The 55,972-nt window shown below is 66.1% G+C and carries 51 protein-coding genes and 1 tRNA gene (1 of these 52 cut by a window edge); 34 read left to right on the top strand and 18 right to left on the bottom strand.

Annotation, left to right across the window (positions count from 1 at the left end):
* From glf to ACHFFA_RS07765, 4 genes are all read right to left on the bottom strand, one after another.
* On the bottom strand, positions 1–1,989 hold the 5' portion of the coding sequence (gene glf / locus ACHFFA_RS07780) for a UDP-galactopyranose mutase (protein WP_394270275.1). It extends 387 nt beyond the left edge of the window; only the first 1,989 of its 2,376 coding nucleotides appear in the window; it begins with the start codon at positions 1,987–1,989; the stop codon falls past the left edge of the window.
* Complete coding sequence (locus ACHFFA_RS07775) at positions 1,983–3,161, bottom strand: glycosyltransferase (RefSeq protein ID WP_394270274.1); 1,179 nt, start codon at positions 3,159–3,161, stop codon at positions 1,983–1,985. Before ACHFFA_RS07775 ends, glf begins: the two co-directional genes overlap by 7 nt.
* 14 nt (positions 3,162–3,175) lie before the next feature.
* Entirely contained in the window at positions 3,176–6,286 is a 3,111-nt protein-coding gene (locus tag ACHFFA_RS07770) for a DEAD/DEAH box helicase (RefSeq protein WP_394270273.1), read from the bottom strand.
* Positions 6,287–6,506: 220 nt separating this feature from the next.
* The gene (locus ACHFFA_RS07765) at positions 6,507–8,891 is read right to left on the bottom strand and encodes a TonB-dependent receptor (RefSeq protein ID WP_394270272.1); all 2,385 of its coding nucleotides are present in this window, start codon (positions 8,889–8,891) and stop codon (positions 6,507–6,509) included.
* Between the two features lie 112 nt (positions 8,892–9,003).
* Here ACHFFA_RS07765 and ACHFFA_RS07760 point away from each other — a divergent pair, with 112 nt between their 5' ends.
* The 6 genes from ACHFFA_RS07760 (at position 9,004) to putA (ending at position 18,913) form a co-directional block, all read left to right on the top strand.
* Positions 9,004–9,627: a TetR/AcrR family transcriptional regulator gene (locus ACHFFA_RS07760; RefSeq protein WP_394270271.1), complete on the top strand. Its 624-nt coding sequence runs from the start codon at positions 9,004–9,006 to the stop codon at positions 9,625–9,627.
* 130 nt (positions 9,628–9,757) lie between these two features.
* Positions 9,758–12,046, top strand: a complete 2,289-nt coding sequence (locus ACHFFA_RS07755) for a glycosyltransferase family 4 protein (RefSeq protein WP_394270270.1) — start codon at positions 9,758–9,760, stop codon at positions 12,044–12,046.
* The gene (locus ACHFFA_RS07750) at positions 12,021–13,334 is read left to right on the top strand and encodes a glycoside hydrolase family 130 protein (RefSeq protein WP_394270269.1); all 1,314 of its coding nucleotides are present in this window, start codon (positions 12,021–12,023) and stop codon (positions 13,332–13,334) included. The genes ACHFFA_RS07755 and ACHFFA_RS07750 overlap by 26 nt, the downstream gene beginning before the upstream one ends.
* A 12-nt stretch (positions 13,335–13,346) precedes the next feature.
* Entirely contained in the window at positions 13,347–14,219 is an 873-nt protein-coding gene (locus ACHFFA_RS07745; RefSeq protein WP_394270268.1) for an S-methyl-5'-thioadenosine phosphorylase, read from the top strand.
* Positions 14,216–15,706 (top strand): glycerol-3-phosphate dehydrogenase, encoded by a 1,491-nt coding sequence (gene glpD, locus ACHFFA_RS07740; RefSeq protein WP_394270267.1) that lies wholly within the window; start codon positions 14,216–14,218, stop codon positions 15,704–15,706. Before ACHFFA_RS07745 ends, glpD begins: the two co-directional genes overlap by 4 nt.
* Positions 15,707–15,760: 54 nt before the next feature.
* Positions 15,761–18,913, top strand: a complete 3,153-nt coding sequence (putA, locus tag ACHFFA_RS07735) for a bifunctional proline dehydrogenase/L-glutamate gamma-semialdehyde dehydrogenase PutA (RefSeq protein WP_394270266.1) — start codon at positions 15,761–15,763, stop codon at positions 18,911–18,913.
* Here putA and ACHFFA_RS07730 read toward each other — a convergent pair.
* Both ACHFFA_RS07730 and gyrB read right to left on the bottom strand, forming a co-directional pair.
* Positions 18,910–20,049 (bottom strand): AI-2E family transporter, encoded by a 1,140-nt coding sequence (locus ACHFFA_RS07730; protein WP_394270265.1) that lies wholly within the window; start codon positions 20,047–20,049, stop codon positions 18,910–18,912. The two genes, putA and ACHFFA_RS07730, sit on opposite strands and share 4 nt — an antisense overlap.
* The gene (gyrB, locus tag ACHFFA_RS07725; protein WP_394270264.1) at positions 20,042–22,579 is read right to left on the bottom strand and encodes a DNA topoisomerase (ATP-hydrolyzing) subunit B; all 2,538 of its coding nucleotides are present in this window, start codon (positions 22,577–22,579) and stop codon (positions 20,042–20,044) included. Before gyrB ends, ACHFFA_RS07730 begins: the two co-directional genes overlap by 8 nt.
* A gap of 132 nt (positions 22,580–22,711) precedes the next feature.
* Between gyrB and ACHFFA_RS07720 the strand changes: the two genes are divergently transcribed.
* The 6 genes from ACHFFA_RS07720 (at position 22,712) to nth (ending at position 28,231) form a co-directional block, all read left to right on the top strand.
* Positions 22,712–24,100 (top strand): L-serine ammonia-lyase, encoded by a 1,389-nt coding sequence (locus ACHFFA_RS07720; protein WP_394270306.1) that lies wholly within the window; start codon positions 22,712–22,714, stop codon positions 24,098–24,100.
* Between the two features lie 86 nt (positions 24,101–24,186).
* The gene (locus tag ACHFFA_RS07715) at positions 24,187–24,585 is read left to right on the top strand and encodes a hypothetical protein (protein ID WP_394270263.1); all 399 of its coding nucleotides are present in this window, start codon (positions 24,187–24,189) and stop codon (positions 24,583–24,585) included.
* A complete protein-coding gene (locus tag ACHFFA_RS07710) occupies positions 24,582–25,550 on the top strand; it encodes a cation diffusion facilitator family transporter (RefSeq protein WP_394270262.1) in 969 nt (322 codons plus the stop codon). Before ACHFFA_RS07715 ends, ACHFFA_RS07710 begins: the two co-directional genes overlap by 4 nt.
* Before the next feature lie 160 nt (positions 25,551–25,710).
* Positions 25,711–27,282: a glutamine-hydrolyzing GMP synthase gene (guaA, locus tag ACHFFA_RS07705; protein ID WP_394270261.1), complete on the top strand. Its 1,572-nt coding sequence runs from the start codon at positions 25,711–25,713 to the stop codon at positions 27,280–27,282.
* The gene (locus ACHFFA_RS07700) at positions 27,279–27,500 is read left to right on the top strand and encodes a hypothetical protein (RefSeq protein WP_394270260.1); all 222 of its coding nucleotides are present in this window, start codon (positions 27,279–27,281) and stop codon (positions 27,498–27,500) included. The genes guaA and ACHFFA_RS07700 overlap by 4 nt, the downstream gene beginning before the upstream one ends.
* Before the next feature lie 128 nt (positions 27,501–27,628).
* A complete protein-coding gene (gene nth, locus ACHFFA_RS07695) occupies positions 27,629–28,231 on the top strand; it encodes an endonuclease III domain-containing protein (protein ID WP_394270259.1) in 603 nt (200 codons plus the stop codon).
* Here nth and ACHFFA_RS07690 read toward each other — a convergent pair.
* From ACHFFA_RS07690 to ACHFFA_RS07680, 3 genes are all read right to left on the bottom strand, one after another.
* A complete protein-coding gene (locus ACHFFA_RS07690) occupies positions 28,228–28,638 on the bottom strand; it encodes a hypothetical protein (protein WP_394270258.1) in 411 nt (136 codons plus the stop codon). The two genes, nth and ACHFFA_RS07690, sit on opposite strands and share 4 nt — an antisense overlap.
* 61 nt (positions 28,639–28,699) lie before the next feature.
* A complete protein-coding gene (gene tldD / locus ACHFFA_RS07685; RefSeq protein ID WP_394270257.1) occupies positions 28,700–30,124 on the bottom strand; it encodes a metalloprotease TldD in 1,425 nt (474 codons plus the stop codon).
* A 38-nt stretch (positions 30,125–30,162) separates the two neighbouring features.
* Positions 30,163–30,423: a zinc-finger domain-containing protein gene (locus tag ACHFFA_RS07680; protein WP_394270256.1), complete on the bottom strand. Its 261-nt coding sequence runs from the start codon at positions 30,421–30,423 to the stop codon at positions 30,163–30,165.
* 83 nt (positions 30,424–30,506) lie between these two features.
* Between ACHFFA_RS07680 and ACHFFA_RS07675 the strand changes: the two genes are divergently transcribed.
* On the top strand, positions 30,507–31,445 hold the full coding sequence (locus ACHFFA_RS07675) for an ABC transporter ATP-binding protein (protein WP_394270255.1): 939 nt from the start codon (positions 30,507–30,509) through the stop codon (positions 31,443–31,445).
* A 27-nt stretch (positions 31,446–31,472) separates the two neighbouring features.
* On the opposite strand, the gene ACHFFA_RS07670 is transcribed toward ACHFFA_RS07675, so the two are convergent.
* Positions 31,473–31,661 (bottom strand): hypothetical protein, encoded by a 189-nt coding sequence (locus tag ACHFFA_RS07670; RefSeq protein ID WP_394270254.1) that lies wholly within the window; start codon positions 31,659–31,661, stop codon positions 31,473–31,475.
* A 124-nt stretch (positions 31,662–31,785) separates the two neighbouring features.
* Here ACHFFA_RS07670 and nadB point away from each other — a divergent pair, with 124 nt between their 5' ends.
* The gene (gene nadB, locus ACHFFA_RS07665) at positions 31,786–33,384 is read left to right on the top strand and encodes an L-aspartate oxidase (protein WP_394270253.1); all 1,599 of its coding nucleotides are present in this window, start codon (positions 31,786–31,788) and stop codon (positions 33,382–33,384) included.
* Positions 33,385–33,392: 8 nt separating this feature from the next.
* On the opposite strand, the gene pyk is transcribed toward nadB, so the two are convergent.
* Complete coding sequence (gene pyk / locus ACHFFA_RS07660; RefSeq protein WP_394270252.1) at positions 33,393–34,862, bottom strand: pyruvate kinase; 1,470 nt, start codon at positions 34,860–34,862, stop codon at positions 33,393–33,395.
* Positions 34,863–34,915: 53 nt separating this feature from the next.
* Between pyk and ACHFFA_RS07655 the strand changes: the two genes are divergently transcribed.
* The 4 genes from ACHFFA_RS07655 (at position 34,916) to ACHFFA_RS07640 (ending at position 36,918) form a co-directional block, all read left to right on the top strand.
* Positions 34,916–35,230 (top strand): DUF1244 domain-containing protein, encoded by a 315-nt coding sequence (locus ACHFFA_RS07655; RefSeq protein ID WP_394270251.1) that lies wholly within the window; start codon positions 34,916–34,918, stop codon positions 35,228–35,230.
* 81 nt (positions 35,231–35,311) lie between these two features.
* A complete protein-coding gene (locus ACHFFA_RS07650) occupies positions 35,312–35,548 on the top strand; it encodes a DUF2312 domain-containing protein (protein WP_394270250.1) in 237 nt (78 codons plus the stop codon).
* A gap of 76 nt (positions 35,549–35,624) precedes the next feature.
* A complete protein-coding gene (locus ACHFFA_RS07645; RefSeq protein ID WP_394270249.1) occupies positions 35,625–36,497 on the top strand; it encodes an SDR family oxidoreductase in 873 nt (290 codons plus the stop codon).
* A gap of 52 nt (positions 36,498–36,549) precedes the next feature.
* Complete coding sequence (locus tag ACHFFA_RS07640) at positions 36,550–36,918, top strand: YbjQ family protein (RefSeq protein WP_394270248.1); 369 nt, start codon at positions 36,550–36,552, stop codon at positions 36,916–36,918.
* Here the strand turns inward: ACHFFA_RS07640 and ACHFFA_RS07635 are convergent.
* Entirely contained in the window at positions 36,887–37,675 is a 789-nt protein-coding gene (locus ACHFFA_RS07635) for a type II CAAX prenyl endopeptidase Rce1 family protein (RefSeq protein ID WP_394270247.1), read from the bottom strand. The two genes, ACHFFA_RS07640 and ACHFFA_RS07635, sit on opposite strands and share 32 nt — an antisense overlap.
* 53 nt (positions 37,676–37,728) lie before the next feature.
* On the opposite strand from ACHFFA_RS07635, the gene ACHFFA_RS07630 reads away from it, so the two are divergent.
* The 3 genes from ACHFFA_RS07630 to ruvC are packed head-to-tail and all read left to right on the top strand — an operon-like array spanning position 37,729 to position 39,300.
* Positions 37,729–38,472, top strand: a complete 744-nt coding sequence (locus ACHFFA_RS07630) for a YebC/PmpR family DNA-binding transcriptional regulator (RefSeq protein WP_394270305.1) — start codon at positions 37,729–37,731, stop codon at positions 38,470–38,472.
* Positions 38,472–38,822: a DUF3147 family protein gene (locus tag ACHFFA_RS07625; RefSeq protein WP_394270246.1), complete on the top strand. Its 351-nt coding sequence runs from the start codon at positions 38,472–38,474 to the stop codon at positions 38,820–38,822. Before ACHFFA_RS07630 ends, ACHFFA_RS07625 begins: the two co-directional genes overlap by 1 nt.
* A gap of 4 nt (positions 38,823–38,826) precedes the next feature.
* Complete coding sequence (gene ruvC, locus ACHFFA_RS07620; RefSeq protein WP_394270245.1) at positions 38,827–39,300, top strand: crossover junction endodeoxyribonuclease RuvC; 474 nt, start codon at positions 38,827–38,829, stop codon at positions 39,298–39,300.
* On the opposite strand, the gene ACHFFA_RS07615 is transcribed toward ruvC, so the two are convergent.
* On the bottom strand, positions 39,297–39,776 hold the full coding sequence (locus tag ACHFFA_RS07615; protein WP_394270244.1) for an Lrp/AsnC family transcriptional regulator: 480 nt from the start codon (positions 39,774–39,776) through the stop codon (positions 39,297–39,299). The genes ruvC and ACHFFA_RS07615 overlap by 4 nt on opposite strands.
* Positions 39,777–39,922: 146 nt before the next feature.
* Here ACHFFA_RS07615 and cysG point away from each other — a divergent pair, with 146 nt between their 5' ends.
* From cysG to ACHFFA_RS07580, 7 genes are all read left to right on the top strand, one after another.
* A complete protein-coding gene (gene cysG / locus ACHFFA_RS07610; protein WP_394270243.1) occupies positions 39,923–41,329 on the top strand; it encodes a siroheme synthase CysG in 1,407 nt (468 codons plus the stop codon).
* Entirely contained in the window at positions 41,313–41,639 is a 327-nt protein-coding gene (locus tag ACHFFA_RS07605; protein ID WP_394270242.1) for a DUF2849 domain-containing protein, read from the top strand. Before cysG ends, ACHFFA_RS07605 begins: the two co-directional genes overlap by 17 nt.
* Before the next feature lie 20 nt (positions 41,640–41,659).
* Positions 41,660–43,348, top strand: coding sequence for a nitrite/sulfite reductase (locus tag ACHFFA_RS07600; protein WP_394270241.1), 1,689 nt, complete (start codon positions 41,660–41,662; stop codon positions 43,346–43,348).
* Positions 43,338–44,063 (top strand): phosphoadenylyl-sulfate reductase, encoded by a 726-nt coding sequence (locus tag ACHFFA_RS07595; RefSeq protein WP_394270240.1) that lies wholly within the window; start codon positions 43,338–43,340, stop codon positions 44,061–44,063. The genes ACHFFA_RS07600 and ACHFFA_RS07595 overlap by 11 nt, the downstream gene beginning before the upstream one ends.
* A 1-nt stretch (position 44,064) precedes the next feature.
* Positions 44,065–44,472: a DUF934 domain-containing protein gene (locus tag ACHFFA_RS07590; protein WP_394270239.1), complete on the top strand. Its 408-nt coding sequence runs from the start codon at positions 44,065–44,067 to the stop codon at positions 44,470–44,472.
* 40 nt (positions 44,473–44,512) lie between these two features.
* Positions 44,513–46,081: a cryptochrome/photolyase family protein gene (locus ACHFFA_RS07585; RefSeq protein WP_394270238.1), complete on the top strand. Its 1,569-nt coding sequence runs from the start codon at positions 44,513–44,515 to the stop codon at positions 46,079–46,081.
* A 96-nt stretch (positions 46,082–46,177) separates the two neighbouring features.
* Entirely contained in the window at positions 46,178–46,522 is a 345-nt protein-coding gene (locus ACHFFA_RS07580) for an arsenate reductase (protein WP_394270237.1), read from the top strand.
* A gap of 3 nt (positions 46,523–46,525) precedes the next feature.
* Here the strand turns inward: ACHFFA_RS07580 and ACHFFA_RS07575 are convergent, their stop codons facing one another.
* From ACHFFA_RS07575 to ubiG, 3 genes are read right to left on the bottom strand one after another with little or no spacing between them, the layout of a single operon-like run.
* Positions 46,526–46,681 carry a hypothetical protein gene (locus ACHFFA_RS07575; RefSeq protein ID WP_394270236.1) on the bottom strand — a complete coding sequence of 52 codons (156 nt, stop codon included), beginning with the start codon at positions 46,679–46,681 and terminating at the stop codon, positions 46,526–46,528.
* 37 nt (positions 46,682–46,718) lie between these two features.
* Positions 46,719–47,843: an AI-2E family transporter gene (locus tag ACHFFA_RS07570; protein WP_394270235.1), complete on the bottom strand. Its 1,125-nt coding sequence runs from the start codon at positions 47,841–47,843 to the stop codon at positions 46,719–46,721.
* Positions 47,844–47,854: 11 nt separating this feature from the next.
* Positions 47,855–48,613: a bifunctional 2-polyprenyl-6-hydroxyphenol methylase/3-demethylubiquinol 3-O-methyltransferase UbiG gene (gene ubiG, locus ACHFFA_RS07565; protein ID WP_394270234.1), complete on the bottom strand. Its 759-nt coding sequence runs from the start codon at positions 48,611–48,613 to the stop codon at positions 47,855–47,857.
* A 52-nt stretch (positions 48,614–48,665) separates the two neighbouring features.
* On the opposite strand from ubiG, the gene ACHFFA_RS07560 reads away from it, so the two are divergent.
* A complete protein-coding gene (locus tag ACHFFA_RS07560; protein WP_394270233.1) occupies positions 48,666–49,955 on the top strand; it encodes an aspartate kinase in 1,290 nt (429 codons plus the stop codon).
* 30 nt (positions 49,956–49,985) lie between these two features.
* Here the strand turns inward: ACHFFA_RS07560 and ACHFFA_RS07555 are convergent, their stop codons facing one another.
* Entirely contained in the window at positions 49,986–51,797 is a 1,812-nt protein-coding gene (locus tag ACHFFA_RS07555) for an SLC13 family permease (RefSeq protein ID WP_394270232.1), read from the bottom strand.
* A gap of 132 nt (positions 51,798–51,929) precedes the next feature.
* Here ACHFFA_RS07555 and ACHFFA_RS07550 point away from each other — a divergent pair, with 132 nt between their 5' ends.
* The 3 genes from ACHFFA_RS07550 to ACHFFA_RS07540 are packed head-to-tail and all read left to right on the top strand — an operon-like array spanning position 51,930 to position 54,191.
* Positions 51,930–52,946, top strand: coding sequence for an NAD(P)H-dependent flavin oxidoreductase (locus ACHFFA_RS07550; protein WP_394270231.1), 1,017 nt, complete (start codon positions 51,930–51,932; stop codon positions 52,944–52,946).
* A gap of 47 nt (positions 52,947–52,993) precedes the next feature.
* Positions 52,994–53,281 (top strand): hypothetical protein, encoded by a 288-nt coding sequence (locus ACHFFA_RS07545; RefSeq protein WP_394270230.1) that lies wholly within the window; start codon positions 52,994–52,996, stop codon positions 53,279–53,281.
* Positions 53,282–53,327: 46 nt separating this feature from the next.
* Positions 53,328–54,191, top strand: a complete 864-nt coding sequence (locus ACHFFA_RS07540; protein ID WP_394270229.1) for a dienelactone hydrolase family protein — start codon at positions 53,328–53,330, stop codon at positions 54,189–54,191.
* A 23-nt stretch (positions 54,192–54,214) separates the two neighbouring features.
* Here the strand turns inward: ACHFFA_RS07540 and ACHFFA_RS07535 are convergent, their stop codons facing one another.
* Positions 54,215–55,171: a complex I NDUFA9 subunit family protein gene (locus ACHFFA_RS07535; protein WP_394270228.1), complete on the bottom strand. Its 957-nt coding sequence runs from the start codon at positions 55,169–55,171 to the stop codon at positions 54,215–54,217.
* Positions 55,172–55,348: 177 nt separating this feature from the next.
* On the opposite strand from ACHFFA_RS07535, the gene ACHFFA_RS07530 reads away from it, so the two are divergent.
* Both ACHFFA_RS07530 and ACHFFA_RS07525 read left to right on the top strand, forming a co-directional pair.
* Positions 55,349–55,435, top strand: a tRNA-Leu gene (locus tag ACHFFA_RS07530).
* 170 nt (positions 55,436–55,605) lie between these two features.
* Positions 55,606–55,848 carry a DUF6538 domain-containing protein gene (locus ACHFFA_RS07525; RefSeq protein ID WP_394270227.1) on the top strand — a complete coding sequence of 81 codons (243 nt, stop codon included), beginning with the start codon at positions 55,606–55,608 and terminating at the stop codon, positions 55,846–55,848.
* Positions 55,849–55,972 lie beyond the last annotated feature (124 nt).

Raw genomic sequence — 55,972 nt, 5'->3', positions numbered from 1 at the left:
GCGATAGGGAAGCTTGCCGAAGCGGTAATCGAAGTATTCGTCGATCGGGCCGGTGAAGACCACATGCCCGGCCAGTGCGGCAGGATCGAGATCGGCAAACTCCGTCCCCAGTCGCAGATCGATCCCGGGATGGTCCAGCATCCGGGCGAACATCGCGGTGAAGCCAGCGGCCGGCATCGCCTGGAAGCTGTCCTGGAAATAGCGATCGTCCCGGTCGGTGCGGGTGGGCACCCGGCTGGTCACCGTCTTGTCGAGCTGGGCGGGATCAAGGCCCCATTGCTTGCGCGTATAGCCGCGGAAGAATGTCTCGTAGAGTTCCTGCCCCACGGCCGAGACCACGACGTCTTCTGAAGTGACGATCGGATCGCGCGGGTCCGCCCGGGCGGCGAGGAACGCGGCGGCAGATTCGTCGTCGGGCAGGTCGATCCCGTAAAGCTGTTCGAGCGTCGTCCGGTTGATCGGCATCGGAACCAGTTTGCCGTTCGCGCTGGCAAGGACGCGGTGTTCGTACTGGCGCCACTCGGTGAACTGCGAGAGGTAGTCGAACACCTCGCGGCTATTGGTGTGGAAGATGTGCGGGCCATAGCGATGGATGAGGATGCCGGCGGCGTCCTTTTCGTCATAGGCATTGCCGGCGATATGCGGGCGGCGATCGACCACCAGCACCTTCTGGCCGGCATCGCTCGCCAGCCTTTCGGCCATCACCGAACCGGCAAACCCCGCCCCCACGACCAGCGTATCGTAGGGCCGCGCGCGGCGCAGCAACGCCGGGGCGCGCCCAGAGGTATCATCCCGCCGCTTCCGATAGGCCCGCGCCATGAGGATGTTCATTTGCGCATGCGTCCGGTCCCAGCTGATCCGCTCGAGCCGCTGGTCGACCTCGTCCAGCCATGCGCCGCCGGCGGGCAGCGCACCGGCCTGTTCGACGGCGCTCGCAAAGGCCACGGCATTGCGGGCGATGGCAACGCCTTCCACCTCGCCCCAATCGGCGATGACATCCGCGATGGCGGTGGACACGACCGGACGGCCCCCGGCGAGATATTCGGGTGTCTTGGTCGGGCTGATGAAACGGGTGGCCTCGTTCAGGGCGAAGGGCATCAGCGCAACGTTCCAGCCACCCAGAACCTCGGGCAGCTGGGCGTAATCCCGCGGGCCGGACCAGACGATATTGGCGCGCCGGGGCAGCGATGCGGGATCGATCTTGACCACCGGGCCGACCATTTCGATCCGCCAATCGGGCAGGGCATCGGCAAGCTTCGCCACCAGCCCCAGATCGAGGCGTTCGTCGATCACGCCGAAATAACCGGCGGTGCGGATGTCGGGCTGGCGCGGGGCGAGGCTTCGCGCCCGCGCGAAATGCGCCGTATCCACGGCCGAGGGGAAGGCATGGACGTTGGGATTGCGGCTCTTCTTGGCTTCGTAAAGGCTGCGTCCGCCGGTGAAGACGACGTCCGCACGGGCGAGCAGCCGGCGCTCCTGTTCGATCAGCGCCGGGTCCGCATGGGCAAAGGCAGACAGCTCGTCCATGCAATCATAGACGATCAGTTCGACATCACCGTCGCCCTGGATGGGCATCATCGCAGGGGTGTAGAACCACGCGATCGGAGCGCAGCGAAGCGTCTGTTCGCAAAACAGGGCGTACAGTTCCTGCAAGGCGGCCATCTTGTCCTCGGCGGACCAGGAATGCGGCACCCGGGGACGCAACGAGGTGACATCGTCGCCCTTGAAGCGGTGGTATTCGAGATACGGGAGATGGTGATCGCACCAGATCGCCTCTTCCCAGATCCAGACCGCACGCTCGCGCGCGAACCGGCTCAACAGATGCTGCGGGCGCTGTCGGACGAAATCCCAACGCAGATGGGAAAACGCGACCAGTGGCACTTCTGGCGGCAGGGACAGCGGGATGGGTGAATCCGCGTGCACCGTTGCCGGCGTAGTGGCGAGTGACGGGGATTCGTTGGAGCTGCGGGAAAGCTCGTCTTTCAGCATGGCGACACCTTTTCGCAGGCCGGATTGTTGTGGCGCCCGGTCTTCGAGTGCCGAGCATCGTCGTAAAGCGAGAGGAAGCGGGCAGCGGTGACCGGCCAGCTCCATTTGGCGAGGGCAATCTCTCGCGGGCGATATGTCTCAATCCGTACAAGCATCGCTTCGATCGTCCCGGGCCAGTCCCCGGCGGCGGCAATCTCACCGGTTCCGGGAAGAAGATATTGCAGCCCGCAGCGCAGGTCGGAATTGGCCAGCACCGGCAGCCCTGCAAGCATGTATTCGGTGATTATGGCAGGTGCGCCATCATCGATGCCCGCGACTATGCCGATTTTCGCGCGGTTCATCAATCGGTTCACTTCGTCGAACGGGACAACGGGGGGCATCACGCAGTCGATCGGAAGTGCCCGCGCGGCGATCTCCTGGCGATAGGGTTCCGCCAGTTCGCCGTAGCCGAACACGCACAGAGCGCGCACCCGGCCGGCCAGCCGCTCGACCGCATCGAACAGGATATCGTGCCGCTTGTAACGCTGCGCGGCGGCGACATAGACGAGGTCGTAGTCCTTTTCGCCGTGCAAGGGGCGCAGCTGGTCGGTGGCAGCAAATTCGGGGCCGACAGGAAGGATGGGGGCCGGCGTTTCCGGGTGACGCGCGCGAATTTCGTCGGCCTGCCACTGCGCACCGGCCAGGACGACATCGAAATGGCGCGAAACCTCGAACGGCACGCGCAGGGAAGGCGCGTCGATCGAGTTGTAGACGATGACGGCCCCCTCGGCCGCCGCCAGCACCTCTTCCGACACACCGAGGCCATAGACGACCAGCAGGTCGGGTGGCCCGTGATCGCGCAAGCGCCGCGCCATCGCGGCATTGTCGAACGGTGCCTGTGGCTGATCCAGCGGAAAGGTCCGCCGGACCAGCCGTGAGGAGTGACGCACCGCGGTGCAGTGCGAGGTTCCCGTCGCATGGTGCCAGATCTCTGCCGTGGCAAACCGCCCCGCCGCGATCAGCGCCAGCGGCAGCCGTTCGAGATACCCGCCTTCGACCACGACCGATGCATCGAGGTCCGCACCCGCCAGTTGCTCATCAGCGTGGCACTGAAGGGCTTGCGGACAATGTTCGACCCGATCGGAAATGATGACGATCGTGCCTGTTCCTGCCGGCGGCGGCCGCCGGCTCATGCCGCCATGCCCCATCACGCAGAGGCTGCCGCCACCTTGCGACGCGCCGGCGCCGGCGCGGCGACCAGCGCATCGAGCGCGTCGGCGGCATCATCAAGGGGGCCGACATCTTCGTGCCGTTCCGCGATGATGCGTTCGCTGCTTTCGCGCTGACCCTTGCCGGGCTGCAGCATCGCGTCAGGGCGGGGGGTGAAGGCGATCCCGCCCGGCCCGACCTGTATCCGGGCAATGCCGAGGTCGCGCGCGGCCAGAGCCAGCCGGCGGGTCGCGAGCAGGGTCAGCGCCGCGGGCGGAAGGGCGCCGTATCGGTCCTCCAGCTCGTCGGCGAAGCGATCGAGTTCGGCAACATCCTCGATCCGCGCGAGATGAATATAGGCGGCGATCCGCGCCTCCTCGTCGACGATCCAGTCCTCGGGAAACAGCGCGTCGGCACCCGCCGTGATCTGCGGCAGCGGCGGGATCGGGGGTTCGCCGGCAAGCGCCCGCAAGGTTCGGGTCAGCAGGGTCTGGTAAAGTTCCAGCCCGATCAGCTTGAGGTGGCCCGACTGGTCGTCGCCGGTAAGGTCACCGGCACCGCGCATGTCGAGATCGTTGGCTGCCACTGCGAATCCTGCGCCGAGCGCCGAATGGGCGACCAGCTGATTCAGCCGGCTGCGGGTCCGCTCGCTCAGCGCCGTTCCCGGGGCGCTCAGCATCAGGACGTGGCCGCGCCGGGCCGAACGGCCGACCCGCCCGCGCAACTGATGCAGCTGACCCACACCGAAACGGTCGCATCCGGCGATCACCATCGTGTTGGCGCGCGGTACGTCGAGGCCGGTTTCGATGATGCTGGTGGCAAGAAGGATATGCCCCTTGCGCGCCGCGAAACCGATCAGGGCCTCGTCCGCCTCGGCCGAACCCATCTTGCCGTGCACCGTCACGACCTCGAGATCGGGGACGAGCTTCGCCAGCAGGTGTTCCATGCCGGCCAGATCCTCGATCCGCGGCACGACGACGAAGGATTGGCCGCCGCGCGCATGTTCGCGCAGCAACGCGGCCCGTACGGCCGTTTCGTCGAAATCCGCCAGCACGGTCTGGACCGGTACCCGGCGGGCCGGCGGCGTGGTTATCAGCGACAGCTCGTTCAGACCTACCAGCGCCGCCTGCAGGGTGCGCGGGATCGGCGTCGCGCTCAACCGCAGGATATGTCCCGATCCCAGCTTTTCCAGCCGTGCCTTCTGCGCTGCGCCGAAGCGCTGTTCCTCATCGATGATGACGAGGCCTAGATCGGCAAACCGGCTGTCCCTGGCGGCAATCGCGGTCGTGCCGACGACAACCTTCGCACTGCCATCCACCAGCCGCGCGCGCGCCGCCTTCTGCTCGGCGGCGCTGTTGGCCCGGCTCAGCGAGACGACCTCGATCCCGACGCGCTTGAAGCGGCGGGTAAACTCCTCGAAATGCTGGCGGGCGAGCAGGGTGGTCGGCGCGATCAAAGCGACCTGAGCGCCAGATAGGGCGACGGTCGCCGCGGCGCGCAGAGCCACCTCGGTCTTGCCGAAGCCGACGTCGCCGATGACCAGGCGGTCCATCGGCTTGCCCGAGGCAAGATCGCTGCGCACGGCCTCGATCGCGGCCCGCTGTTCGGCGGTTTCGCTATAGGGAAAGCCATCGACGAAGCGTTCGTATTCGGCCGTGTCCTGCTCGAAAACCGGCGCTTCGGCCTTGCTGCGTTCGCGCGCCAGCGCGCGCAGGTGCCGTGCAGTCTCGGCAATGGCGACATCGATCTCGCCCCGTCGCTTCTGCCAGCTCTTGCCGTCGAGGGTGTCGAGCTTCACCGCCTCGCCGTCACTGCCATAGCGCCACAGCTTGCCGGCCTCGGCAATCGGCACCTGGCGGATCGCACCCTTGGCGTATTCAAGCTCGATCACCGCGCTCTCGCCATGATCGGGATGGGCGAAACCCTGCACCCCGCGCAGGATGCCGACGCCGAACTCGTCGTGCACCACCGCATCGCCAAGCCGCAGCGCAATCGCCAGCGGATCGGCCTCAATCGGGCCGGAAAGCGCATGCTCGCCTTGCGCGCGCGAGCCCAGCAGGTCCGCCGCCGCCATCAGTACGATGCCGTCCTGCACCGTGCCTTCGTCGAGCGGGACTTCGATCAGTCCGCGGACCGTCTCGCTGGCGATCGCTTCGGGAAGGCTGGCGTAACGCGGCAAATCTTCCGGCAGCATTTGCGCCAGCCTGCGGGCGAAGAACCGGGTATCGCGGGCACTGCCGGCGACGATGACCTTGCGCCCTGCCTTGCTTTCCTGGGCGAGGAAGGTTTCGAGCGCCTTCAAAGGCCTGCGCCTCCCGGCGAAATGCGGGGTATCCTCGCCGCTGGCGATGACGGCGGTTTCGTGCGCAGCCAGCGCCTCGTCCCACGCCCGTGCCGAAATCCGGCGGACCGCGCCGCCCGGGTCGATGTCCTTGGCGAGATCAAGCAATCGCGCGCGCGCGCGGGCAAAGCCCGGGTCGATCAGGATCGTTGCGCCCGGTGCATGATCAAGCAGAGTGACCGGTTCGGTCGGCACCGGCGGCTCGGCGGCGATGCCGAAAGCCGTGCGCTCGAGATCCTCGGTGCTGGCCTGCGACAGCGGGTCGTAACGGCGTAGCGAGCGGACCTTGCCGTCCTCGACCTCAATCCGCACCGGACGCGGCGCATCGACCGGATAGACATCGAGCACGGCTCCCGCCTCGCCGACTTCGCCCGGCTCGTCGATCCGTTCGTCGGTGCGGTAGGCGATCCCTACCAGCTGTTCGCGAAAGGCGGCAAGGTCGATCGGGTCGCCGACCTTGAGCACCGGCGGCTGCGCGCGGTAGGCATCGGGCGCGGCGTAGGCGGGGACGCTTGCCTCTGCGCCGCAGATCAGCACGGGCGCGGCGCCTTCTGCGAAGGATGTGCCCATTGCATGGAGCGTCGCGACACGCTGACCGGCATTGGCGGCCGATGCGCCCACCGCTTCGCCGGGGAGGGCGTCGCTCGAGGGGCAGTAATGCACCCCTACTTCGGGAAAGGCATGACCTGCCACCAGTGACAGACGTTCGGCCGCATGGTCGGAAGCGACAAGAACCACCAGTGGCTGCTTCCCAACGTGAGCGGCCATGGCCAGCAGGCAATCGGCAATGCGGATCAAGCAGGGGAACTTTCGTCTGGCAGGATTCGCGAAGAGTATCGCGCTGTTCCCCTCAAGACTGCGATCGCCGAAATGTTCCGCAGTGAACCATTGTTAATGGTCGGCGCCGGGTCTGCGATCCTACCAACGAAACGGCCGCCGCATCCCGGTGGAAGCGGCGGCCGCAATGCCGTTACGTGTCCGACGCAGGTCAGTAGCGCAGGCTGGCGGTCACGAAGACCTGCCGCGGGTTGCCGTAGAAAGCCGTTAGCGTACCTTCGCGCCCGAGCGAGGGAATAGGATAGCCCCCGGCGCCGAGCGGGATTTCACCGGTCCTCGGATCGGCCACGATAAAGGTGTAGCCGCTGGTCTTGTACTGCTTGTCGAGCAGATTCTTGCCGTAGAGGCCCAGCGACCAGCGATCCGACGGCGCGGTATAGACGATGCTGGCATCGACCAGGGCATAGCCCTTCTGATCGATGTAAGGGTTGGGGATCTCGAACTGATAGGTCTTGCTGCGGTAGGAAACCGTCGCTCCCAGGTAGAGATCACCCTCGCCCATCGCCATGTCGTAGCTTGCCGTTCCGCTGGCCGTGAACTTGGGCGTGTTCTGGACCTCGCGGAAGTCGGATACGTCGGTGGGCGTGTTGTTGATGTTGGTGATGTATTCATCGTACTGCGCGTCGATGTAACCGAGCGAGCCCGACAGGTTGAACCCGCTGCCGAGACGCGCGCTGGCTTCGAGTTCCACGCCCTTGAACGTCGCCGCCCCGGCATTGGAGACGACCCCGCAGAAAGACGGAGTCGGCTGCGGCGGAGTGCCGACCTGGATGGTGCAGGCGACTGAGCCGGGGATCTGCACGTCGGTATAGTCGGCATCGAAGGCGGCGGCGGCGACATTGACCATACCGTCCATCAGGCTGCCCTTGTAGCCGATTTCGTAACTATCGACCTTTTCCGGCGCGAAGCTGAGGAAAGCGGAGATTTCATCGTCCAACCGCACGCCGTCACCGTCGAGATCGGGGGCGTTGGTGCCAACGCCGCGCGGATCGAAGCCGCCGCCCTTGAAGCCCTTGGAATAGCTGGCGTAGATGTTGTGATCGGGCGTCGGCATGAAGCTGATCGATGCCCGCGGCGTGAACTGCTTGTACGTGCGCGAACCGGAAAAGTCCGTGCTGGGCGCGCCGAACGGCACGCCGGCACCGCCGAAGAAGGGCGAGCCGCCGCCAAGGTAGTTCTGGCGCAGGATCTCTGCATGGCGCTCGTCCCAGGTGTAGCGTCCGCCGACCGAAACACTGACCCGGTCGGTAACGTCGAAGGTAAGGTCGCCGAAGATGGCATAGGTCTCGGTATCGACATTGGCCTGGGTGAACGCGGTAAGGCCGGCAAAAGTCGTGAAGATACGCACGTCGAACAGCGTGTCGGCCTTCGCGTCGAGGTAATAGAAGCCGAGCAGGCCGCTGAGCGGTCCGTTGTCATACAGGAACTGGACTTCCTGGCTGAGCTGCTCGTTGAAATACACCCCGGGCACATCGACGTCGACCGCCGGCAGCGCATCGAAATCGATCGGGCTGTAGCTGTCGTCCTTCCGCCAGGCGGAGATCGAGCGAAGAGTGAGGGCGTCGCTCAGCGAAATTTCGGCGTTCACGGCAAAGCCGTAGGATTCCACGTCCTGTTCCGGGTCAACGAGACCGCCGCGGGTGTCGTAGACATCGTCAAGCACAGGCGCGCCCGACAGCTGACCCGGGATCAGCCGGTGCCCGCCACGCGGATCGCTGGTGTCCTTGGTGTAATCGCCGCTGATCCGGACGAACACAGGCTCGCCGTAGCCGCCCATTTCCATGCTCAGCCGGCCGGCCCAGATGTCCTTGTTGTAGTTTTCCGCGCCCGTGGTGAGGTTTTCTCCGAATCCGCCGCGCGACAGGCGGGCGACCGAGCCGCCGAGCCGCACCTGATCGCTCAACGGGCCGGATACGGTGACCACACCTTCGGCCTGATCGTAGGTCCCGTATGTCGCCCGCGCCGAAAGCGAGAATTCCTGCGGCATGCGGCGCGTCACATACTTGACCGCCCCGCCGATCGTGTTGCGGCCGTACAAGGTGCCCTGCGGTCCGCGCAGGATCTCGATCCGCTCCACGTCATAGATGTCGAGCACGGCGGCTTGCGGGCGGTTGAGATAGACATCGTCGAGATAGATGCCGACGCCCTGCTCGAAGCCCGAGACAGGGTCCTGCTGCCCGATACCGCGAATGAATGCCGACAGCGTCGAATTGGTCGCGCGGCTTGCCTCCAGCGTGACGTTGGGCACGCTTTGGGCGACATCGGTGAGGTCCAGCGCGCCGCGGGCGGCCAGTTCCTCACCCGAAAGGGCGGTGACCGCGATCGGCACGTCGATCAGCCGTTCCTCGCGGCGGCGAGCGGTGACGATGATCGTGCTCTCGGGCTCGTCAGCGACGGTAGCGGTGGCGGTGGCGGTGGTTTCAACTTCGTCCGGCCCGGGCGCCTCCTGCGCCAGTGCCGCCGGCGCAAACAGCGCCGTACCCGCGACACCGCACAGCAGTGCTGCAACCGAACCGATCCCAGAATAGCGCATCATCATCTCCCATCCTTCTTGTGCCGCTTCGATACTGAAACATGAACCGGCTTTCAAGTTTATGTTGAGCGCTATCATCCGCTTGTCTAGCGATGTTGCCGAGGGAGTGGGCCGGATGCAGGAAAAACTGCGGATCGATGTGAGGGAACCGCGCACTAGTCGCGGTCGCAAGACCATGCGCAAGCTGCTCGACGCCGCGACCCGCGAGTTCGGCGAGCGCGGCTTCCACGATGCGTCCGTCAGTTCGATTACCGCCCGGGCCGGGGTCGCGCTGGGCACCTTCTATACCTATTTCGATAGCAAGGATGCCCTGTTCCGGGCGCTGATCTTCGATCTCAGCCAGCAGGTCCGCAGCGATGCCAGCGCCGCGATCGCGGGCGAAGACGATCCCCTCGCCATCGAACGCCGCGCGTTGATGGCGTTCCTGCGCTTCGCCTCGGCGCACAAGGAGATCTACCGCATCATCGACGAGGCTGAATTCGTCGATCCGGAGATCTATCGGTATCATTACACCACCGTGGCCAGCCGGATCATGACCCGGCTTCAGAGCGCGGGGCAGGCCGGCGCCTTTCGCGGCGACGTCGGCGAGATCGAGGCCTGGGCGCTGATGGGCATGAACGTCTTCCTCGGATTGCGCTTCGCCATCTGGCAGGAGGACGCCGATCCGCCGTTCCAGGACATTGCAGAAATCGCCAACCGCCTGATCGAACGGGGGCTTGCAGCACCGACTGGTTCGTAACGCCAACAGGCCGCAGCTCGCGTTTATGCTGCACTGCGGAACAAAATCCAAATTGCGCCGTATGATGATGTTGTCGCAACATTGAGGTCTCGGCATGAGCAGCAGGAAATCCGGGCAGCCCGCGCCCTTCATGCTCGTTGACGGTAGAGCGGGGTCCGATACTCCGTTCCGGGTCGCTGTGGTCGGGAACTTTCCCCCGCTGAAATGCGGTATCGCGACATTCACCAGCGATCTGGTGGAGCAGCTGGCGCTTCATCAAGCCGACATTCTTACCGAAGTTCACGCACTGGTCGACCGGGTGGACGAACCCGTCCCGCCCGGTGCCGGCGCAACGATCCTGCGGGACGACGCGCAGGCCTATCGCGGGGCCGCGCAGGCAATCAATGCGGCGGGTGCCGATGCCGTCTGGTTGCAGCACGAATACGGGATCTTCGGCGGCAACGATGGCGAACTGGTGTGCGAATTCGTCGACCGCATTGCCGCCCCGCTGATCGTGACGCTGCATACCGTCCTTCAGGAACCCTCCGCGAACCAGCGGCGCATCCTCGAGCACCTGATTGCGCGGGCCTCGCTGGTGATGGTCATGTCCGAGCATTCGCGCGACTTGCTGGCGCGCTGCTATGGGGCTCCCCACGAAATCATCCGGGTCATCGCGCACGGCGCCCCCGACCGACCTTTCGGCCGGCAGGACACCTTCAAGCAGATGCTCGGCCTCGAACGCCGCGACGTCCTGATGACGTTCGGTCTGCTCGGTCCCGGGAAGGGCTTGGAGCGGGTCATCGAGGCCCTGCCCCGCATCGCCGAGCGGCACCCGCAGGTGCTGTACCGGATCGTCGGTGCCACCCATCCCAATCTCGTCGCCCGCGAAGGCGAAGCCTATCGCGAGCGGCTCCAGTCCCTGGCGCGGACCCTGGGGGTCGAACGGCATGTCGAATGGGAGGATCGCTTCCTCGATACCGACGATCTGCTGGGCCAGATCGAGGCCTGCGATATTTACCTGACGCCCTATTTCAATCTCCAGCAATCGACATCGGGCACGCTCAGCTATGCGGTCGCGCTCGGCAAGGCGGTGATTTCCTCACCCTATGTCCACGCGCGCGAACTGCTGGCGGACGGCGTCGGTGTCCTGATCGAGCCGGACAGCGCCGATGCAATCGCTGATGCGGTCATCGCCCTGCTCGACGACCGCGAACGCCTCGCAGCAATCCAGCGCTGCGCCTATGACAAGGGGCGCACGACGATCTGGCCGCGCTTTGCGGCGCGCACCGCCGCGCTGGTGAGGGAGGCCGCAGCCGCCCCGCGAACCGCGCCTGGCGCGCTCCGCGCCCCCGCGGCTCATGGCTTCCTGGCGATGTGCGACGATACCGGCATGCTGCAGCACGCGACCGGCATCGTCCCTGATCGCGAGCACGGCTATTGCCTCGACGATAATGCCCGCGCCTTGATGCTGGCCGCGCGGATCGAAACCGTGGACGAGGGCCAGCGCCATATCCTCGCCACCCGCTTTGCCGCCTTCATCCAGGCCGCGTGGAACGAGGAGGCGCGGGGCTTTCGCAATTTCATGCGCTTCGATCGGCAATGGTCGGAGGAACTGGGTTCCGAAGATTCCAATGGCCGCGCGATCTGGGCGCTAGGTTACTGCGCCGCACACATCGCCGATGAAGGCCTGCGCCAGTGGGCGGCGCACTGGTACACCCGCACGATGCCCCATATGCTCGATCTCGGTTCGCCCCGGGCGGTCGCCTTCACGATGCTCGGCGCGGCGGCTTACCTGCGGGTCGATCCTGCCCACGGCCTGTCGCACAAATGCCTGCGCGAAGGGGCCGATCTTCTCAAGCGGCTGTTCGATGCCGGCCGCCGGCCCGACTGGGCGTGGTTCGAAGCAGTCCTCGGCTATGACAATCCCCGCCTGTGCCAGGCGCTCCTCGAAGCATCCGAAGCGCTGGACGATCCGGCGGCGCGCAGCGTCGGTCTGGAAACGCTGCGCTGGATCTGTGCCCAGCAAACCTCGGCCAACGGCCAGTTCCGGCCCATCGGCTCGGACAGTTTCGGGGCGGAGTTCGAATCGATGCCGTTCGATCAGCAGCCGCTGGAGGCCCAGGCCGCGATCGAGGCGGCTGCGCTTGCCCATGCGCTCACTGGTGAACCCCTCTGGCGCGAGCATGCCGAACGGGCATGGCTGTGGTTCTTCGGTGTTAACGATCGCGGCGCGGTGCTGGCCGATCCGCTGACCGGCCGTTGCCGTGATGGAGTGACACCGCGCGGGGCGAACGAAAACTGTGGAGCGGAATCGATCCTTGCCTATCAATTCTCTTACCTTTCGATGCTAGGTGCCTTCGCGCGCCCGGCCTATCCGGTACGTGCACAGGACAGGCAGACGGGAGCGGGAGATCATGTTGCGGTCTCAAGGGTCACTTAGGGATTGTCCGCTAAGCATTGCCGAATTGAGGTTGCATGCCGACCCGGCGCGGGTGGTGCTGCGGCCGTTCCATCTGGGGTGGCAGGCTCGCAATTCCCCGAGCGGCCGGGCCGAGCGGCTGGTCGAGGATATCGCCGCCCTTAGCGAAGCCGAGGTCGCGCGTGAATATGCCCGCGTTCAGGCCGATTTCCAGCCCCGGCACTGGCAGACCGACACGATGTTCGCCGAACGCTTCGCCGAGGTCGAGGACGCGCTCGAACTGGCCGGACGCGGATTTTCCGAAGAACGAAAGCGGCTGATCGGCGCCTATTTCTGCCATGAATACGCCTATTCGGCGGCGGCGCTGATGAACCCTTCGATCGTGCCTCACCCCGATCAGTCGGGACTGCGCGACGGGGCGTGCCGCTTCGTCATGTCGCTGCGTGCGGTCGGCGAAGGGCATATCAGCACGATCGGCTTTCGCGAGGGCATCATGCAGGCCGACGGGCGATTCGAACTGTGGCCGCAAAGCGCGTTTGCCACCTCGGTCGAACTGGAAGACGCCTCGCTCAGCGATGGTGACGAACGCGTGACCGTTTACCGGCATCCCGATTCGACCCTGTCCAACACCGTCATCTTTCCGATCACCGAACAGCAGCGCAACGGCCTCGAAGATCTGCGCATGGTAAGGTTCGACCATGGCGGGGGGGACTACGAATGGCTCGGCACCTATACCGCCTATTCGGGCTCGACGATCCGTTCCGAAATGCTGCGGACCTGCGACTTCAAGACTTTTACCCTGTCCGCCATCGAAGGCGAGGCGGCGCGCAACAAGGGGATGGCGCTGTTTCCGGAAAAGGTCGGCGGAGACTTCCTGATGATCGGCCGGCAGGACGGCAAGAACCTCTATCTGCTCCGCTCCGACCGGCTTGATCGCTGGGACGGCGAAGGCACCTTGCTGATGGAGCCGGCCTACCCCTGGGAATTCATTCAGATCGGCAATTGCGGCAGTCCGATCCGCACCGACGAGGGGTGGTTGCTGCTGACCCACGGCGTCGGGCCGATGCGCAAGTATGCGCTCGGCTGCGCACTGCTCGATCTCGACGATCCGTCCCGCGTGATCGCCCGCTCGCGCGAGCCGATCCTCACCGCGGTGGACGCGGACCGGGCCGGCTATGTGCCCAATGTCGTCTATACCTGCGGGATGATGAAGGTCGGCGAAGGCCTGCTCATACCCTATGGCATTTCGGACAGTTCGATCGGCTTTGCGACCACGACGGTGGCCGAGTTGATCGCCTATCTCGACTGAAGGCACCCCGGCATGAGCGAATGGACCATCGGCATCATTGGCGGCTCGGGGCTGTACGATCTTGCCGAGCTCGAGGATGCACAGTGGCTGCGGATCAAATCGCCCTGGGGCGAGGCGTCCGACGACGTGCTGTGCGGCCGTATAGGCGATGTGCGGGTGCGGTTCCTGCCGCGCCATGGGCGGGGCCACACCCGGCTCCCCGGGCGCGTCGATGCGCGGGCCAATATCGATGCGCTCAAGCGGGCCGGATGCACCGATATCCTGGCGATAAGCGCGGTCGGCTCGCTGTCGGAGGACCTGGCCCCGGGCCGCTTCGTCACCGTCGACCAGTTCATCGATCATACCCGCGGGCGGGCTTCCACCTTCTTCGATAATGGCCTGGTCGCACATGTCTCGCTGGGCGACCCGGTCTGTCCGCGGCTGTCGCGGCTGGCAGCGAGGGCGGTAGAAAGCGCCGGCGGCGCCGTGAGCGAGGCAGCGACCTACATCGCGATTGAAGGCCCGCAGTTCTCCACCCGCGCCGAGAGCCGGCTCTATCGTCACTGGGGCGCTGAAGTGATCGGCATGACGGCAATGCCCGAGGCGCGTCTCGCGCGGGAAGCGGAGCTACCCTATGCGCTGCTCGCGATGGTCACCGATTGGGATGCCTGGCGCGACGACGAGGCGGTGGTCGACGTGGGCGAAGTCATCGAACAGATGCGCCGCAACTCCGCGCTTGCCCGGGAGGCCATCGTGGCCTTCTGCCGCAGCCTGCCCGCGCGCCGGACGCCGTCACCGATCGACCGCGCCCTTGATGATGCAGTGATTACCGCGCCCGACAAGCATGACCGCGCGCTGCTCGCCAAGCTCGATGCGGTGGCCGGGCGGCTGTTCCGCGCGGGATGAGCGAAGCCTTCGATCTCCTCGTCATCGGCGGCGGGATCAACGGGGCGGGGATCGCGCGGGATGCGGCGGGGCGCGGACTTACGGTACTGCTGGCGGAAAAGGACGATCTTGCCGCCCATACCTCGTCCGCCAGCACCAAGCTCGTGCATGGCGGCCTGCGCTATCTCGAGCAGTTCGAGTTCAGGCTGGTGGCCGAGGCCTTGCGCGAACGCGAAGTGCTGCTGAAGGCGGCGCCGCATATCATCTGGCCGCTGCGGTTCGTCATGCCCCATCGCCCCGGGATGCGGCCGCGCTGGCTGCTGCGGCTGGGCCTCGCGCTTTACGACCGCATCGGCGGCAGGGGTTCGCTGCCACGTTCGGGACGGATCGACCTCTCCCGCCCGCCGCATCGCGGTATCCTGCATGAGGATATCGTCAGCGGGTTCGAATATTCGGACTGCTGGGTCGAGGATTCGCGGCTGGTGGTCGTGAACGCCGTCGACGCCGCGGCCCGGGGCGCGGTGATCGCCACGCGGACCGAATGCGTCGGCCTTACCCGCCGGGCGGACTGCTGGGACGCGCGGCTGCGCACCGCGCGGGGCGAACGGACGGTCACGGCGCGGGCGGTGGTCAATGCGGCGGGCCCTTGGGTTGACGCGATTGCCCGGCTCGCACTCGGGCAAGGCACGCCGGCACATCTCCGGCTGGTCAAGGGCAGCCACATCATCGTGCGCCGCGCCTACGCCGGTGAACATGCCTACCTGTTCCAGCAGCCCGACCGGCGCATCGTCTTCGCCATCCCCTTCGAACGCGACTATACCCTCATAGGGACGACCGACGTCGGCTTCGAGGGTTCGCCCGATACCGTCGAGGCGAGCGTAGAAGAGGCTGATTACCTGCGCGCCGCAGCCTCGCGCTACTTCCGCAGCCCGGTGGCCCCGGACGAAATCGTGCGCACCTATGCCGGCGTGCGCCCGCTTTACGAAGACCGGGCGAGGACCAATTCCGAGGTCACCCGCGATTATGTCTTCGAGCTCGATCATGGGGGCGGGGCGCCGATCCTCTCGGTCTACGGGGGCAAGATCACCACCTATCGCAAGCTGGCCGAACATGCCCTGGCACGGCTCGGCAAGGTCATGCCGATGGGTGGCGCCTGGACCAGAGACGTTCCGCTGCCCGGCGGCGACATGGCCGAAGGTGATTTTGCCCGCTTCCTGTGGCACACGAGCGAGCGCTTTGTCTGGGTGCCGCCCGAAACCCTTCTGCGGCTCTGCCGCGCGTATGGCACTCGCATCGACCTGGTGCTGGAAGGCGCATCGTCGCTGGCCGAACTTGGCCGCCATTTCGGCGGCGACCTCTACGAAGCGGAATTGCGCTATCTCGCCGCGCACGAATACGCGCGCTCCGCCGACGATGTGCTGTGGCGACGAAGCCGGCTGGGGCTTCATCTGGCCCCTGCGACTGCCGCGGCTATCGATGGCTGGTTCGCCACTTTGCAGGACGGTTGAAAAGGGGGCGGCGGCAGTCCAGATGGGGCGCATCCCCACCCTGCAGGACAATTCATGGCCCTCCTCGATCCCGCCGACGTCACGCCGATTTCGCGCGAGGACTTGCGCCTCGCCTACCGCGCCGAGGAAAACGCCTGCGTCGCCCGGCGGCTGGAACAGGCCGAACTCGATGCTGCGACGCACGGGCAGGCGGCGGCGCTGGCCGTCCGGCTGATCGAAGGTGCGCGCGCCCGCAAGGCAAGCGGGATCGACGCCTTTCTCCAGCAATACGGCCTCGGTACCGAGGAAGGGATCGCGCTGATGTGTCTTGCCGAGGCGCTGCTGCGGGTGCCCGATACGGCGACCGCCGATGCCCTCATCCGCGACAAGATCGGGGATATCGACTGGGCCGAACACCTTGGGAAGGGTTCGACCACCTTCGTCAACGCCGCGACCTTTTCGCTGATGCTGACCGGCGAGGTGCTGGAGCGGCCGGCCGAAACCCAGCGCGGGCTCGGAACGACCCTCAAACGTGCGGTCAACCGGCTCGGCGAACCGGTCATCCGCAAGGCGACCTTGCAGGCGATGCGGATTTTGGGCGGGCAGTTCGTCTATGGCCGCACGATCGAGGAATCGCTGAAGCGCGCCGCCCCGGAACGCGCGCGCGGCCTTACCCATAGCTTCGACATGCTGGGCGAGGGGGCAATGACCTATGCCGATGCCGAACGCTACCGGGAAAGCTATACCGCCGCGATCCGGCGGCTGGCGGCGGAGGCCACCGGTACGGTGGAGGGATCGCCCGGCCTGTCGATCAAGCTTTCCGCGCTTCATCCCAAGTATCATTTCCTTCACGCCAAACAGGCGGTTGCGGACCTGTTCCCGGTCGTTCGCGATCTTGCCGCCACCGCGCGCGATGCCAATATCCATTTCACCATCGATGCCGAGGAGGCCGAACGGCTCGAAATATCGCTCGACCTGATCGAGGCGCTGGTCAGCGACGACAGCCTGTTCATTTGCCCCGACGGCGGCCGCTGGGAGGGCTTCGGCCTCGCCATTCAGGCCTATCAGAAGCGCGCGGTGCCGCTGTGCGACTGGGTCGTGCGGCTTGCCCGCAAGCATGACCGCCGCCTTTTCGTCCGGCTGGTCAAGGGCGCGTACTGGGATACCGAGATCAAGCTCTCGCAGGTCGGCGGGCTCAACGACTTTCCCGTCTTCACCCGCAAGCTTGCCACCGATGTGAGCTATCTCGCCAGCGCACGCCGCCTGCTGGGGGCGCCGGATGCGATCTATCCCGCCTTTGCGACCCACAACGCCTATACCATCGGCGCCATCAAGGCGATGGCGGCGAACGAGCCGGGCGAGCCTCGCCGGTTCGAGTTTCAGCGCCTCCACGGCATGGGCGAGGACGTTTACGACGCCTTGGCCAAGCTGGAAGGCAACGACCGTACGACGGTGCGGATCTATGCGCCGACCGGTACGCACAAGGATCTGCTCGCCTATCTGGTGCGGCGCCTGCTGGAAAACGGCGCCAACAGCTCCTTCGTCAACCGCATGGCCGATGCCGGCGTGCCTGCGCATGAACTCGCGGGCGATCCGGTCGCCGAACTGCGCGCGCTGACGCCCTATCGCAACCCTGCAATCCCGCTTCCCCGGAATATCTTTCCCGGCCGCGCAAACAGTGCGGGGGTCGATCTGTCGGACCCGCTGGTGCGCGAGCCCTTGCTGAAAGAGATCGCAAATCTTTCGGACCGGCAATGGCGAGCGGAGCCGACGTTCCCCGGCCCGGCCTCGGGCGAACTTGCGCCGATCACCAAGCCTCATGATCTTGCCGCCGAAGTCGGCATTCGCCGCGATGCCCTGCCAGGCGAGGTCGAGGACGCAATCGGCCGCGCAATTGCCATCCAGCCGGGCTGGAATGCGCTTGGCGGACAGAAGCGCGCGCTCCTGCTTGAAGCGGCGGCGGACCTGTTCGAGCAGCATACCGCCGAATTCCTGTCCCTGTGCCAGCGCGAGGCCGGCAAGACCCTCGTCGATGCGGTGCTGGAACTGCGCGAAGCCGTCGATTTCCTGCGCTATTACGCGGGCGAGGCGCGGCGGCTGTTCTCCGCCCCGATCCCGCTTCCGGGTCCGACGGGCGAGGAGAACCGCCTGACGCTCAACGGGCGCGGGGTGTTCGCCTGCATATCGCCATGGAATTTCCCGCTGGCGATTTTCATCGGCCCGCCCGCGGCCGCACTGGCAGCGGGCAATACCGTGATCGCCAAGCCGGCCGAGCAGACCCCGCTCATCGCTGCGCTCGCGGTGCGGCTTTGTCACGAAGCCGGAATCCCGCCCGAGGTATTGCAGCTGATACCCGGCGCCGGCGACGTGGGCGAGATGATCACCTCCGACCCGCGCATCGCCGGGGTCGCGTTTACGGGATCGACCCAGACCGCGCAGGCGATCAATCGCAGCCTTGCCGCGCGCGAGGGACCGATCGCCACCTTCATCGCCGAGACCGGCGGGCAGAATGCGATGATCGTCGATTCGACCGCGCTGCCCGAACAGGTGACCCGCGACGTCGTCTCCAGCGCATTCCAGAGCGCGGGCCAGCGCTGTTCGGCGCTGCGCGTCCTCTACCTGCAGGACGATGTCTATGACGAGATGCTGCGGATGATCCGCGGTGCGTTCGAAGCGCTCGAAGTGGGCAATCCGGAATCCCTGTCGACCGACGTGGGCCCGGTGATCGACCAGGATGCGCAGGCCGCGCTCGAACGGCACGTCGCCCGGCGCGAGAAGGGCGGGGCAAACGTGTGGCGCCGCGAACTTGGCGACGATGCCGCCGCGGGCTGTTTCGTCACCCCGACGATCATCGAGATCAGCTCGGTCGCCGATCTCAAGCGCGAGAATTTCGGCCCCATCCTTCACGTCGCCCGCTTTGCCGGCAGTGAACTGGGCCGGGTTATCGACGAGATCAACGCGACGGGCTTCGGCCTGACGCTCGGACTGCACAGCCGCAACGACGACACCCGGGCTTTCGTCGAGGCCCGGGCAAAGGTCGGCAACTTCTACGTCAACCGCAACCAGATCGGCGCGGTGGTGGAAAGCCAGCCGTTCGGCGGCGAGGGCCTCTCGGGCACTGGCCCGAAGGCCGGCGGACCCCATTACGTTCTGCGTTTTGCGACGGAACGGCTGGTGTGCATCGACACGACCGCAGCCGGGGGCAACGCAACCTTGCTGGCGAGCTAGCCGCCGGCCGGCCCGGCGGCCGGCCCTGCGGCCGGCGTTGCATGCGCGTGCGGGCCAATCGTCCGCTGTTCGTCGAGGATATGCCAGGCGGCAAGGAACAACCCGGCAACGAGCGGGCCGACAATGATGCCCGAAAGGCCCATGAGCGCGATCCCGCCAAGCGTCGTCACGAGGACCAGCCAGTCCGGAATGCCGGTATCGCGGCCAACCAGCAACGGACGCAGCAGGTTGTCGACCAGGCCGATCAGCGCGACGCCCGAGACGATCACCAGCACGCCCTCCCACACCGCGCCCGTTGCGAGCAGGTACAGCGCCGCCGGTATCCACACGATCGCCGGCCCGACCGCGGGCAGGAACGAGGCGATTGCCATGACCACGCCCAGCAGCATCACCGAGGGCATGCCGACGATCCAGAAGGTCAGGGCCCCGAGCAGTCCCTGAACGATGCCCACGACGACCGAGCCCTTGATGGTCGCCCGGACGATGGCGAGGAAGTGGGTGGCCATGTGATCGGCGATCGCGCGTTCGAACGGCAATGATCTGAGGACATGCCCCCCGATTGCGCGCCCGTCCCGCAACAGGAAGAAGATCACGTAAAGCGAGACCGCGAAGCTGAGCGCGAAGCCGAAGACGCTGCTACCGATCGCCACCGCCTGCTGGGCGATCAGGCCGACACTGTCCTGCAGGAGGATCTGGGCCCGCCGCTGAACATTGGCAAAGTCGCCCCAGCCCTGTGCCGCGAGCAGCGTCTGGACCCGTGTCGGCAGGGCGCCGAACAGCTGACGGAACCAGTCGGCCAGATCGATCCGGCCCTGCTGGAAGGCCAGCACCAGCCGGCTCGCTTCCTCGACCACCTGTGTCCCGATCAGGAACGAGGGCAGGACCACCAGCAGAAAGATCGCCAGCAGCGTGGCGAAGGCCGCCTCGCTGTCATGGCCCGGCCGCCGGTCGGCGAACCACCGGAACAGGGGCTGAAACATGATTGCCCCCAAGGCCGCCCACAGGACTGGCTGGAGGAACGGCAGGATGACAATCAGAAATCCGATCGTGATGAGCGCCAGGAACAGCAGGAACCCGCCCTGTTCGAGGGCGGCACCCCGGCGGCGCGGCACCGGCGCCCGCCAGTCGTCAGACATCGAGGTTGGCTACGTTCAGCGCATTGCTCTGAATGAACTCCCGCCGCGGTTCGACGATGTCGCCCATCAGGCGGGTGAAGATCTCGTCCGTGACATCGGCATCTTCAACCTTGACCTGCAACAGCGCCCGGTTGTCGGGATCGAGCGTCGTTTCCCACAACTGGTCGGCGTTCATTTCGCCCAGGCCCTTGTAACGCTGGATCTTCTGCCCCTTGCGTCCGGCGGCCATCACCGCGTCCAGCAGCTGGGTGGGCAGGGTGATCGCGCCGTCCGGACCGGCGGCGGCGGTTTCGCTTTCGTTCTCGCCGTCCTCTCCCGCATCCTCGTCGTCCGCATGTTCCGGGCGGGCGCCGGCGTCCTTCACGAAGCGCACCGGTGCGGCATAAAGGGCCGCATGTTCGCCGGCGAGACGATGCAGCTTGCGGGCCTCGGCGCTATCGAGAAAGGCGGGGTCGATCTCGTGCACGTCGGTAACTCCGCGCCACAGGCGCCGGAACCGGACGAGACCGTCATCGCCGATATCCGCCGACCAGCGCGCCTCGCTATCGCCCATCTGCAGATGGGCCGCAGCGCGGGTCAGGCCAGCCATGCGGTCACCCTCGGGATCGAAGGCGCCGGCCAGCGCCATCGCCTCGATCAAGGCGCCATTGTACTTGCGCGGCACGAAGGCGAGCAGGTTGCGCATCCGCAAACCGTGATCGACCAGTTGCGCCGTGCCCGCAGTAGGCAAGGTACCTTCCGCCGTTTCGAGCCGATGACCCGAAAGCCCCTGATCGACCAGATAGCGATCGTATGCCGCCTGGTCCTTCAGGTAGACCTCGCTCTTGCCGCGGCTCACCTTGTACAGCGGCGGCTGGGCTATGAACAGGTGCCCGGCCTTGACGATCTCGGGCATCTGGCGGTGGAAGAAGGTCAGCAGCAGCGTGCGGATATGCGCGCCGTCGACGTCGGCGTCGGTCATGATCACGACCTTGTGATAACGCAGCTTGTCGAGGTTGAATTCATCCCGCAACCCGGTTCCCATCGCCTGGATAAGGGTGCCGACTTCCTTCGAGCTGATGATGCGGTCGAACCGGGCGCGCTCGACGTTGAGGATCTTGCCCTTCAGGGGCAGGATCGCCTGGGTCTTGCGATCGCGCCCTTGCTTGGCACTGCCGCCGGCGCTGTCACCCTCGACCAGGAAGAGCTCGCAATTCTCCGGATTGCGATCCTGGCAATCGGCGAGCTTCCCGGGCAGGGAGGCGACGCTCATCGCGCCCTTGCGGCTCATCTCGCGGGCCCGGCGGGCAGCTTCGCGCGCGGCGGCGGCGTCGATCACCTTCTGAATGATCGCGCGGGCTTCGTTGGGGTTCTCCTCGAGCCACTCGGTCATCTTCTCGCCCATCAGCGATTCGAGCGGCTGGCGGACTTCGGAACTGACCAGCTTGTCCTTGGTCTGCGACGAGAACTTGGGATCGGGCAGCTTGACCGAGACGATCGCCGTCAGCCCCTCGCGCATGTCCTCGCCCGAAAGGCTGACCTTCTCCTTCTTCATCATGCCCGAAGAGGTGGCGTAGTTGTTGAGGGTGCGGGTCAGTGCGGCTCGAAAGGCGGCCAGATGCGTGCCGCCGTCACGCTGAGGGATGTTGTTGGTGAAGGTGAGGACGTTCTCGTAATAGCTGTCGTTCCATTCCAGCGCGACGTCGATGCCGATACCGTCCTTTTCCGCGCTGACCGAAATCGGTTCGGCGATGAGCGGCTGCTTGTTGCGATCGAGATACTTCACGAACGCCGCGATCCCGCCTTCGTAGAACAGATCGTGCTCGGCCACGTCCTCGTGGCGCTTGTCGCGCAGCAGGATGCGCACCCCTGAATTGAGGAAGGCGAGCTCGCGGTAACGATGCTCGAGCTTTTCGAAATCGAACTCGGTGACGTTCTTGAAGGTCTCCTCGCTCGCCTTGAAAGTGACGCGGGTGCCTTTCTTGAGGCCGCGTTCGTCCCCGTTCGATGCGACCGGCGGCGCGTTGCCCACGACCTTGAGCGGGCCGACCGCATCGCCATGCTCGAACCGCATCCAGTGTTCCTGGCCATCGCGCCAGACCGTCAGTTCCAGCCATTCCGACAGTGCGTTGACCACCGACACGCCCACACCGTGCAGCCCGCCCGATACCTTGTAGGCATTGTCGTCGCTGGTATTCTCGAACTTGCCGCCGGCATGGAGCTGGGTCATGATGACTTCGGCGGCAGAAACGCCCTCTTCCTTGTGCAGGTCGACCGGGATGCCGCGCCCGTTATCCTCTACCGAGACGCTGCCATCGGGGTTCAGCTCGATCAGGACGAGGTCGCAATGGCCGGCCAGCGCTTCGTCGATGGCATTGTCGCTGACCTCGAAAACCATGTGATGCAGGCCCGAGCCATCGTCGGTATCGCCGATATACATGCCCGGACGCTTGCGCACGGCATCAAGGCCCTTGAGGACCTTGATCGAATCCGCCCCGTAACCGTTGGTGTTGCGGGCGCTTTCGCCCGGCTTTTCGCTGCTCTCGTCCATGTTCAGTATATAGGCGCAAGGCAGACAAAAGCCAAAGTTTCGGCGCTCTGCTTACCCACAGCGATACCGGGGGTTCCGGTTGCAGGTGAAACCGGTTGATTAAGCAGCGCCTTGCGCGCATTCCCCTACGGCATGCTTTCGGTGCTCGACATCTTCCGGATCGGGATCGGTCCTTCCTCCTCGCACACGGTCGGACCTATGCGCATCGGGCGGCGGTTCGTCCGCGCGCTCGACAAGGCCGGACTGCTCGGGCGGACGGCGCGGGTCCATGTCGAGTTGCAGGGTTCGCTGGCCCTGACCGGCGTGGGTCACGGCTCGCTCGATGCGAGCATCCTCGGGCTGGCCGGCTTCCGCCCCGAGACGACCTTGCCGGACGAAGCCGCCGCGGCCCTTGCCGCGATCCGCGAAAGCGGGCGGCTGCGGCTTGGCGGCGGGGACCACGAGATCGGCTTTGTCGCCGCGCGCGACATCGCGCTGGCCGGGCATATCATGCCTGCGCTCCATCCCAACGGCATGCGAATCGCCGCTTTCGACGAGAGCGGCGCACCACTGATCGAGCGGACCTATTTCTCGACCGGCGGGGGGTTCGTCGCATCCGAGGCGCAGCTGCGTTCCCCGCCCAAGGACGACCGGATCGATACGGGCGTCGTCGTACCCCACGACTTCGGGTCTGGCGCGGAGCTTCTCGCCGCGTGCGAGCGTAGCGGGCTTTCCATCGCCGAGCTGGTGCTGGCCAACGAGGACAGTTTCCGCCCGCGGGAACGGACGCTCGACGGGCTCGACCGGATCGCCGCCGCAATGGACCAGTGCATCGACCGCGGACTGACCCAGCGCGGCATCCTTCCGGGCGGGCTCAAGGTCCATCGGCGCGCACCCGATCTGTGGGACAAGCTCGAAGCCAATCCCCAATCGAACGAGCGCGAGCAATTGTTCGACTGGCTCAACTGCTACGCCATGGCCGTTAACGAGGAGAATGCCGCCGGTGGCCGCGTGGTGACGGCCCCCACGAACGGCGCGGCGGGGGTCATCCCGGCGGTCATCCGCTTTTATTGCACGGGCGAAGGGGCAGGTCGGTGCGAGGACAAGCGCCGCATCTTTCTGCTGACGGCGGGCGCGATCGGGATGCTCTACAAGCAGCGGGCCAGCATTTCCGGCGCGGAAATGGGCTGCCAGGGCGAGGTCGGCGTCGCCTGCTCGATGGCGGCGGGCGGGCTGGCAGCCCTGTGGGGCGGCACACCCGAACAGATCGCCAGCGCCGCCGAAATCGGGATGGAGCACAATCTTGGCCTCACCTGCGACCCGGTCGGCGGACTGGTGCAGGTGCCGTGTATCGAGCGCAATGCGATCGGCGCGGTCAAGGCGGTCAACGCCGCCCGCCTTGCCATGCACCGGCAAGGCGCGGAAACCTTCGTCAGCCTCGACCAGGTGATCGAGACGATGCGCCAGACCGGGCTCGACATGTCGAGCAAGTACAAGGAAACCAGCCAGGGCGGCCTCGCGGTCAACGTGATTGAGTGCTAAGCTCAGAGTAAGGGCCGCCGGAAGAGCGGTCGCTTGCGCCGAGGGAGGCCGTCATTCGTCATTCGCGTATTGCAGCTGCCGCGCTGATGCTGGGCCTTCTGACGGGGTGTGCGCGCATTCCGGCTGACCCTGCCGAAACGCTCGACCGGGTGAAGGAACGCGGGACCATCCGGCTCGGTCATGTCAGCGGGGTAGAGCCCGATCAGGCCGCAGAGGCCACGCTGGCGCGCCTTTCGGCAAGGACCAGCGCAAAGGTCGTGCGCAGCAGCGGTTCGGGCGAAGACCTGCTCGAGCGGCTTGAAACCGATAATCTCGATCTTGTCTATGGCGAGTTCGCCGATGATTCGCCCTGGGCGCAACAGGTCTATTTCGGCACCCCGCCCGCGGGGCCGGACGACGTGCCGCCGTCCATGCGGGTGCCGCGCTTCGCCTTCCGCCCGGGCGAAAACGGCTGGATCACCGCGGTCGAGGAAGCGCAGCAATGAGCGGGATACCGCACGAACTCGAACAGGACTTGCGCCGCGCGCGACGGCTGGAGCTGTGGACGCTGGCCTGGATGGCAAGCATCGTCGCCGTGATGTATCTTGCCATGGGTGCCAGCAAGGCGATGCAGTCCGCCCTGATCGAGGACCTCTTGAGCTTGGTGCCCGCCGTCACTTGGCTGCTGGCCTTGCGGTTCGAGCGCAAGGACGCGACGGAAAAGTTCCCCTTCGGCTTCGTGCGGGTCAACAGCCTTGCCTTCCTGATCGCTGCGGTAGCCCTGACCATGGTCGGGGGATTTATCGCTTACGAGAGCATAACGACCCTGCTGATGCAGGAGCATCCGACCGTCCCTCCGGTCAAGCTGTTCGGACAGGACATCTGGCTCGGGTGGCTGATGATCGCCGCGCTCGCTTATTCGATCGTCCCCCCGGTGATCCTCGGCCATCTCAAGCAACCGGTGGCCAGACGCCTGCGCGACAAGGTGCTGCATACCGATGCGCTGATGCAGAAGGCCGATTGGCAAACGGGGCTTGCGGGCATCCTCGGGGTGCTCGGCATCGGGCTTGGCTATTGGTGGGCGGACAGCGTGGCGGCGGGCTTCATCGCGCTGTCGATCCTGAAAGACGGGATCAGCAACATGCGGACCGCTGCCGCCGAACTCCTCGATGGGGCGCCGCGGGCGCTCGAAGGACCCGAGATTTCGCCCGAGGCGCAGCGACTGGTGCAACGCCTGCAGAGCCTCTGGCCCGAAGGCGGCGTGCGCCTGCGGGAAAGCGGACGCTACGTCTTTGCCACCATCGAAGGGGTGCAGCAGCCAACCGAACTTCCGCCGGCGGCAGAGCTGATGGGCGACGATCCAGCGTGGCGGCTGGGGCGCCTCGACTTCGCCAGCGGTGTCGGGTCCGAAGATGGCGCAGGGTCGCGAGCGGGCGCTGAGGGTCGTAACGCCGATAGCCGCAAGAGGTGAAGGGGGGGCAGCGACCGTACCCCCGCTCGTTTGCCATATCGCCCGGTGGCGCGAGCGCGGGGGGGGTGAGTTCAGGTTTCCTTGCATCACGTGCAACTGACGGGCGGCCGCCCCCGTGCCGTCTGGACACCGCCGCGCCGCATCCTTAACCCCGCGGCCCATGACGTCCGCGCCCGACTCTCAGCCGCCCGAATCCATCCTCATCGTCGATTTCGGCAGCCAGGTGACCCAGCTCATCGCCCGGCGGGTGCGCGAGGCGGGGGTCTATTCCGAAATCGCCCCGTTCAGCCAGGCCGAGGCGGCGCTCGAGCGGATGCAGCCGCGCGGCATCATTCTTTCGGGCGGCCCGGCCAGCGTCAACGACGAAGGCGCGCCGCTGGCCCCGCTGGCGCTCTACGATGCCGGGGTGCCGATCCTGGGCATCTGTTATGGCCAGCAGGTCATGGCCCATCAGCTCGGCGGCACCGTCCTGTCGCACGACACCGGCGAGTTCGGCCGCGCCTTCATCGAGATCCAGCAGGATTGCGCCCTGTTCGACGGTCTGTGGCAGGTGGGCGAAAAGCATCAGGTATGGATGAGCCACGGCGACAAGGTCGACGCCCTCGCGCCCGGTTTCACCAGCGTCGCCACCAGCCCCGGCGCGCCCTTCGCGGTGGCCTGCGACGAGGAGCGGCGCCTTTATGGCATCCAGTTCCATCCCGAGGTCGTCCACACCCCCGATGGCGCGCGGCTGATCGCCAATTTCGCGCGCCATGTGTGCGGGCTTCCCGGCGACTGGACCATGGCCGAGTTCCGCGAAACCAAGATTGCCGAAATCCGCGCCCAGGTGGGGGACGGCAAGGTCATCTGCGGTCTTTCGGGCGGAGTCGATTCCGCGGTCGCGGCGGTGCTCATTCACGAGGCGATCGGCGATCAGTTGACCTGCGTCTTCGTCGATCACGGGTTGATGCGGCAGGGCGAGGCGGAGCAGGTCGTCTCGCTGTTCCGCGGACATTACAACATTCCGCTGGTCCACGTGAATGCCGAGGACAAGTTCCTGGCAGGCCTCGCTGGCGAGACCGATCCCGAAAGGAAGCGCAAGTTCATCGGCGGGGCGTTCATCGACCTGTTCGAGGAAGAGGCGCGCGCCATCGGCGGGGCCGATTTCCTGGCCCAAGGGACGCTTTATCCCGACGTCATCGAAAGCGTCAGCTTCACCGGCGGGCCGAGCGTCACGATCAAGAGCCACCATAATGTCGGCGGCCTGCCCGAGCGGATGAACATGAAGCTGGTCGAACCCTTGCGCGAGCTGTTCAAGGACGAGGTGCGCGAACTGGGACGCGAACTTGGCCTGCCCGACAGCTTCGTCGGCCGCCACCCCTTCCCCGGCCCCGGCCTCGCCATCCGCATCCCGGGCGAGGTGACGAAGGAACGCTGCGACATCCTGCGCAAGGCCGATGCGATCTATCTCGAGGAAATCCGCAATGCCGGGCTCTACGATGCGATCTGGCAGGCTTTCGCGGTGCTGCTGCCCGTCAAGACCGTCGGCGTGATGGGGGACGGGCGCACTTACGACAACGTCTGCGCACTGCGCGCCGTCACCAGCACCGACGGAATGACCGCCGACGTCTATCCCTTCGCCAGCGAGTTCCTGAGCCGCGTCTCGACCCGCATCATCAACGAGGTCAAGGGTATCAACCGGGTGGTCTACGACTACACCAGCAAGCCGCCGGGTACGATCGAGTGGGAGTGATCCGTCCCCCCGCCGCGCTGTGCGTGCCCGTGGCGATGCCGCCCAAGCTGTGCGCCATCGACGATGAACTGAAGGCGATCTACCACGGCGAGGACAGCGTCTGCGTGTGGGTCTTCGCCACCCGTGATGAACGCAATGCCTTCGTCGATGCGACCGCCGGGATGAACAAGGCTGCGCGCGAGGCCTTCTTCGATGCGCACTGCGCGGGGCGCGACTGACGGGCCCCGCCCCCGCCCCCGCCGGCGATCCTCGCCGTCATATCCTGCAACGCCTGCAGGATGCGCTGGTCCAGCGCTTCGGCCACCGACGGCGCGGGGCCGATGGACGCCGAACGCCGGAATGGAGCATGGTGCAGGGGCTGATCGGCTCGCGCATGCAATCCGAACAATCGAGCGCGGTGGCCGACGGGGTGCTGGCGCGGCTGGGCTCGTGGGACGCGCTCGCAAGGATGCCGGTGGACCGGATCGCACACGAGCTGAAGGGTGTCCGCTTCCCCAACCAGAGCGCCAAGCGGGTGCACAATGTGCTGGGCGCGATCGTCGCGCGGAAAGGCAAGGTGGATCTGACCCATCTCGAGCGCTGCGATACGCCTACCGCGATCGCCTGGCTCGAAAGCCTGCCAGGGGTCGGCCGCAAGATCGCGGCACAAGTGGTCAACACCAGCACGCTGGACCGCGCGGCGCTGGTGCTCGATACGCACCACCTGCGCATCCTGGCACGGCTCGGCTTGATCGGCCCAAAGGATTCGACCGCCAAAGCCTATGACGGGATCATGCCGTTGCTGCCGCCGTCATGGGACGCAGCGACGATCGACGAGCATCACCAATTGATGAAAGCGCTTGGCCGGGCAATCTGTCGACCGGCCAAGCCCCTGTGTCCCGAATGCCCGGCCCTCTCGCTATGCCCCACCGGGCAGGCGCGGACCGGGCCGGAAGAAACGCGGACCTAGCCCGCGTCTTCGGGCCGGCGGTAGGGCACGAATTCGTCCAGCATGATCACGCCGCTGAAGAAGTTGCCGAAGCGGCTCTGGGTCGTGACCTGATCGCTGCGGCACAGGCGGCTGGTGCTGAACTTGCGGATGACCAGATAGTCGCTGTCGTCGATCGCCTCGGGCATCCGGGTGTAGTTGACCCACACGGTATCGCCGCTGCGATAGACGAGCGCGGTGCCGTCGATCTGGGTCAGCGGGGTCGAACCGAAAGTGTTGATGCAATCGCGCGGTTCGCCCGCGACGCGCCCTTCGAGCAGTTTCGCAAGGCGCTCCTCGCCTTTGGTCATGGCCGGCTCTGCCTCCTGCGCCTGGGCGATCGGGGCCAGCGACATGGCGGCGGCGGCAAGAACAAGCGATCTGATCATGAGCGTTCTCCTCGATTCGGCTACTATACTTACCCGCGCTGAACGGCGGCTGAGTGCAGATTCACGCCGTTCCGCCGACCGTCAGCCCTTCGACCAGCAAGGTCGGCTGGCCGACGCCGGCCGGCAGGCTTTGCCCGGCCTTGCCGCAAACGCCCACGCCTTCGTCCAGGGCCATATCGTTGCCGATGCCGGTGACCCGGGTAAGTACGCTCGGCCCGTCGCCGATCAGCGTTGCACCCTTGATCGGGGCGACGATCCGCCCGTTCTCGACCTTGTAGGCCTCGGTACAGGCGAAAACGAATTTGCCGCTGACGATATCGACCTGCCCGCCGCCGAAACTGGTGGCGTAGATCCCGTCCTTGAGGCGAGCCATCAGTTCCGCCGGATCATCCGTGCCGGCTTTCATGAAGGTATTGGTCATGCGCGGCATCGGGGCGTGGCTGTACCCCTGGCGGCGGCCGTTGCCGGTCGGCTCGACCCCCATCAGCCGGGCGTTGAGGCGATCCTGCATGTAGCCCTTGAGGATGCCGTCCTCGATCAGCACGGTTTCGCGCGTCGGCGTGCCCTCGTCGTCGATGGTGAGCGATCCGCGCCGTTCCGCGATGCTGCCGTCGTCGATCACCGTGACGCCGGGCGCGGCAACCCGCTGCCCCAGCCGGCCGGCGAAGGCGCTGGTCCCCTTGCGGTTGAAATCGCCCTCAAGCCCGTGGCCGACCGCCTCGTGCAGCAGCACGCCGGGCCAGCCGGGGCCGAGAAGGACGGTATGCTCGCCTGCCGGGGCGGCCACACTCTCGAGATTGACCAGCGCCTGGCGCACGGCCTCGTCGACGGCGCGCAGCCAGCTGCCTTCGTCGAACAGGCGGCCGTAAAGATAGCGACCGCCAAGCCCGAAGCTGCCGGTCTCGCGTCGGCCCTTCTGCTCGGCGACGATGCCGACGTTGAGCCGCACCAGCGGGCGGATATCGCGTGCGACATGGCCATCCGGGCGTACGATCTCGACGACGCTCCAGCTGGCGGCGAGGCATGCTGAAACCTGCGCCACCCGCGGATCGCGCGCCCGGGCAACCGCATCGATCTTCTCCAGCAAGGCGACCTTTTGCGCGAAAGGCACCAGATCGAGCGGGGAGGCATCGGTATAAAGGTGGCGGTTCGTACGCTCGGGCGGAGGGGCGGGGGCGGTTCCGGCCGGGTCGAGCAGGCGCAAGGTCTCGCCGGCGCGCGAAATGGCCGCCGCGCTGATCTCGCTCGCATGGGCAAAGCCGGTCGTCTCGCCCGAGACGCCGCGGAGGCCAAAGCCGGCATCGCGGTTGTAGTCGGCGGTCTTCAGACGGCCGTCATCGAAGGCGAAGGCTTCGCTGGCAGTGAACTGGAGGTAGAGCTCGCCATCGTCGCACCGCGCTAGCAGCCGGCGGGTCAGCGCCTGCGCCTCTTCCGGGCTGAGGGACGAGGAATAGAGCAGGGCGTGGGGATCGGCGGTCGCGGTCATCGACGCCGATATAGGTGTTCCTGTGCCGCCTGACGAGCCTAGCGGTGGCCGGGGTCGCTACCTTCGGAGATATCGGGCAACATCGCATGATCCGCCCCGTCCGCCGGCCCGCCTTCGAGCACGAAGCGGCGATCGCAATAACCGCAATCGACATACCCGTGCTCGTCGATCTGCAGATAGATACGCGGATGGCCGAGGGCCGCGGCGCGATAGAGCCGGCCGCTGCGAATGTCGGTCGCCCCGTCGCACCAGACGCGGGGGGTGGTGACTTTCGAGATTTCGGGCGGGGGCAGGCTCATGCGCCGGAGCGATAATGTTCCCCGCGCTCTGGCGCAAGGGATTGCGCCTTGTCCGCGGCAGGGGCGCGGCCTAGGTGCGAGGCATGACCACGCCACCCGCCATCCGGATCGACAATCTGGTCAAGGAATATGCCCCGCCCGGCCCGGGCGAGCCGGCCAAGCGGGCGCTGAAAGGCGTGAGCTTCGATGTTCCGCAGGGCGGGGTCTTCGGCCTTCTCGGCCCCAACGGCGCCGGCAAGTCGACGCTGATCAATATTCTCGCCGGGCTCGTCCGCAAGACCAGCGGTTCCGCGGAAATCTGGGGCTTCGATACCGAGCGCAATCCCCGCAACGCCAAGCGCGCCATCGGGATCGTGCCGCAGGAAATCGTCTTCGACCCCTTCTTCACCCCCTACGAGGTGCTGGAGAACCAGGCCGGCTTCTATGGCATCGCGCGCAAGGACCGGCGCAGCGAGGAACTGCTCGCCGCGGTCCATCTGTCGGACAAGCGCGACGCCTATGCCCGGACGCTGTCAGGCGGGATGAAGCGGCGCCTGCTGATCGCAAAGGCGATGGTCCATTCGCCGCCGATCCTCGTGCTCGACGAGCCGACGGCAGGCGTCGATGTCGAATTGCGGCGGCAGCTGTGGGAACTGGTCGGCCAGCTCAACGCCGAAGGGGTGACGGTGGTGCTGACGACCCATTACCTCGAGGAGGCAGAGCAGCTGTGCGACCGGATCGCGATCATCAACCACGGCGAACTCATCACCGACAAGCCGACCCGCGAGCTGATCGGCATGGCGCGCGAGAAGATCGTTTCGGTCACGGTGGACAAGGATCTTGCCGGGCCGTTCCTCGAGGAAGCCTTCCTTAAGGTCGAGGTCGTGGAGCCGCGCAGGATCGACATCACCTACGATCGCGACGCGGCAAGCGCGGGGCAGGTGCTGGCACTCGTCCAGAGTCACGGCTATTCGATCGAGGATGTCACCACCCGCGAGGCCGATCTGGAGGATGTCTTCGTCCAGTTGACCGGGGCGGGCTGACTCGCCCCGACGTCTTGGGAAGAGGTATCAGCCGAAGCTGCGCGGACCGAGCCCGGCATCGCGCACTTCGAGCTTCTGCCATACATTGGGCAGGATTTCCTCGAGTGGTGCGGCGCAGACCCGGCATTTTCCGGCATGAATGCTGTGGGCGTGACGCACCTTGCCCATGTCGACCTGATGGCGCCCGAACGCGCAACCGATAAGACCCATTTTCATCTGTCAGTGACTCCCGTCGTCCGCCCCACAAGGCTAGCTAACAGATCATAAGAAAGTCTTAAGCATAATTTCGGCCAAGTGTGGGATACTTGCCGCATTCCGACAGGGAAGGCATGAGCACGCCATGACCGAACCCTTCGCGCAGCCTCCGCACGACGTTCTCATCATCGGTTCCGGCGCCGCCGGCCTCACCGCGGCGCTGGCGCTGGCGCAGACGAAACGCGTACTGGTGCTGGCCAAGGGCACGCTCGACAGCGGATCGACCGCGTGGGCGCAGGGGGGCATCGCGGCGGTACTCGATGCCGGCGACACCTTCGAGGATCACATCCGCGATACCATGATCGCCGGGGCCGGGCTGAACGATGCGCAGACGGTTGAGTTCGTGATCGAACGCGCCCCGGCGGCGATCGACCGGCTGGCCGAACTCGGAGTGCCCTTCAACCGCGAACAGGGCGATCTTCACCTCACCAGGGAAGGCGGGCATTCGCATCGCCGCATCGTCCATGTCGACGATGCCACCGGCTGGGCGGTGCAGGCTGCCTTGCTCAAGGCGGCCGAGGCGACGCCGAACATCACCCTCCTGGCCGGGCAAAGCTGCATCGACCTCATCACCGCGCGCAACCAGGCGTCCTATTCCGGCTCGGGCCGGGTGTGGGGAGCCTATGCGCTCGACGAGGCGAGCGGCACCGTGCACGCGCATGTCGCCCGCGCGACGATCCTCGCCACGGGCGGGGCGGGCCGGGTCTATCTGTTCTCTACGAGCCCGCGCGGGGCCACCGGCGACGGCATCGCGATGGCGTGGCGGGCCGGCGCGCGGGTCTCGAACATGGAGATGATGCAGTTCCACCCGACCTGCCTCTACAATCTCGAGGTCAAGAACTTCCTCATCACAGAGGCGGTGCGCGGCGAGGGCGGGCACCTGATCAATCCCGTGACTGGCGAGCGGTACATGGCCCAGTACGATCCGGAACGGATGGAACTGGCCCCCCGCGATATCGTGGCCCGCGCCAATGACGATCAGATCAAGCGCCACGGGCTCGATTATGTCCATCTCGACATCAGTCACCAGCCGGCCGATTTCGTGACCACTCACTTCCCGACGATCCACGAGAAGCTGCTGGGGCTGGGCATCGACATGACGAGGGAGCCGATCCCGGTCGTCCCGGCCCAGCATTACACCTGCGGCGGGGTGAAGATCGGGCTCGACGCGCGAACCGACCTTCCGGGGCTGTGGGCGGCGGGCGAATGCACCGAAAGCGGGCTGCATGGCGCCAACCGGCTGGCCTCCAATTCCCTGCTCGAATGCTTCGTCTTCGGCGAGGCGGCGGCGAAGGATATCCTCGCCTGCTGGGACCGGCTCGACGATCCCCCGTCAATCCTGCCGTGGGACGAGAGCCGCGTGACCAATTCCGACGAGGAGGTGGTGATCAAGCAGAACTGGACCGAAATCCGCCGGTTCATGTGGAACTACGTCGGGATCGTGCGCACCACCAAGCGGCTCGAGCGTGCGGCCCATCGCATTCGCCTGCTGCGGGAGGAAGTGGCTGATTACTACGGCCACTTCCGCGTGACGACCGATCTGGTCGAGTTGCGCAATCTCATCGAATGTGCGGACCTCATCGTGCAAAGCGCACTGAAGAGGAAGGAAAGCCGCGGGCTGCACTTCACGCTGGACTACCCGCAGACCGATCCAGTCCCCAGCGATACGGTGCTGGTGCCCTAGGCTGGACGCTACCCCTCGTGCCGTTCCAGTTCATCGCCGCTGATGGTGACGACGTGGAGCAGGTTGGTCGACCCCGGTGTGCCGAAGGGCACGCCGGCCAGCGCGATGACCTTGCTGCCGGCCTGTCCGAAGCCGTAACGCAGCGCCATCCGCTTGCCCTTGGCGATCATCTCTTCGAAACTGCCGATATCCTTCGTGGCGACCGCCTGGGCACCCCATAGCAGGGCGAGGCGGCGGGCGGTCTTCTTTTCGGGCGTCAGAACCATCACCGGCACGCTCGGCCGTTCGCGAGCGACCCGGCGTGCGGTCGACCCGCTGCCGGTAAAGACGATGATGGCCGAAATCCGCACGGTGTCGGCAATGGTCATGCAGGCGTGGCTCAGCGCATCGGCGGTGGTTTTCTCGGGCGGCGTATCGAGAAACCGGACGCGCGAGAGGTAGGTTTCGTCCTGTTCGACCTGCACCCCGATGCGGTGCATGATCGTCACCGCTTCCTCGGGCCACTGGCCGGCCGCAGTCTCGGCCGAAAGCATGACCGCGTCCGCGCCATCGTACACCGCATTGGCGACGTCGGACACCTCTGCGCGCGTCGGCGCCGGGCTTTCGATCATCGATTCCAGCATCTGGGTCGCCACGATCACCGGCTTGCCCGCCGTGCGGGCCTTGGCGACGATCTGCTTTTGCAGCGGCGGCACGTCCTGCGGTTCCAGTTCGACGCCGAGATCGCCGCGGGCGACCATGATCCCGTCCGACAGCTCGATGATCTCGTCGAGCCGGCGGACCGCCATCGGTTTCTCGATCTTGGCGCACAGCGCGCCGTGCCCGCCCATCAGGCGCCGCGCCTCGGCGATGTCCTCGGGCCGCTGGACGAAGGAAAGCGCAACCCAGTCGGCCCCCTGGGCCACCGCGAAGGCGAGATCGCGGCGATCCTTGTCGGTCAACGCGGGGATCGGAATTTCTGCATCGGGCACGTTGACGCCCTTGCGATCCGAAATCACCCCGCCGACCTCGGCCGAGCAGAGTATCTCGTCGGCATCGGCGCGTAGCACCTTCAGGCGGATCTTGCCGTCGTTGATCAGCAGCCGCTGACCCTTCTCCATCAGGCCGAACAGTTCGGGATGTGGCAGGCAGACCCGGTTTTCGTCACCCGGTGCGGGGTTGCGATCGAGCGTGAAGTGACCCGAATGGCGGATCACCGCCTGACCTTCGCGAAAGGTGCCGACCCGCAGCTTGGGCCCCTGAAGGTCGGCCAGCACCGCGATCGGGCGGGCATAGCGACGCTCGAGCTCGCGGATCGCCGTGATCGTGGCGGCGTGATCGGCGTGCTCGCCATGGCTCATGTTGACGCGGAAGGCATCGACCCCGGCGCGGAACAGCCGGTCGAGCATTTCGGGCGAGCGGCTAGCCGGACCGACGGTGGCGAGGATCTTGACCTTGCGGCCACGCGGGTCGAGCGAAAGGGTGGACGGGTGCGCCATAAGGCGGCACGCTATGGCAGCGATTGCCGACAATTCAATTGCGAAGGACCGTGATGACGATGAATGCTGCCGATCAACTCGACGCGCTCGACGACCGGGTGGCGGCGGCGGCCTTCCGCCGGCTGGTGCGCCATCTGCAGCATCGCCACGATGCCCAGAACATCGATCTGATGGGGCTGGCCGGGTTCTGCCGTAATTGCCTTGCCGACTGGATCGTGGAAGCCGGATACCCGGGCGACAAGGCGGCCGCCCGCACGCTTGTCCACGGGATGGCGCCCGAGGAATGGAAGGCGACCCGCCAGGCCCCCGCGACCGACGAGCAGGTGGCGCGAATGGAACAGAGCCTGGCGAAAAACGCACAGCTTTGAACCGCAGCCGGTTCACGAAGCCTTGCGGCCCGGCTATCGGCGGCGCTCGCGATTCACGAACACCTGGGAGACCCCTTCAAGATGGCCGATGCCACCGACGACCGCCTGCGCCTGCTGATCGAACGGATCGAGCGCCTCGAGGAAGAAAAGAAGGGCATCGCCGACGATATCCGCGACGTTTATGCCGAATCCAAGGCGACCGGCTACGACACCAAGATCATGCGCCAGATCATTCGCCTGCGGAAGATGAAGCCGGACGAGCGCAGCGAGCAGGAAACCATCCTCGATACCTACAAGGCCGCGCTCGGGATGGGTTGAGCCGGCCCTGCGGCAAGGCCAGGAACACGAAGCGTCACAAGGACTTGATGGGATAAACGCCAACAAGGATGACGCCATGACCGCTAGTAAGACCGACGCCGCCTTTATCGAGGAAACCGCGGAAGAGCCGCGGATGCCGGGCCATGAGACCGAGCTCGACCGCAAGCCCAAGTGGCAGCCGCGCTATCCCGGCTCGGGCCGGCTCGAGGGCAAGGTCGCCATCGTCACCGGAGGCGACAGCGGCATCGGCCGGGCGACTGCCGTCCTGTTCGCGCGCGAAGGGGCGAAGGTGGCGATCGCCTATCTCGAGGAGAGCGACGACGGCAAAATCACCGCCGATGCGATCGAGAAGGAAGGCAGCGAGGCGCTGACCTTCGAGGGCGATCTCGGCGACAAGGACACGTGTGACAGGCTGGTCAAGCAGGTCGTCGACAAGTGGGGGCGGCTCGACATCCTCATCAACAACGCGGGCGAACAGCACCCCGACGAAGGCATTACCGACATCACGCAGCAGCAATTGCAGCGCACTTTCCAGACCAACATTTTCTCGATGTTCTATCTTGTCCAGGCGGCGCGCCCGCATCTCAAGAGCGGTGCGGCAATCGTCAATTGCACCAGCGTGACGATGTACAAGGGTTCGGCCAAGCTGCTCGATTACAGCGCCACCAAGGGCGCAATCACGGCCTTCACCCGCTCGCTGTCCGAAAACCTGATCAAGGACGGCATCCGCGTCAACGCGGTGGCCCCGGGGCCGATCTGGACCCCGCTCAACCCCTTCGGCGGCCAGAAGCCGGAAGACCTCGAGGACTTCGGTAAGGATACGCCGATCGGCCGCCCGGGCGAACCCAACGAGGTCGCGCCGGCCTTCCTGTTCCTTGCCTGCGAGGACGGTTCGTACATGTCGGGCCAGGTGCTTCATCCCAATGGCGGAATGATCGTCAACGGTTGACCGGCGAGCGTGTGTTGTCTAGGCAACACACGCAAGCAAGCTGGAGGCAGGCATGGCCGGACCGTGGAAGGACGCGCGCGGCGTCATCGTGACCACCACCCATACGATCGAAGGGCGTCCGATCGCCGAATATCTCGGCATCGTCACCGGCGAGGTCATCGTGGGGGCGAACCTGTTTCGCGACCTGTTCGCCAATATCCGCGATATCGTCGGCGGCCGGTCGGGAAGTTACGAACGCATCCTGGCCGACGCCCGCCAGCAGGCGATCGAGGAACTGCAGGCCGAAGCCGCCAGCCGCGGAGGTGACGCCGTCGTCGCGGTGGACCTCGACTACGAGGTCATCGGCGACAAGGGTTCGATGCTGATGGTATCGGCCAGCGGCACCGCTGTCAGGCTGTCGAGCCTACCTGCAACCCGATAAGGACGATGGCGACGAAGGTCGCATTGTGGAGCATGTGCAGCAGGATGCTCGCCCACAATCCGTGGGCGACCCGCGCATAGCCGAAGATCGATCCGGCCACGAATTGCGGCAGCACGAAGGGCAGCACCGTCAGCATCCCCGCATCGGGAAAATTGAACACGTGGACGAAGGCGAAAATCACCGTGCTCAGCCAGAAGGCCAGGGGGAAGATGCGGGCGAACCAGCCCATCGGCGGCCGCCCGCGCCAGCGCCATGCCCCGGCCGCGGCGATGGCGGCAAGAAAGGCGGCGACGACCGCGACCGCGACCGGGCCCGGCAGGCTGCCCCCGCCCTGTGCGGCAAGGATCTGATAGGCCGCGAAGCCGACGAAGGCGGGCCCCAGCACCGCCCCCGCGATCAGCACCGGGATGAGAAAGAGGTGCCCCGGTCGGCCTGACAGCCAGCTGCGGAACAGCACTTCCTCCACGATCGGCGCCGCGATCACGATCACGGCGACAAGCCCCGCCCCGAAGGCCATCTGGCCGACGCTGTTTTGCGGGACCGCCGTGCCCTGGGCCATCGCCGCGATCGCAAGGGTGAGCAGGATCACCATGAACGCCAGATCGAGCAGGTACAGTTGCAGCACTTCGCGCAGTGCCGGCCCCGAAAACCCGGTCGGCTCCGCCGGCAGGCGGGGGCGCTTCAGGAAGGCGAAATAGCCCCGCCATCCACGCCCCGGACGCCGGGCGCGGGCAAGACTTGTCGTGTCACTGTACATGCGGCTAATGCGTGCCCCCACCAACCCACCATATCGGCATCGAAGCGAACACCATGGCAGGCCATTCCAAGTTCAAGAATATCATGCACCGCAAGGGCGCGCAGGACAAGAAGCGCTCCAACCTGTTTTCCAAGCTCAGCCGGGAAATCACCGTGGCCGCGAAGATGGGCGCGCCCGATCCCGACATGAACCCGCGCCTGCGCCTCGCCATCAACAGTGCCAAGGCGCAGTCGATGCCGAAGGACAACATCCAGCGCGCGATCGACAAGGCGAGCGGCGGGGATGAAGAAAGCTACGAGGAAGTCCGCTACGAAGGCTATGGCCCGGGCGGCGTGGCCCTGATCGTCGAGGCGCTGACCGACAACCGCAACCGCACCGCCACCAATATCCGCACCGCCTTCAGCAAGAACGGCGGCAACCTCGGCACCGAGGGATCGGTCGCCCACGGGTTCGAACGGCTCGGCCTCATCGAATACCCCGCCGCGGCGGGCGACGAGGAAACCGTGCTCGAAGCGGCGATGGAAGCGGGCGCGCAGGATATCGAAAGCAGCGAGGAAGGGCACGCGATCTGGACCGCGGCCGAGGACCTTCACCAGGTGGCGGGCGATCTCGAACAGCGGCTGGGCGAACCCGAAGGGGTCAAGCTGGCATGGAAGCCGACGGTTACGGTCGCAATGGACGAAGGTGCCGCTGGAACCCTGCTCAAGCTGGTCGACACGCTGGACGATGACGACGACGTGCAGACGGTGTGGGGGAATTACGAGATACCGGACGACGTCCTCGAACGGCTTGGCTGATGTGGGGGTTCGCCGCCAAGGCGGTGCTGGCCGGGTTGATGATCGCGGCCATCGCCGAGGTCGGCCGGCGGTTGCCCGCGGCCGGCGCGCTGATCGCCTCGCTGCCGCTGGTCTCGATACTGGGCATGATCTTCCTGTGGCACGTGCGCCCGGATGCCCAGAACATGGCGCTGCATGCCGAGGCGACGTTTTGGTACGTGCTGCCCAGCCTGCCGATGTTTCTCCTCATCCCGTGGCTGCTGCGTCACGGAGCCGGCTTCTGGCTGTCGCTGGCGGCGGGCTGCGTGCTGACGATTGCGCTGTATCTGCTGATGATGTTTGTCGGACCGCGGCTTGGCCTGAGGCTGTGACGCCGTGATCATTCTCGGGCTCGATCCGTCGCTGTCGTGCACCGGCTGGGGCGTCATACGGGCCGAGGGATCGCGGCTGACCCATGTCGCCAACGGCGAGGTGCCGACCGATGCCCGGCGCCCGCTTGCCGAGCGGCTCGCGCACCTGCACGCCGGGCTGGCCGCGGTCATCGGCGAATTTCGTCCCCACCGGGCGGCGGCGGAGGAAATCTTCGTCAACAAGAACCCGCAGTCCACGCTCAAGCTCGCCCAGGCCCGCGGGGCGGCCATGGCCGCATGCGGGGCGGCCGGCCTGATGGTGAGCGAACATGCGGCGCGCGAGGTCAAGAAAGCGGTTGTCGGCACAGGGGCTGCGGAAAAGCGCCAGGTGCAGGCGATGGTCGCGGTGCTGCTCCCCGGGGTCCGCCTCGCCGGAGCCGACGCGGCCGATGCGCTGGCCGTGGCGATCGCGGCCGCGCATCTGGTGCGGGCGGCCTAGCCCCGTTCGTCCGCGGCCGGCGCGATCGGCAGGGCGGTGTTGTAGATCAGTTCTTCCATGGACAGCAGCGCCGTCACGCTGAAGATGCTGACTTCCTTGATGAGCGAGCGATAGAAGCGGTCGTAACCCGCCGCATCGGCGACCCGTACCTTGAGCAGGTAGTCGATCTCGCCGGCAAGGCGGTGAGCCTCCATGATCTCGGGATGACGGGCGAGGGCGGCGGTGAACTGCGCCAGCCATCCGGCATCGTGCTGGGAGGTCTTCACCAGCACGAAAAAGCAGTTCGGAAATCCGGTTTTGTCCGGATCGAGAAGCGCCACCTGACTGCGGATGACCCCGGCGGCGCGAAGTTTGCGGATGCGGTTCCAGACCGGCGTCTTCGACGATCCGACAGCCGCCGCAATCTGATCAAGCGCCTGCCCCGCATCCTTCTGCAAGAGGTTGAGGATCTTCCGATCGAGGTCATCGAGTCTCATTACTGTTCCCACTTGGGCGAAGAATACAGGACACTGTTTAAGGCCACCTCAGAAAGGGAGGACCTTTTCCTTAGATGACGTCACATTCTCGTCAATATGCGGAAATTGTCCTAGATATTCCACCTTGGACGACTGGATTGCTCGCAATGCGCTATTGGCCCGTTTTCATCGATACCCGCGCGCGGGCCGTCCTCGTCGCGGGAGCCGGGGAAACCGCGGTCGCCAAGCTGCGCCTGCTTCTGAAGACCGAGGCGCAAATCCATGTCTACGGCAGCGATTGCCATTCGCAGGTACAGGAATGGGCCGCCGCGGGACGGCTGACCTATCGGCCCCGCCCGGTCGAAGCCGGCGATTTTGCCGGTATGGCGCTCGCCTACGCGGCGCCGGACGATGCGCACGAGGCGTCACGCGTCGGCGGGTTGGCCCGGGCGGCGGGGGTGCCGGTCAACGTCGTCGACACGCCCGAGGACTGCGATTTCATCACCCCGGCTCTGGTCGACCGCGCGCCCGTGGTGGTCGCGATCGGCAGCGAAGGGACCGCGCCGGTGCTGGTGCGGCTGATCAAGGACGCGGTCGAGGCCATGCTCCCTTCCTCCACCGGGGCGCTCGCACGGCTCGCCCGCCGGTTGCGTCCGCAGGCGGCCACGGTTCCCGCAGGGGCGCCGCGGCGTGCGCTCTGGGCGCGCTTCTTTCGCGAGGACGGTCCGCGGGCCTATGCCAGCGGCGGCGAAGCTGCGGCGGAGGCCGCATTCAGCCAGCTGCTGGGCGAGGCTCTGCAATCCCCGGCGGACCACACGGCGCATGTCGCGCTGGTCGGGGCGGGGCCGGGCGATCCGGAACTGCTGACCCGCAAGGCTCATCGCCTGCTGGGCGACGCCGATGTCGTCATTCACGACCGGCTGGTTTCCGGCGAGGTGCTCGAACTTGCCCGGCGCGAGGCGCGGCTGATCCCCGTCGGCAAGGTCCCTTTCGGACCCGGCTGGAAGCAGGACGACATCAACGCGCTGCTGATCGCCGAGGCGCGGCGCGGCGGCCGCATCGTCCGGCTGAAGTCCGGCGATCCGGGCGTCTACGGCCGGCTCGACGAGGAGGTCGCCGCATTGCAGACAGCTGGCATCGCCTTCGAGGTCGTGCCCGGCATCACTGCCGCCGTGGCCGGTGCGGCGGAACTTGGCCTGTCGCTCACCCGGCGGGGCCGCAATACCAGCTTCCGGCTTCTGACCGGGCACGACATCGATGGATTTGCGGAACATGACTGGCAGGCCCTCGCCCGCCCGGGCAGCACGGCGGCGGTCTACATGGGCGTGAGCGCCGCGCGCTTCATCCAGGGCCGACTGCTGATGCATGGGGCGGCCCCTTCGATGCCGGTGACGGTGGTCGAGAACGTCTCGCGCGCCGACCGCCGCGAACTTGTCACGACGCTTGCCGAACTGGCCGAGGCCATGGGCGGGGCATCGATCGCCGGCCCCTCGATCCTCTACCTGGGACTGGCGGCGCCGGTCGCCCACCCGGTCAGCATCGAAGGGGGGCTGGTCCATGCCAAGGCCGGCTGAACCGAAGATCGGCACTGCCAACGATCTGCTCACCGGCGAGGTCGTCTATCTGCTGCCCGGAGGGACATGGGGCGACAGGCTGATCGAGGCCGCAGTCGCCACCGACCCCGCCGATCTTGCCGCTCTTGCCGAGCAAGCCTCGCACTTCCGGCAGGTGGTCGACATCGATTTCGTCGCCGTCAGCCTCGATCCCGCTGGCCGGCCACGCCCTGTCAGCCTGCGCGAGCTTATCCGCGACCGGGGGCCGACCGTGCGTCCGGATCTCGGCCGGCAAAGCGAAAACCCGCCCCGCGCCGCAATCAGTCAGTAAGTTTCGGAAGACCCCGCCCGATGTATGTCTACGACCAGTTCGACCGCGACTATGTCAGATCCCGCGTCGCCACCTTTCGCGATCAGGTCGCCCGCCGCGTTTCGGGAGCGCTGACCGAAGAGGAATTTCGCCCCCTGCGGCTGCAGAACGGCATCTATCTGCAGCTCCATGCCTATATGTTGCGGGTGGCGATCCCCTACGGCACGCTCAATTCGGCACAGATGCGCCATCTGGCCATGATCGCGGAGCGGTGGGACAAGGGCTACGGCCATTTCACCACCCGGCAGAACATCCAGTACAACTGGCCCCGGCTGGCGGACCTGCCCGATATTCTCGATGCGCTGGCCGATGTCGAGATGCACGCCATCCAGACCTCTGGCAATTGCATCCGCAATGTGACCGCGGACCATTTCGCCGGCGCCGCGGCCGACGAGATCGAGGACCCCCGCCCCACCGCCGAACTGCTGCGCCAATGGTCGACCGACCATCCCGAATTTGCTTTCCTTCCGCGCAAGTTCAAGATCGCGGTAACCGGTTCGCCCAACGATCGCGCGGTGACGAAGGCACACGATATCGGCCTGCGGATGATCCGTGCGGACAGCGGCGAGATCGGGTACGAGGTGATCGTCGGCGGCGGGCTGGGGCGGACCCCGGTCGTCGGCGTGGTCGTGCGCGAGTTCCTGCCCAAAGCCGACCTGCTCGCTTATTGCGAGGCGATCCTGCGGGTCTACAACCGGCATGGCCGGCGCGACAACAAGTACAAGGCGCGGATCAAGATCCTCGTGATGGAAGAGGGGCTCGACAGCTTCCGCGCGCAGGTGGAGGAAGAGTTCGCCGCGATCCTGGCCCGGCACGCGGGCCCCGGCGTTGCCACCGACCCGGCGATTGTCGCCCGGATCGAGGCGGCCTTTGCCCCGCCGCCCCTGGCCGAGCTTTCCGAACCGGATGCAGCGTTCGAACAGGCCCTGGCCGGCGATGCGATCTTTCGCGACTGGTGCGCGGCCAATCTCGCGCCCCACCGCAGCCCCGGCCACGCGATCGTGTCGATCAGCCTGAAGCCGGTCGGCGGGGCGCCGGGCGATGCGAGCGCGGAGCAGATGCGCGTGGTCGCCGATCTCGCCGAACGGTATGGCCATGACGAGATCAGGGTCAGCCACGAACAGAACCTGATCCTGCCGCATGTCGCCAAGCGCGATCTGTGGGCTGTTCACGCGGCGCTTGTGGCGGCCGGTCTGGGCACGGCGAACATCGGCCAGATCGGCGACATCATCGCCTGCCCCGGGCTCGACTACTGCACGCTGGCAACCGCACGCTCGATCCCGATCGCCAAGGACATCGCGCAGCATTTCGCCGATCCGCACTATTCGCGCACCATCGGCGAAATGAAGATCAAGATTTCCGGATGCATCAACAGCTGCGGGCATCACCACGTCGGCCATATCGGCATCCTCGGACTGGATAAGGCGGGGCGCGAGAACTACCAGATCACCATCGGCGGGGATCACACGGAGAACCTGCGCCTTGGCGAACGGCTGGGCCGCGGCTTCGACGCCGACGAGGTGGTTCCCGCCATCGAACGCCTCGTCCTCGTCTATCTGGCCGAGCGGCTGGACCCCGAGGAGACCTTCGTGGCGGCGGTGAGCCGGCTCGGCGTGCAGCCCTTCAAGGACGCGCTTTATCCAGCCGAGGAGCCTGCCCGTGCTGCATGAGGTCGATTTCGACGCGCCCGCGCTGGCTGCCCCCGATCGCGAGGCGGAGGCGGCAGACCTGCTGGCTCAGGCGATCCGCCACGACTTTGCCGGACGCATCGCACTGGTTTCCAGCCTGGGCGCTGAATCGGTCGTGCTGCTGCACCTCGTCGCCCGGATCAATCCGGCGACCCCGGTGCTGTTCAACGAAACCGGGATGCTGTTCGAAGAGACGCTGGACTATCAGCGCAAGGTCGCCGCGCGGCTGGGGCTCACGGCATTGCAGATCGTGCGGCCGACCCGCTGGCATCTGTCCGCGCGCGACGCGGGCGGCCAGCTTTACGGGGCCGAAGCCGATGCGTGCTGCACCCTGCGCAAGCGCGAGCCGCTCATGCGCGCCCTCGCCCCCTTCTCGGCATGGATCACCGGGCGCAAGCGCTTCCAGAACCGCGATCGATCGGTCCTGCCGCTGCGCGAAATGGACGAGGTGGGGCGGGTCAAGCTGAACCCGCTCGCAAGATGGCGGCCGGACGACATCCAGGGCTACATCGCCCGCCACGATCTTCCCCGCCACCCGCTCGTTGCGCAGGGGTTTCCCAGCATCGGCTGCCGCCCCTGCACCACTCGGGTCGCCCCGGGCGAAGACATGCGCGCCGGTCGCTGGCGCGGCAGCGAGAAAACCGAATGCGGGATCCACTGGATGCTCCGCGACGACCGCACGCAAAGGAGGGCATGAGGTGCCGATCGTGACGCCCCGGGGCTTTTGCAAGGACGAACCGCACGACTGGCAGGACCCTGCATCGCTGCCCGCTGGAACCGGCCTCGCCGTGGAGCTTCCCGGCGATGCCGACCCGGCCCTTGTGGCAGGCCGCCTCGGCGATCTGGCGCTGATCCGGATTCGGTTCGCGGCATTCGGTGACGGGCGCGGCTTCGGCCTTGGCCGGGCCTTGCGCGAACAGGGGTACCAAGGGCGCCTGCGCGCCGCGGGCCCGCTGATCAGCGATCAATTCCGCCACGCTCTCCAATCGGGTTTCGACGAGGTCGAGATCGACCAGGCGCAGGCGGCCCGCCAGCCCGAGGCGGACTGGGTGGCCGGGCAGTGGCCCAGCTATCGCCGCAAGCTCGGCCTTGCCTTCGCCGGCTGAGACCGCGCACCCGTTTTGCCCCGCCGGGCGTTAGCGTCCGATGACTGCGCCCGTCCTGATCCCGGTCCTCGGCGACCAGCTTTCGCCCGATCTTGCCAGCCTGCGCGATGTCGACCGGGACGAGGCCGTCGTCCTGATGATGGAGGTGTGGGAAGAGGCGACCTATGTGCGCCATCATCAGCAGAAGATCGCGCTGATCTTTTCGGCCATGCGGCATTTCGCCGCCGAACTGGAAGAGGCCGGATGGCGGGTCGAATACACGCGGCTCGACGATCCCGACAATGCCGGCAGCTTCACCGGCGAAGTCGCCCGTGCGGTAGAGCGGCACGAGCCTGCCGAGATCCGCATCGTGGAGCCGGGCGAATGGCGGGTGGAAGGCGCGATTCTCGAATGGGCGGACAAGTTCCCCTGCCCCGTCGTTATCCTTGAAGACGACCGGTACATCGCCAGCCGGGCCGAGTTCGCCGAATGGGCGGAGGGCAAGCGCCAGCTGCGCATGGAATTCTTCTATCGCGAGATGCGCCGCAAGACCGGATTGCTGATGGAGGAAGGCCAGCCGGCCGGCGGGCGCTGGAACTATGACGCGGAAAACCGCGAACCGTTGACGAGCGCCTTGCTGGTGCCGCCGCGCCCCCTGTTCGAACCCGATGCCATCACCCGCGATGTCCTGAAGCTGGTCGCCGAGCGGTTCGGCGATCACTTCGGTGAGCTGGAGCCCTTCCGCTGGCCGGTAACCCGGACCGAGGCCGAGATCGCCGCCGAGGCTTTTCTCGAGCAACGGCTGGCAGCATTCGGCCCCTATCAGGACGCCATGCTGGAAGGGCAGGACCAGCTCTATCATTCGCTGCTCTCGACCAGCCTCAATCTCGGTCTGCTCGATCCGCTGGACCTGTGCCGCCGGGCCGAGACCTTGTGGCGTGAAGGCCGGGCCCCGCTCAACTCGGTCGAGGGTTTCATCCGCCAGATCATCGGCTGGCGCGAATACATCCGCGGCTTCTACTGGCATGAAATGCCGCGCCTGGCCGAAGCCAACGCGCTCGATGCCCGCCGCCCGCTCCCCGAATTCTACTGGACCGGCGAGACCGACATGGCCTGCCTCGCCGATTGCGTCCGCTCGACTGCCAGCAACGCTCATGCCCATCATATCCAGCGGCTGATGGTGCTCGGCAACTTCGCCCTCATTGCCGGAATCGATCCGCGCGAGGTCGAGGACTGGTATCTGGTGGTCTATGCCGATGCCTATGAATGGGTCGAACTGCCCAATGTCGCGGCGATGATCCTCTATGCCGATGGCGGGCGGCTGGCTTCCAAGCCCTATGCCGCGAGCGGCGCCTATATCGACCGGATGAGCGACTATTGCGGCACCTGCCGCTATTCGCCGAAGGTCAAGACCGGTGAAGGAGCCTGTCCGTTCAATCCGCTATACTGGCATTTCATGGTCCGCAATCGCGAGCATCTGCAAGCCAATCCCCGGATCGGACGGGCCTATTCGACATGGGACCGGATGACCGAGGCCCGCCAGCGCGACTATCTCGAGAGCGCAGAAGCGGTGCTCGCCACGCTAGAGCCCGCCAGCCCCGGCTGGGCGCGAGCCGCGGACGATGCGTGAGCGGTTCCGGCTGATGGCGAAGCAAGTTGAACGCGCGATGGAAGGTCTCAGAATGAAGGGCATTCCGAACTGCGAGAATCTCGATGGCAGTAAGCCATGATTAAAATGTACGGCATCCCCAACTGCGATACGGTGCGCAAGGCGCGCAAGTGGCTTGAAGAGCGGAAGATCGCTTATGTCTTCTGCGATCTCCGCAAGGACGGTGTCGATCCGGCGCAGCTTGAACGGTGGGTTGCCGCAACAGGGTGGGAGGTGCTCCTCAACCGCCGGGGGACGACGTTTCGCAACTTGCCCGAAACGTCGAAAATCGATCTCGACGAAAGCCGCGCGCTGGCGCTGATGGCGGCCCATCCCGCCACCATCAAACGGCCGGTGGTCGAGCATCGAGGAGGGCTGCTGGTCGGCTTCGACGAGGCGATCTGGACCGCCGCTTTCGCTTAAGCGTCAGCTGCCCCAGCCGCCGTTGTCGCGCGCCATCACGGTCTCACCGGTCGACTGCGCCGCATCCTGCGCCCGGCGCTTGATCGAGGACAGATCGCCGCCCGCGACCGCGAACGCAGCAATCGCGAAAAGGGCAATGAAGACGATTTTCTTGACCATGACGCCGACATTGTGCGCCGGTGCGATAAAGAATGCGTTACCGCCCGGTGGTCCCCATGCCCGGGCTTTCGCCGGGTGCGATCTCTTCCTCGGATGACGAGGACCGTGACAGGCCGCCATCGCCCGGCATGGCCACATCGTCGCCCAGCGTGGCGCGCGAATACAGCGCCAGCCATGCGGTATAGAGCGCGATGGCCAGCGGGCCGGAAAAGAACAGGCCGAAGGTGCCAAAGACATAGCCTGCGCCCAGGATCAGGAAGATGTACCAGCCCGGCGGCACCGATACGACCTTTCCCGTCACCCAGGGCGTCACGAAATTGGTCTGCACGATGCGCGCGATGGCATAGGTGGCCACCACCCCGGCGAAGCTTCCTTCCCCGGCAAAGGTCAACAGCAGAGCCGGCACCATCGCGATGATCGGGCCGACATAGGGGATGAATTCTGCAAGGCCGCCAAACACGCCGAGCGCGACATAGGCCGGCACGCCCGAAAGCCACAGGCCGAGGGTGAAGATCGATCCCATGACCAGCATCGAGATGCTTTGCGTCACCAGCCACAGCCGCAGCGCGGTGCCGATTTCGCCCAGCGTGCGATCAGTGAGGGCGCGGTACCGTCCGGGGCTGAGCATGGCGAGCCCGCGGCGATACCGGGCAGGATCGGCGGCAAAGAACACCGCCGCCGACAGCACGATCAGCAGGTTGAACAGCACCACCGCCACCCCGCGCAGGATCGCCTGCGCCTCGTTGGTGACGAAGGTCACCGTCTCGCGGTTCTGCACCGTGTCGAGCAGCAGCCGTCCGACCACATCCGATCGCAGCGCGCGTTCGGTCCGGGCCCAGGCGCGCGGCAGTTCGCGCGCCAGCAGCTCGCCCTGAAACGCTATCTCGGCATAGAACATGTAGCCGAGCAGCCCGATGATCCCGAACAGCAGCACCGTGGAAAGGGCAAGGCCTGCGTTGCGCGGCAGGCGCAGCCGCCTTTCGAGGAAATCGGTGACTGCGACCAGCAACAGACTGACGAGCAGCGATCCGAACGCCAGCAGCATGAGGTCGTGGGCAAGCACCACCACCGCAACCAGTGCGCCAGCGACCAGCACCAGGAACAGCCTGCGCAGAAAGCGCTGGTCCTCGTCATTGGGTCGCAGGGTGGGGCGCGGGGGCATGCGCTTGTACGTCAGCGCTTGCGTGCGGTGACGATGTAGTTGAGCGACAAATCGTCCGAGAGGTGCAGGCCCTTGCCCGGGCGCCAAGCGATGCCTCGTGGCTCGCCCATGATCAGCCCCGCCCCCGCGAGAAGATCGGCAAGCTCGTCCGGCGTGACGAAATCGTCCCAATCATGCGTGCCCCGGGGGATGAAACCCAGTCGTTCCGCCGCGCCAACCATCAGCAGGCGCGATTGCGGCGTGCGGTTGGGGGTGGACAGGACCAGCAGGCCATCGTCGTCCAGATGCTGTTCGAGAAGGCCGAGGAACACCTCCTTGTCGCCGACGTGTTCGAGGACCTCCATCGCCGTGACAAGATCGAACTTGCCGAGATCGTGCTCCCTCAGTTCGCCCGAAAGATAGCGGATGGACAGCCCGCCGCCCGCCGCATGGGCGCGAGCAGCGGAAATGTTTTGCGGCGCGGCGTCGACCCCTGTGACCTCCGCACCCAGCCGGGCCAGGGCTTCGGCCAGCAGCCCCGCCCCGCAGCCCACGTCGAGCGCGCGCTTGCCGGCGAGCGGGTGGGCGCCCTCGATGTCACCGGCCCAGTGAAGGTCGATCGCCTCACGCAGGAAAGCGAGCCGTACCGGATTGAGCCGGTGAAGCATGGCGCTCGACCCCTTGGGATCCCACCAGTCGCGCGCAAGATTGCCGAAATGCGCGGCTTCGTGCGGGCGGATGGTCGCCCCTGGGGCGGATCGCCGGGGCGCAGCCGATGTTGCATCGCTCATGCGGGGTGGCTAGCAGCCCTGCGATGACCATTCCAGCTTGGAGATAGTCCGCTTGGCGCGCATCGTGATGAAATTCGGCGGCACCTCGATGGCAGGGACCGAACGCATCCGCCGCGTCGCCAAGATCGTCCGCAAGCAGCAGGCGGGCAGGGATGGAGCCCGCAACGAGGTGGCGGTCGTCGTCTCGGCGATGGCGGGCGAAACCGATCGGCTGGTCAATTTTTGCCGCGAAGCCAATCCAATGTACGATACGGCGGAATACGACGTGGTCGTCGCCAGCGGCGAACAGGTGACCAGCGGTCTGCTGGCGCTGACGCTGCAATCGCTCGGCGCGAAGGCGCGCAGCTGGCTGGGCTGGCAATTGCCGATCGTCACGACGGGCAAGCATGCCAGCGCCCGGATCGACGAGATCGACGCCCCTGGCCTTGGCGAGGCTATGGCCGAGGGAGTGATCGCGGTCATCCCCGGGTTTCAGGGCGTGGACGAAAGCGGCCGGATAACCACCCTTGGGCGCGGAGGGTCGGATACCTCGGCGGTCGCGGTGGCTGCCGCGGTCAAGGCGGATCGCTGCGACATCTACACCGATGTCGACGGTGTCTATACGACCGACCCGCGCATCGTTTCGCGGGCGCGCAAGCTGAAGGCCGTCACCTACGAGGAGATGCTCGAGCTTGCCAGCGTCGGGGCAAAGGTGCTCCAGACCCGCTCGGTCGGCCTCGCCATGCGCGAAGGGGTGCGGGTGCAGGTCCTGTCGAGCTTCGTCGGCGACGACGCGATCCCGGCAGACGAGATTCCCGGCACGCTGATCGTGTCGGAAGCGGAAATGAACGACCTTGTGGAAAGGGGCGAAATGGAACGCCAGCACGTGACCGGCATCGCGCACGACAAGAACGAGGCCAAGATCATCCTGACCCGCGTGCCCGACCGGCCCGGCTCGGTCGCCAATATCTTCGAGCCGCTCGCCGCCGCTTCGATCAATGTCGACATGATCATCCAGAACGTCGGGCGCGACAAGGGCGAGACCGACGTGACCTTCACCGTGCCGCAGGCGGACCTGCCGCGCGCCCAGGCATTGCTCGAGGACCGGCGCGACGAGATCGGTTTCAACCGCATCATCACCGACAGCCATATCGCCAAGATCAGCGTCGTGGGCGTGGGCATGAAAAGCCATGCGGGCGTTGCCGGCACGATGTTCCGCGCGCTCTCCGAACGCGGCATCAATATTCAGGCGATCTCGACCTCCGAAATCAAGATCAGCGTGATGATCGACGAGGACGAGACCGAGCTTGCCGTGCGGGTGCTGCATACCGCCTACGGGCTCGACGCGCCGGTCGACGACTGAACCAAGCCGCCGCCTGCGGCCTTGCCGGGGTCATCCGAACAGGAGATGGATCGCCAGGCAGGTTACGATCCCGACAATCGCGTTCATCGGCACCCCGATCTTGAGAAAATCGGCAAAGCGGTAATTCGCCGCCCCATAGACCAGCGTATTGGTCTGGTAGCCGATCGGGGTGGCGAAACTGGCGCTGGCGCCGAACATCACCGCGACCACCAATTGCCGCGGGTCCGCCCCGACCGCCTCGGCAAGGCCGATCACGATAGGCGTGAGGATCACCGCGACGGCATTGTTGGTGACGCTCTCGGTCAGCACGCTGGACAATGCATAGACACACAGCAGCAGGACGAACGGCGCGAGACCAGCGAACAATGGCTCGAACGTCTCGACGATCAGCCTGACGGTTCCGGCATTGTCGAGCCCCAGCCCGAAGGCGAGCATGGCGAAGATCAGCACCAGCGTATTGCCGTCGATCGCCGACCACGCCTCTTCCGGTTCGAGGCACCGGGTAGCCAGAACGACCCCCGCGCCAAGCAGGGCCAGCGCCTGGATCGGCAGTGAGAAGGTCGCCGCCAGGATGACCACCCCGGCCAGCGTGCCGATTGCGATCGGCGCCTGTCGCCGGCGAAAGGCGCGGGCCGGAGCCTCGCTCACGGTTCCCAGATTGACGTTGCTTTGCAGGGCCTGCGTCGCATCGGCGCCCGCGGCGATCAGCAGGCGGTCGCCCGCGCGCACCCGCACCTCGGACAGTTCCGGGCCGGCGGTATGGCGCGGTCGGCTGAGGCCGAGCACCCGAACCTTGAGCCGGGATAGCAGCGGGATTTCAGCCAGCCGCCGCCCGATGATCGGATGCGCGGACGAGACCACGGCCTCGACCAGTGCAAGGTCGCGCGGACGGCCGGGCCCCGCCGTCACCACTCCGCCGCCTACTCCGGTAAGGCCGGTCTGGAAGTCGTGCGCTTCGGCCAGCGATGCCAGTTCCGAGGGGCTCGCCGTGACCACCAACTGGTCGCCCGGGGCAAGCAGGTGCGTTTCGAAGCCGCTGCGCACGATGCTGCCCTTGCGCTTCAATCCGATGAGCTTGATCCCCTGACGCCGCGACAGCGGGCTTTCCGCGACGGTCTGCCCGATCAGCACGCTCTCCGGCATGACCACCAGATGCGAGAGGTAGGAATCGCTCTCGGCATCCTCGTCGAGCGAGCGGGGCGGCCGGTCGGGGAGAAGACGTGGGCCAAGGACCATTAGGGTCGCCACCCCGGCGAGGGCGGTGACGAGGCCGACCCCGCTGATCTCGAACATCCCGAACGGGGCCAGCCCCTCGCCTTGGGCGACCCCATCCACCAGCAGGTTGGTCGACGTGCCGATCAGCGTCAGCGTTCCGCCGAGGACCGCCAGATAAGACAGCGGGATCAGCATCCGGGTCGCCGCGACGCCCAGCACCCGCGCCAGGCGCCGCACGATGGGGATCATCACCAGCACGACCGGCGTGTTGTTCATGAATGCCGAGGCGGCGAGCGTGCCCGCCCCTATCTCTGCCACCGCGAGCCGAGGTTTGCGCAGCGTGCGCCGGACAATCCAGCCCGATACTTCTTCCAGCGCACCGGTTCGCAGCAGCGCGGCCGACATCACGAACATCGCCGCGATGGTGATCGGGGCCGGATTGGAAAAGACGCCGAGCAACTCGTCGACCGAAAGGAAGCCAAGCAGCAGCATCACCAGTGCCGAGACCGCCGCCAGCACCACCGGCGGCAGGCGCTCGAGTATGAAACCGATGAAGACCACCAGCAGGAGGACAAGCCCGATCTGGGGATGATAGGGGGCGAGGAACGCGGGAAGCAGGCTTGGCATTGCCCGCATCGCTAGCGGATATTCGGGCCGCGCCAAGCGAAAGCGCAACCGACCCCTGCCTGCCCGCCATTCGCCGGACTACCGGGCCGGCTCGCCTTGCCGTTCGCCCGCACCGCGGATAAGCGCGGCGGGATGAGCGAATTTCCCAAGACTTCCCGCCTGATGCAGCGTGGCTGCGATTTCCTCGGCTCGCAGTACGCGATACTGTGCGGCGCGATGAGCTGGGTGTCGGAACGGCACCTCGTCGCGGCCATTTCGAACGGCGGGGGGTTCGGAGTGATCGCGTGCGGGGCGATGACGCCCGAGCTGCTGGATGCCGAAATTGCCGCCACCAGGACGCTCACCGACAAGCCCTTCGGCGTCAACCTGATCACGATGCATCCGCAACTGTTCGACCTCATCGAGGTCTGCCGGCGGCATGGCGTCGGCCATGTGGTGCTGGCCGGGGGCATCCCCCTCCGGGGCAGTGTCGAGGCGATCAAGGACGGCTCATCCCCGGCAAAGGTCATCTGTTTTGCGCCGACGCTTGCCCTCGGCAAGAAGCTGCTGCGCTCGGGCGCGGATGCGCTCGTCATCGAAGGCATGGAGGCCGGCGGACACATCGGCCCGGTGTCGACCAGTGTGCTGGCGCAGGAAATCCTCCCCGAACTGGCCGCCGATCACCTCATCTTCGTCGCCGGAGGGATCGGCCGGGGCGAGGCGATCGCCGGCTATCTCGAGATGGGCGCGGCCGGGGTTCAGCTGGGAACGCGCTTTGCCTGTGCCACCGAAAGCATCGCCCATCCCAACTTCAAAAAAGCCTTCTTCCGTGCCAGTGCGCGCGATGCGGTGGCTAGTGTGCAGATCGACGATCGTCTGCCGGTGATCCCCGTCCGCGCCTTGAAGAACCGCGGCACCGAGGCCTTCACCAGGAAACAAATGGAAGTCGCCGGCGTTCTCGACCGGAATGAAATCGCCATGGAAGAAGCGCAATTACAGATCGAGCACTACTGGGCAGGCTCGCTCAAGCGGGCGGTGATCGATGGGGACATCGAGCATGGCAGCCTCATGGCGGGCCAGTCGGTGGGGATGGTGCGCGAGGAAGAGCCGGCAGCGCAAATTCTGGCGGGGTTGATGGCACAGAGCGAAGCGGCGCTCACCTTGCGCTAGGCGGGATTACCTGGCTCGATCTCGACGTTTCGATCTATCGCGACCGGGTGCAGCTCGAGCAACGTGGCTCGGACCGGTTCGTCGATCAGCGGGCCGAGTTTCCGTTTTCCTCCGATGCCGAATTGATCGCGCATCAGCGCTTTTTCGAAGACACCCTGGTCCGCGCGCTGCGCAAGCTGCTCGAGGGCGGCTACTGGCTGCGGTATCCCATCGCGCATGTCGTGCGCTTCGACGGCGATCTGAACGACGGGACGAAGGACCTCATCCGCCAGTCCTTCCGCGATGCCGGGATCGAGGATACCATCTTCGACGTCGAACAGGGCGCCGATCGATAATCATCATGCTGCGCCATAGCGCGGCGACCACCAAGGGGACAGGATCATGTGCGACGAACAACAGGTGATCCAATGGGGCCGCGCAGTGCTGTCTCGCCGCAGGATGGGCGCGATGGCGATCGGCGGGGCGGCCGCGGCCTGCACGCCGCTGCGCCAGGCCGCAGGCGGCAGTTCGAGCGCGCTTGCCGAAAGCAGCGTCACCTTTGCCAGCCCCGGGGGGACGATGGATGGATTCTTCGTTCATCCGGCGCGCGGGCGGCATCCGGCTGTGGTGCTGTGGCCCGATGTTGCGGGCCTGCGCGAAGCCAAGCGGCAGATGGCGCGGCGCCTTGCCGCCAGCGGCTATGCCGTCCTGGTTCTCAACCCCTATTATCGTGACGTGCGCGGCGAACAGTTCGCCGATTTCCCCACCTTCGCAGCGCAAGGCGGATTTCAGACCGTGAAGCCGTGGCGCGACAAACTCGTCGCCGGCGCGATCTTGCAGGATGCGCAGGCCGCGGCCGGCTGGCTGACGGCGCAGCAAGCCGTCGATCCGGAGCGCGGGATCGGCAATCAGGGCTATTGCATGGGCGGCCCCTTCACCATCTGGAGCGCATCGGGCGTGCCGCGCATTCGCGCCGCGGCATCGTTTCACGGCGGCGGACTGGTGCGTGACAGCGAGACCAGCCCCCACCGCCTGTTGCGGGCGGATACGCACTATCTCATTGCCATCGCCGAAGACGACGATGCGAAGGAACCGGCGCCCAAGACCGCGCTGCGCAGTGCCGCTGATGCCGCGGGATCCCGGGCCGAAATCGAGGTCTACCCCGCCGCGCACGGCTGGTGCGTGCCGGACAGCCCGGCCTATGACGAGGTGCAGGCGGAACGCGCCTGGGCCCGGCTGCTGGCGCTCTACTCCGCCGCGCTCTGAAGGAAGGGGCGCGGGGGCAGGGCTTACGCGCTCAACCGCGGGGCGAAGCGCCCATGGCGCCGATAGCGTACCATCCAGCGATCGAGAAACAGCCCGATCGGACGCGGGACGATGCCAAGTTCGGCAAACCCCGGAAAATCGCCCGAAACGGTGTTGCCGCTCTTGAGCAGTTCCCACTGGTCCTGCCCCATCGGCGTGCCCGGCAAGGCTGCGAACAGCGCCGATAGCGCGTCCGGCATCTCGATAAAGGTTCGCCGCCGCTGCTGGGCATCGGCGATCATCCGGTTGAGTTGCAGCATTGACAGCTTTTCCGGCCCGCCAAATTCGAAGATCGCATCGCCGAACCGTCCCGGCTCCTCGAGCGCGTTGGCGATGGCGTCGGCCACATCGTCGACATAAGCCGGCTGGATTATCGCATCCGGCCCGAAGACGGGGAGAACGGGAAACGTCCTGATGAGGCCAGCGAACAGGTTGATGAACGAATCGTCCGGTCCGAAGATGATCGACGGGCGCACGACGGTGACCTGAGGAAAATGCTCGCGGACGCGTTCCTCGCCCAAGCGCTTGGCGGCGGCATAGCCTATCGGTTCGCCATCGTCGCCCTGGACCCGTCCGGTAATGGCGCTCACGTGGACGAAGGCTCCTGCCCCGGTCTGGCGCGCCGCTTCGGCCATCCATCCTGGGGCGGTGCCCATCAGCCGGCCAAGGTTGCCGCCGAAACTGCCCACCAGATTGACGACTGCGTCCGCCCCCTCGACGCAGCGCGCGATGCTGGCCTGATCGAGCGCATCGCAGCGGGCGAACTGCAACTGCCCGAGGTTGGCGAGCGGTTTGAGAGTATAGGCCTTCTCCGGCGAGCGGCTCGCGATCCGCAGCCGCGCCCCACGCTGCAGCAAGGCCTGCGCGACGTAATTGCCGACAAACCCGCTCCCGCCCATCAGGACCACGAGCTTGCCGTTCAAGGGACTGCGTTTCGCCATCGCCGCTGCCATCTGTCCAAAGTGCCTGACTGTCTAGGTGCGCCGCTCCTTGCCGCATGCCCTCCCGGACCGCAAGCACGAGCACCGCAACGTTTCGCGTTGACAACGACCCACCGGGTTGGCTAACCGCCCGGCCCTACCCGCGGACCGGGCGAATGAGCCCGATCCGCCGAATGTGCCCAGATGGCGGAATTGGTAGACGCACCGTCTTCAGGTGGCGGCGGGGGCAACCCCGTGGAGGTTCGAGTCCTCTTCTGGGCACCAACTCATTGAAATCATTGAATAAATCGTCTCAAGCACGGTCTCGGGAGCGTGTTTGCTACGACTCACTGTTACGGTTTGGTGCCCATAGTTCCAACTTAAGCATCGGAAAAACAGTCACAAATGGTCCGCGCGGCTGTTACGGTTTCAGTCACGGTTTCGTGCCCAGAGGAATGACGCTTCGAAACGGTCGCTATTATCTTCGACGCCATATCCCTTCCGACATTCAGCCAATCATACGCCGATCAGAAGTGTGGCGCTCACTCAAGACCGATAGCCTCCAAACAGCGTTGCGCCGCTTCCCGCTCGTTACTTCGGTTTTAGAATCCCAGTTCGAGCGCATCCGCGCCGACGCGGGTTTATCGGTCGATCCAACGCTGCTCCGACCGTGTGGAGCCGGTGGTCTGAGCCCCTAGATTTCCTCCAGTGATAAGTAGAGTCCGGCCTTCGACAAGGAGACGGACGAGATGAAGCGGAGCAGGTTCAGCGAGGAGCAGATCATCGCTGTTTTGAAGGAGCAGGAGGCTGGGATGCCGACGG

This window comes from Qipengyuania sp., from assembly GCF_043423005.1.
Lineage (GTDB): Bacteria > Pseudomonadota > Alphaproteobacteria > Sphingomonadales > Sphingomonadaceae > Qipengyuania.
This window is presented reverse-complemented; position numbering and strand designations above follow the sequence as displayed.

Excerpts from the sequence above, each read along its gene's own strand:
- ACHFFA_RS07775 (WP_394270274.1), bottom strand. The coding sequence starts at position 3,161 with ATGAGCCGGCGGCCGCCGCCGGCAGGAACAGGCACGATCGTCATCATT.
- ACHFFA_RS07770 (WP_394270273.1), bottom strand. The coding sequence starts at position 6,286 with ATGGCCGCTCACGTTGGGAAGCAGCCACTGGTGGTTCTTGTCGCTTCC.
- ACHFFA_RS07765 (WP_394270272.1), bottom strand. The coding sequence starts at position 8,891 with ATGATGCGCTATTCTGGGATCGGTTCGGTTGCAGCACTGCTGTGCGGT.
- ACHFFA_RS07760 (WP_394270271.1), top strand. The coding sequence starts at position 9,004 with ATGCAGGAAAAACTGCGGATCGATGTGAGGGAACCGCGCACTAGTCGC.
- ACHFFA_RS07755 (WP_394270270.1), top strand. The coding sequence starts at position 9,758 with ATGCTCGTTGACGGTAGAGCGGGGTCCGATACTCCGTTCCGGGTCGCT.
- ACHFFA_RS07750 (WP_394270269.1), top strand. The coding sequence starts at position 12,021 with ATGTTGCGGTCTCAAGGGTCACTTAGGGATTGTCCGCTAAGCATTGCC.
- ACHFFA_RS07745 (WP_394270268.1), top strand. The coding sequence starts at position 13,347 with ATGAGCGAATGGACCATCGGCATCATTGGCGGCTCGGGGCTGTACGAT.
- glpD (WP_394270267.1), top strand. The coding sequence starts at position 14,216 with ATGAGCGAAGCCTTCGATCTCCTCGTCATCGGCGGCGGGATCAACGGG.
- putA (WP_394270266.1), top strand. The coding sequence starts at position 15,761 with ATGGCCCTCCTCGATCCCGCCGACGTCACGCCGATTTCGCGCGAGGAC.
- ACHFFA_RS07730 (WP_394270265.1), bottom strand. The coding sequence starts at position 20,049 with ATGTCTGACGACTGGCGGGCGCCGGTGCCGCGCCGCCGGGGTGCCGCC.
- gyrB (WP_394270264.1), bottom strand. The coding sequence starts at position 22,579 with ATGGACGAGAGCAGCGAAAAGCCGGGCGAAAGCGCCCGCAACACCAAC.
- ACHFFA_RS07720 (WP_394270306.1), top strand. The coding sequence starts at position 22,712 with ATGCTTTCGGTGCTCGACATCTTCCGGATCGGGATCGGTCCTTCCTCC.
- ACHFFA_RS07715 (WP_394270263.1), top strand. The coding sequence starts at position 24,187 with ATGCTGGGCCTTCTGACGGGGTGTGCGCGCATTCCGGCTGACCCTGCC.
- ACHFFA_RS07710 (WP_394270262.1), top strand. The coding sequence starts at position 24,582 with ATGAGCGGGATACCGCACGAACTCGAACAGGACTTGCGCCGCGCGCGA.
- guaA (WP_394270261.1), top strand. The coding sequence starts at position 25,711 with ATGACGTCCGCGCCCGACTCTCAGCCGCCCGAATCCATCCTCATCGTC.
- nth (WP_394270259.1), top strand. The coding sequence starts at position 27,629 with ATGGTGCAGGGGCTGATCGGCTCGCGCATGCAATCCGAACAATCGAGC.
- ACHFFA_RS07690 (WP_394270258.1), bottom strand. The coding sequence starts at position 28,638 with ATGATCAGATCGCTTGTTCTTGCCGCCGCCGCCATGTCGCTGGCCCCG.
- tldD (WP_394270257.1), bottom strand. The coding sequence starts at position 30,124 with ATGACCGCGACCGCCGATCCCCACGCCCTGCTCTATTCCTCGTCCCTC.
- ACHFFA_RS07680 (WP_394270256.1), bottom strand. The coding sequence starts at position 30,423 with ATGAGCCTGCCCCCGCCCGAAATCTCGAAAGTCACCACCCCCCGCGTC.
- ACHFFA_RS07675 (WP_394270255.1), top strand. The coding sequence starts at position 30,507 with ATGACCACGCCACCCGCCATCCGGATCGACAATCTGGTCAAGGAATAT.
- ACHFFA_RS07670 (WP_394270254.1), bottom strand. The coding sequence starts at position 31,661 with ATGAAAATGGGTCTTATCGGTTGCGCGTTCGGGCGCCATCAGGTCGAC.
- nadB (WP_394270253.1), top strand. The coding sequence starts at position 31,786 with ATGACCGAACCCTTCGCGCAGCCTCCGCACGACGTTCTCATCATCGGT.
- pyk (WP_394270252.1), bottom strand. The coding sequence starts at position 34,862 with ATGGCGCACCCGTCCACCCTTTCGCTCGACCCGCGTGGCCGCAAGGTC.
- ACHFFA_RS07655 (WP_394270251.1), top strand. The coding sequence starts at position 34,916 with ATGACGATGAATGCTGCCGATCAACTCGACGCGCTCGACGACCGGGTG.
- ACHFFA_RS07650 (WP_394270250.1), top strand. The coding sequence starts at position 35,312 with ATGGCCGATGCCACCGACGACCGCCTGCGCCTGCTGATCGAACGGATC.
- ACHFFA_RS07645 (WP_394270249.1), top strand. The coding sequence starts at position 35,625 with ATGACCGCTAGTAAGACCGACGCCGCCTTTATCGAGGAAACCGCGGAA.
- ACHFFA_RS07640 (WP_394270248.1), top strand. The coding sequence starts at position 36,550 with ATGGCCGGACCGTGGAAGGACGCGCGCGGCGTCATCGTGACCACCACC.
- ACHFFA_RS07635 (WP_394270247.1), bottom strand. The coding sequence starts at position 37,675 with ATGTACAGTGACACGACAAGTCTTGCCCGCGCCCGGCGTCCGGGGCGT.
- ACHFFA_RS07630 (WP_394270305.1), top strand. The coding sequence starts at position 37,729 with ATGGCAGGCCATTCCAAGTTCAAGAATATCATGCACCGCAAGGGCGCG.
- ACHFFA_RS07625 (WP_394270246.1), top strand. The coding sequence starts at position 38,472 with ATGTGGGGGTTCGCCGCCAAGGCGGTGCTGGCCGGGTTGATGATCGCG.
- ACHFFA_RS07615 (WP_394270244.1), bottom strand. The coding sequence starts at position 39,776 with ATGAGACTCGATGACCTCGATCGGAAGATCCTCAACCTCTTGCAGAAG.
- cysG (WP_394270243.1), top strand. The coding sequence starts at position 39,923 with ATGCGCTATTGGCCCGTTTTCATCGATACCCGCGCGCGGGCCGTCCTC.
- ACHFFA_RS07605 (WP_394270242.1), top strand. The coding sequence starts at position 41,313 with ATGCCAAGGCCGGCTGAACCGAAGATCGGCACTGCCAACGATCTGCTC.
- ACHFFA_RS07600 (WP_394270241.1), top strand. The coding sequence starts at position 41,660 with ATGTATGTCTACGACCAGTTCGACCGCGACTATGTCAGATCCCGCGTC.
- ACHFFA_RS07585 (WP_394270238.1), top strand. The coding sequence starts at position 44,513 with ATGACTGCGCCCGTCCTGATCCCGGTCCTCGGCGACCAGCTTTCGCCC.
- ACHFFA_RS07580 (WP_394270237.1), top strand. The coding sequence starts at position 46,178 with ATGATTAAAATGTACGGCATCCCCAACTGCGATACGGTGCGCAAGGCG.
- ACHFFA_RS07575 (WP_394270236.1), bottom strand. The coding sequence starts at position 46,681 with ATGGTCAAGAAAATCGTCTTCATTGCCCTTTTCGCGATTGCTGCGTTC.
- ACHFFA_RS07570 (WP_394270235.1), bottom strand. The coding sequence starts at position 47,843 with ATGCCCCCGCGCCCCACCCTGCGACCCAATGACGAGGACCAGCGCTTT.
- ubiG (WP_394270234.1), bottom strand. The coding sequence starts at position 48,613 with ATGAGCGATGCAACATCGGCTGCGCCCCGGCGATCCGCCCCAGGGGCG.
- ACHFFA_RS07555 (WP_394270232.1), bottom strand. The coding sequence starts at position 51,797 with ATGCCAAGCCTGCTTCCCGCGTTCCTCGCCCCCTATCATCCCCAGATC.
- ACHFFA_RS07550 (WP_394270231.1), top strand. The coding sequence starts at position 51,930 with ATGAGCGAATTTCCCAAGACTTCCCGCCTGATGCAGCGTGGCTGCGAT.
- ACHFFA_RS07540 (WP_394270229.1), top strand. The coding sequence starts at position 53,328 with ATGTGCGACGAACAACAGGTGATCCAATGGGGCCGCGCAGTGCTGTCT.
- ACHFFA_RS07535 (WP_394270228.1), bottom strand. The coding sequence starts at position 55,171 with ATGGCGAAACGCAGTCCCTTGAACGGCAAGCTCGTGGTCCTGATGGGC.
- ACHFFA_RS07525 (WP_394270227.1), top strand. The coding sequence starts at position 55,606 with ATGACGCTTCGAAACGGTCGCTATTATCTTCGACGCCATATCCCTTCC.